This window comes from Kitasatospora sp. NPDC086009, from assembly GCF_044540385.1.
In the GTDB taxonomy this organism is placed as follows: domain Bacteria; phylum Actinomycetota; class Actinomycetes; order Streptomycetales; family Streptomycetaceae; genus Kitasatospora.
Genome location: NZ_JBITSA010000014.1, coordinates 195984 through 253654, shown reverse-complemented (window position 1 = coordinate 253654; position 57671 = coordinate 195984). Strand labels below are relative to the sequence as shown.

Annotated in this window: 47 protein-coding genes, 1 pseudogene and 1 riboswitch (2 of these 49 cut by a window edge); of the genes and pseudogenes, 18 read left to right on the top strand and 30 right to left on the bottom strand. The window is 75.8% G+C overall.

The window, feature by feature from the left end; all coding sequences use genetic code 11:
* Together ACIF6L_RS28895 and ACIF6L_RS28890 are read right to left on the bottom strand one after the other, a co-directional pair.
* Positions 1-829: part of a heavy metal translocating P-type ATPase coding region (locus ACIF6L_RS28895; RefSeq protein ID WP_396489828.1), annotated on the bottom strand (this coding region is incomplete at its 3' end). Its footprint begins 275 nt before the window's first position; the window shows 829 of its 1104 annotated nt.
* 117 nt (positions 830-946) lie between these two features.
* Entirely contained in the window at positions 947-1222 is a 276-nt protein-coding gene (locus tag ACIF6L_RS28890) for a heavy-metal-associated domain-containing protein (protein WP_396489826.1), read from the bottom strand.
* A gap of 180 nt (positions 1223-1402) precedes the next feature.
* On the opposite strand from ACIF6L_RS28890, the gene ACIF6L_RS28885 reads away from it, so the two are divergent.
* On the top strand, positions 1403-1756 hold the full coding sequence (locus tag ACIF6L_RS28885; protein ID WP_352290856.1) for a VOC family protein: 354 nt from the start codon (positions 1403-1405) through the stop codon (positions 1754-1756).
* 129 nt (positions 1757-1885) lie between these two features.
* Here ACIF6L_RS28885 and ACIF6L_RS28880 read toward each other — a convergent pair whose 3' ends face one another.
* Complete coding sequence (locus tag ACIF6L_RS28880) at positions 1886-2692, bottom strand: LysR substrate-binding domain-containing protein (protein ID WP_329486579.1); 807 nt, start codon at positions 2690-2692, stop codon at positions 1886-1888.
* A gap of 57 nt (positions 2693-2749) precedes the next feature.
* Between ACIF6L_RS28880 and ACIF6L_RS28875 the strand changes: the two genes are divergently transcribed.
* Complete coding sequence (locus tag ACIF6L_RS28875; protein WP_359810952.1) at positions 2750-3163, top strand: DUF5997 family protein; 414 nt, start codon at positions 2750-2752, stop codon at positions 3161-3163.
* Positions 3164-3335: 172 nt separating this feature from the next.
* On the opposite strand, the gene ACIF6L_RS28870 is transcribed toward ACIF6L_RS28875, so the two are convergent.
* Positions 3336-3803, bottom strand: coding sequence for an SsgA family sporulation/cell division regulator (locus ACIF6L_RS28870; protein ID WP_396489823.1), 468 nt, complete (start codon positions 3801-3803; stop codon positions 3336-3338).
* Positions 3800-4012: a hypothetical protein gene (locus tag ACIF6L_RS28865; protein ID WP_396489821.1), complete on the bottom strand. Its 213-nt coding sequence runs from the start codon at positions 4010-4012 to the stop codon at positions 3800-3802. Before ACIF6L_RS28865 ends, ACIF6L_RS28870 begins: the two co-directional genes overlap by 4 nt.
* A gap of 134 nt (positions 4013-4146) precedes the next feature.
* Here ACIF6L_RS28865 and ACIF6L_RS28860 point away from each other — a divergent pair, with 134 nt between their 5' ends.
* From ACIF6L_RS28860 to ACIF6L_RS28850, 3 genes are all read left to right on the top strand, one after another.
* The gene (locus tag ACIF6L_RS28860; RefSeq protein WP_396489819.1) at positions 4147-5076 is read left to right on the top strand and encodes an Lrp/AsnC family transcriptional regulator; all 930 of its coding nucleotides are present in this window, start codon (positions 4147-4149) and stop codon (positions 5074-5076) included.
* Positions 5077-5206: 130 nt separating this feature from the next.
* A complete protein-coding gene (locus ACIF6L_RS28855) occupies positions 5207-6721 on the top strand; it encodes an APC family permease (protein WP_396489818.1) in 1515 nt (504 codons plus the stop codon).
* Positions 6718-8361 carry an amidohydrolase gene (locus ACIF6L_RS28850; RefSeq protein WP_396489816.1) on the top strand — a complete coding sequence of 548 codons (1644 nt, stop codon included), beginning with the start codon at positions 6718-6720 and terminating at the stop codon, positions 8359-8361. Before ACIF6L_RS28855 ends, ACIF6L_RS28850 begins: the two co-directional genes overlap by 4 nt.
* Positions 8362-8393: 32 nt before the next feature.
* Here the strand turns inward: ACIF6L_RS28850 and lysA are convergent, their stop codons facing one another.
* Positions 8394-9791, bottom strand: a complete 1398-nt coding sequence (gene lysA, locus ACIF6L_RS28845) for a diaminopimelate decarboxylase (protein ID WP_396489814.1) — start codon at positions 9789-9791, stop codon at positions 8394-8396.
* A 70-nt stretch (positions 9792-9861) separates the two neighbouring features.
* Positions 9862-10098 carry a hypothetical protein gene (locus tag ACIF6L_RS28840; RefSeq protein WP_396489812.1) on the bottom strand — a complete coding sequence of 79 codons (237 nt, stop codon included), beginning with the start codon at positions 10096-10098 and terminating at the stop codon, positions 9862-9864.
* A 453-nt stretch (positions 10099-10551) separates the two neighbouring features.
* Here ACIF6L_RS28840 and ACIF6L_RS28835 point away from each other — a divergent pair, with 453 nt between their 5' ends.
* The 8 genes and pseudogenes from ACIF6L_RS28835 to ACIF6L_RS28800 all read left to right on the top strand — a co-directional run.
* The gene (locus ACIF6L_RS28835) at positions 10552-11328 is read left to right on the top strand and encodes an ABC transporter ATP-binding protein (protein WP_359810933.1); all 777 of its coding nucleotides are present in this window, start codon (positions 10552-10554) and stop codon (positions 11326-11328) included.
* Positions 11325-14066, top strand: coding sequence for an FtsX-like permease family protein (locus tag ACIF6L_RS28830; RefSeq protein ID WP_396489810.1), 2742 nt, complete (start codon positions 11325-11327; stop codon positions 14064-14066). The genes ACIF6L_RS28835 and ACIF6L_RS28830 overlap by 4 nt, the downstream gene beginning before the upstream one ends.
* Before the next feature lie 140 nt (positions 14067-14206).
* Positions 14207-14821, top strand: coding sequence for a GNAT family N-acetyltransferase (locus ACIF6L_RS28825; RefSeq protein ID WP_352290846.1), 615 nt, complete (start codon positions 14207-14209; stop codon positions 14819-14821).
* Between the two features lie 182 nt (positions 14822-15003).
* On the top strand, positions 15004-15762 hold the full coding sequence (locus ACIF6L_RS28820) for an SOS response-associated peptidase (RefSeq protein WP_396489808.1): 759 nt from the start codon (positions 15004-15006) through the stop codon (positions 15760-15762).
* A 199-nt stretch (positions 15763-15961) separates the two neighbouring features.
* Positions 15962-19837, top strand: a complete 3876-nt coding sequence (locus ACIF6L_RS28815) for an amino acid adenylation domain-containing protein (protein WP_396489806.1) — start codon at positions 15962-15964, stop codon at positions 19835-19837.
* A gap of 163 nt (positions 19838-20000) precedes the next feature.
* The gene (locus tag ACIF6L_RS28810) at positions 20001-21701 is read left to right on the top strand and encodes a peptide-N4-asparagine amidase (RefSeq protein ID WP_396489804.1); all 1701 of its coding nucleotides are present in this window, start codon (positions 20001-20003) and stop codon (positions 21699-21701) included.
* Positions 21702-21872: 171 nt separating this feature from the next.
* Positions 21873-22430 carry a GNAT family N-acetyltransferase gene (locus tag ACIF6L_RS28805; protein WP_396489802.1) on the top strand — a complete coding sequence of 186 codons (558 nt, stop codon included), beginning with the start codon at positions 21873-21875 and terminating at the stop codon, positions 22428-22430.
* 18 nt (positions 22431-22448) lie between these two features.
* A pseudogene (locus ACIF6L_RS28800) lies at positions 22449-22766 on the top strand (SDR family NAD(P)-dependent oxidoreductase); the annotation flags it as partial.
* 15 nt (positions 22767-22781) lie between these two features.
* On the opposite strand, the gene metE reads toward ACIF6L_RS28800, so the two are convergent.
* Entirely contained in the window at positions 22782-25091 is a 2310-nt protein-coding gene (gene metE / locus ACIF6L_RS28795; RefSeq protein WP_396489800.1) for a 5-methyltetrahydropteroyltriglutamate--homocysteine S-methyltransferase, read from the bottom strand.
* 158 nt (positions 25092-25249) lie between these two features.
* Positions 25250-25403: riboswitch (cobalamin riboswitch) on the bottom strand.
* A 92-nt stretch (positions 25404-25495) separates the two neighbouring features.
* On the opposite strand from metE, the gene ACIF6L_RS28790 reads away from it, so the two are divergent.
* Both ACIF6L_RS28790 and cobF read left to right on the top strand, forming a co-directional pair.
* Entirely contained in the window at positions 25496-25651 is a 156-nt protein-coding gene (locus ACIF6L_RS28790) for a hypothetical protein (protein WP_396489798.1), read from the top strand.
* A gap of 151 nt (positions 25652-25802) precedes the next feature.
* Positions 25803-26561, top strand: a complete 759-nt coding sequence (gene cobF / locus ACIF6L_RS28785; RefSeq protein WP_396489796.1) for a precorrin-6A synthase (deacetylating) — start codon at positions 25803-25805, stop codon at positions 26559-26561.
* Here the strand turns inward: cobF and ACIF6L_RS28780 are convergent.
* The 4 genes from ACIF6L_RS28780 to ACIF6L_RS28765 form a co-directional block, all read right to left on the bottom strand.
* Entirely contained in the window at positions 26524-26805 is a 282-nt protein-coding gene (locus ACIF6L_RS28780) for a CopD family protein (protein WP_396489794.1), read from the bottom strand. The genes cobF and ACIF6L_RS28780 overlap by 38 nt on opposite strands.
* Before the next feature lie 93 nt (positions 26806-26898).
* Positions 26899-27525 carry a MarR family winged helix-turn-helix transcriptional regulator gene (locus tag ACIF6L_RS28775; RefSeq protein WP_359810910.1) on the bottom strand — a complete coding sequence of 209 codons (627 nt, stop codon included), beginning with the start codon at positions 27523-27525 and terminating at the stop codon, positions 26899-26901.
* A 264-nt stretch (positions 27526-27789) separates the two neighbouring features.
* Complete coding sequence (locus ACIF6L_RS28770) at positions 27790-28734, bottom strand: M48 family metalloprotease (protein WP_396489792.1); 945 nt, start codon at positions 28732-28734, stop codon at positions 27790-27792.
* Positions 28731-29120: a BlaI/MecI/CopY family transcriptional regulator gene (locus tag ACIF6L_RS28765; protein WP_359810906.1), complete on the bottom strand. Its 390-nt coding sequence runs from the start codon at positions 29118-29120 to the stop codon at positions 28731-28733. Before ACIF6L_RS28765 ends, ACIF6L_RS28770 begins: the two co-directional genes overlap by 4 nt.
* Before the next feature lie 218 nt (positions 29121-29338).
* On the opposite strand from ACIF6L_RS28765, the gene ACIF6L_RS28760 reads away from it, so the two are divergent.
* Positions 29339-29887, top strand: a complete 549-nt coding sequence (locus ACIF6L_RS28760; protein WP_396489790.1) for a flavoprotein — start codon at positions 29339-29341, stop codon at positions 29885-29887.
* Between the two features lie 28 nt (positions 29888-29915).
* On the opposite strand, the gene ACIF6L_RS28755 is transcribed toward ACIF6L_RS28760, so the two are convergent.
* From ACIF6L_RS28755 to ACIF6L_RS28695, 13 genes are all read right to left on the bottom strand, one after another.
* Positions 29916-30941, bottom strand: a complete 1026-nt coding sequence (locus ACIF6L_RS28755; RefSeq protein WP_396489788.1) for a chitinase — start codon at positions 30939-30941, stop codon at positions 29916-29918.
* Between the two features lie 440 nt (positions 30942-31381).
* A complete protein-coding gene (locus ACIF6L_RS28750; protein WP_396489786.1) occupies positions 31382-31519 on the bottom strand; it encodes a hypothetical protein in 138 nt (45 codons plus the stop codon).
* 169 nt (positions 31520-31688) lie between these two features.
* Positions 31689-32360 carry a DUF4097 family beta strand repeat-containing protein gene (locus ACIF6L_RS28745; protein ID WP_396489784.1) on the bottom strand — a complete coding sequence of 224 codons (672 nt, stop codon included), beginning with the start codon at positions 32358-32360 and terminating at the stop codon, positions 31689-31691.
* 220 nt (positions 32361-32580) lie between these two features.
* The gene (locus tag ACIF6L_RS28740; protein ID WP_396489782.1) at positions 32581-33486 is read right to left on the bottom strand and encodes a helix-turn-helix domain-containing protein; all 906 of its coding nucleotides are present in this window, start codon (positions 33484-33486) and stop codon (positions 32581-32583) included.
* Positions 33483-34241: a phytanoyl-CoA dioxygenase family protein gene (locus tag ACIF6L_RS28735; protein WP_396489780.1), complete on the bottom strand. Its 759-nt coding sequence runs from the start codon at positions 34239-34241 to the stop codon at positions 33483-33485. Before ACIF6L_RS28735 ends, ACIF6L_RS28740 begins: the two co-directional genes overlap by 4 nt.
* Before the next feature lie 328 nt (positions 34242-34569).
* On the bottom strand, positions 34570-37392 hold the full coding sequence (locus ACIF6L_RS28730) for a condensation domain-containing protein (protein ID WP_396489778.1): 2823 nt from the start codon (positions 37390-37392) through the stop codon (positions 34570-34572).
* Positions 37389-39212: a non-ribosomal peptide synthetase gene (locus ACIF6L_RS28725; RefSeq protein WP_396489776.1), complete on the bottom strand. Its 1824-nt coding sequence runs from the start codon at positions 39210-39212 to the stop codon at positions 37389-37391. The genes ACIF6L_RS28730 and ACIF6L_RS28725 overlap by 4 nt, the downstream gene beginning before the upstream one ends.
* A gap of 64 nt (positions 39213-39276) precedes the next feature.
* Positions 39277-41088, bottom strand: a complete 1812-nt coding sequence (locus ACIF6L_RS28720; protein WP_396489774.1) for an amino acid adenylation domain-containing protein — start codon at positions 41086-41088, stop codon at positions 39277-39279.
* A 27-nt stretch (positions 41089-41115) separates the two neighbouring features.
* A complete protein-coding gene (locus ACIF6L_RS28715) occupies positions 41116-42291 on the bottom strand; it encodes an acyl-CoA dehydrogenase family protein (RefSeq protein WP_359836532.1) in 1176 nt (391 codons plus the stop codon).
* A 14-nt stretch (positions 42292-42305) separates the two neighbouring features.
* A complete protein-coding gene (locus ACIF6L_RS28710; RefSeq protein WP_396489772.1) occupies positions 42306-45422 on the bottom strand; it encodes an amino acid adenylation domain-containing protein in 3117 nt (1038 codons plus the stop codon).
* A gap of 463 nt (positions 45423-45885) precedes the next feature.
* Positions 45886-47172 carry a non-ribosomal peptide synthetase gene (locus tag ACIF6L_RS28705; RefSeq protein ID WP_396489770.1) on the bottom strand — a complete coding sequence of 429 codons (1287 nt, stop codon included), beginning with the start codon at positions 47170-47172 and terminating at the stop codon, positions 45886-45888.
* Positions 47173-47220: 48 nt separating this feature from the next.
* Positions 47221-48588, bottom strand: a complete 1368-nt coding sequence (locus tag ACIF6L_RS28700; RefSeq protein WP_396489768.1) for an MFS transporter — start codon at positions 48586-48588, stop codon at positions 47221-47223.
* 422 nt (positions 48589-49010) lie between these two features.
* The gene (locus ACIF6L_RS28695; RefSeq protein WP_396489767.1) at positions 49011-50111 is read right to left on the bottom strand and encodes a PP2C family protein-serine/threonine phosphatase; all 1101 of its coding nucleotides are present in this window, start codon (positions 50109-50111) and stop codon (positions 49011-49013) included.
* Between the two features lie 318 nt (positions 50112-50429).
* Between ACIF6L_RS28695 and ACIF6L_RS28690 the strand changes: the two genes are divergently transcribed.
* Positions 50430-51122, top strand: a complete 693-nt coding sequence (locus tag ACIF6L_RS28690; protein ID WP_396489765.1) for a glycosyltransferase — start codon at positions 50430-50432, stop codon at positions 51120-51122.
* A 114-nt stretch (positions 51123-51236) separates the two neighbouring features.
* On the opposite strand, the gene ACIF6L_RS28685 is transcribed toward ACIF6L_RS28690, so the two are convergent.
* Positions 51237-52616 (bottom strand): MFS transporter, encoded by a 1380-nt coding sequence (locus ACIF6L_RS28685; protein WP_396489763.1) that lies wholly within the window; start codon positions 52614-52616, stop codon positions 51237-51239.
* A 455-nt stretch (positions 52617-53071) separates the two neighbouring features.
* Between ACIF6L_RS28685 and ACIF6L_RS28680 the strand changes: the two genes are divergently transcribed.
* On the top strand, positions 53072-53704 hold the full coding sequence (locus tag ACIF6L_RS28680) for a hypothetical protein (protein WP_396489761.1): 633 nt from the start codon (positions 53072-53074) through the stop codon (positions 53702-53704).
* A 142-nt stretch (positions 53705-53846) separates the two neighbouring features.
* Here the strand turns inward: ACIF6L_RS28680 and ACIF6L_RS28675 are convergent, their stop codons facing one another.
* The 4 genes in view from ACIF6L_RS28675 to ACIF6L_RS28660 are tightly spaced (at most 9 nt apart) and all read right to left on the bottom strand, a layout consistent with a single transcriptional unit that may run on beyond the window.
* Positions 53847-54746, bottom strand: coding sequence for a glycosyltransferase family 2 protein (locus ACIF6L_RS28675; protein ID WP_396489759.1), 900 nt, complete (start codon positions 54744-54746; stop codon positions 53847-53849).
* A gap of 9 nt (positions 54747-54755) precedes the next feature.
* Complete coding sequence (locus ACIF6L_RS28670; RefSeq protein WP_396489757.1) at positions 54756-55742, bottom strand: glycosyltransferase family 9 protein; 987 nt, start codon at positions 55740-55742, stop codon at positions 54756-54758.
* Positions 55739-57151: a D-glycero-beta-D-manno-heptose 1-phosphate adenylyltransferase gene (gene rfaE2 / locus ACIF6L_RS28665; RefSeq protein ID WP_396489755.1), complete on the bottom strand. Its 1413-nt coding sequence runs from the start codon at positions 57149-57151 to the stop codon at positions 55739-55741. The genes ACIF6L_RS28670 and rfaE2 overlap by 4 nt, the downstream gene beginning before the upstream one ends.
* On the bottom strand, positions 57148-57671 hold the 3' portion of the coding sequence (locus ACIF6L_RS28660; RefSeq protein ID WP_396489753.1) for an SIS domain-containing protein. It continues 130 nt past the right edge of the window; the window shows 524 of its 654 coding nt (coding positions 131-654); its start codon lies off the right edge, out of view — the gene reads right to left on this strand; it ends in the stop codon at positions 57148-57150. Before ACIF6L_RS28660 ends, rfaE2 begins: the two co-directional genes overlap by 4 nt.

The following is a 57671-nucleotide window of genomic DNA, read 5'->3' as shown; positions in this document are numbered from 1 at the left end:
GCATCCCGGGGGCGAGTTCGGCGATCGGGAGGCGGACCTCGACGCCGCCGCGCAGCACGGTGACGTCCTTGGCGCCCAGCTCCAGCAGCGCCGTCAGCGCGGCGCCGGCGGTCCGCTTGGCGCGCGCCTCGAAGTAGCGGCCGGCCAGCACGAACGCGACGATGCCGGCCGCCGCCTCCAAATAGATGTCGGCCGAGCCGTCACCGCGGGCGAGGCTGAACTCGAAGGCGTGCCGCATGCCCGGCATCCCCGCGTGCCCGAGGAACAGGGCCCAGAGCGACCAGCCGAAGGCGGCCAGCGTGCCGAGCGAGACCAGGGTGTCCATGGTCGCGGCGCCGTGCTTCAGGTTGGTCCAGGCGGCCCGGTGGAAGGGCCAGGCCGCGTAGGTGACGACCGGTGCCGCGAGGGTGAGCGAGAGCCACTGCCAGTTGTCGAACTGCAGGGCCGGCACCATGGCCATCGCGATCACCGGCACCGCCAGGGCGAGCGCGGTGGCCAACCGCTGCCGCAGTGGGGCGAGTTCGTCCGGTCCAGCACCGGCCTCCGCCCCCTGTGCACCGGCCCCCTCCGGCCGCGCGGCCGGCGCCCGCGCGGTGTCGGGGGCCGGGAGGGCCGCGGTGTAGCCGGTGGCCTCGACGGTGGCGACCAGGTCCGCGATCCGGACGCCGTCGGCCACGACCGCCCGGGCCTTCCCGGTCGCGTAGTTGACCGTGGCCTCGACCCCCTCCATCCGGTTGAGCTTCGTCTCGATCCGGGCCGCGCAGGACGCGCAGGTCATGCCGCCGATCCGGAGGTCCACCTCCGTGGAGGCGGGTGCCTGAGTGGTCATCTGGGCTCCTCGTGGTGCGTCGTCGGTGGCGCCCTCGGCGCGACCGTCTTGCGGGTGCTGCGGGGCGGACCCTCGCGGGACCGCCCCCGCTGATACCCCTCGGGGGTACGGGGCCGGTCAGACCCGGCCGGTCAGCGCGTAGCCCGCGCCGTCGATCGCCTCGCGCAGCACCTCGTCGTCCGGCTCGGCCTCGGACACGACGGTGACCAGGCCGGCCTCGACGTCCACGTCGACGGCGGTGACGCCCGGCAGGCCCGTCACCGCCCGGCCGACGGCCTGCTCGCAGTGGCCGCAGGTCAGGCCGGTGACCGCGTAGACCGTGGTCACGGCGCCGATGGTGGCGACGGTCGTGGCACCGGTGGAGCAGGTGCCGGTGGTGGAGCAGCAGGACATGGTTTCCTCCGGAGCGGTCGACGAGCCTGTCGCGATGCCCGTGGTTCGATACCCCCCAGGGGTATCGATCGGGCATGGCTCCATTCATACCCCCAGGGGGTATCCAGCGCAACCCTTGGAGCGCACCGGTCCGCCCCGCCGCGCCACTCGCCGGATCGACGGGCCTGGCAGGATGGCGGCATGGAACGTGTGCTGGGAGTGGGCGGGTACTTCATGCGGGCCACCGACCCGGTGGCACTGGGCGCCTGGTACCGCGATTGCCTCGGTCTCGACGCCGACGAGCACGGCCTGTGGCAGCAGGAAGCCGGGCCGACGGTGTTCGCGGCCTTCGAGTCCGGAACCGACTACTTCGGCTCCCCCGCGCAGCGGACGATGCTCAACTTCCGCGTCCGCGACCTGGCGGCGATGCTCGCGCAACTCCGCGCCAAGGGCGCGGACGTGGCCGAGGAGACCCAGGACATGGCGGGCGTCGGCCGGTTCGGCTGGGTCACCGACCCCGAGGGCAACCGCATCGAACTGTGGCAGCCCAGCTGACGGCCCGGCTGACGGCACCGCCGCGCGGGCGGTGACCGCCGGCCGGAGGCGTCACGGGCCCGGCCGGGGTTCGTCCCGACCCCGCCGCCGCCGGCCCCCGGTCCATCGTGGCGGGGGCCGGCGGGCGGGTCAGGAGGAGCGGCGGGGGCGGCCGCGGCGGGGCGCGCCGGCCTTGCCGGAGCCCGACTTCCCCGCGGCGGGGCGGCCGCCGCCGGACTTCCCGCCGCCGGAGCGGCCCGCGGCCGCGGGCTTGCCGGAACCGGCGCGCGGACGGCCGCCACCGGCGGCGGCCTTCTTCGGCTGCTCGGCCGCGGGGGGCGTCTGGCCCCGGCCGCGCGAGCTGTTGACCGTCCGGCCGCGGACGATCCCGATGAACTCCTCGATCAGGTCGGTGGTCCGGTCCAGCTGCCAGGCCAGGGCGACCTGCGACTGGGGGGCGTCCGACACCGTCCGGAAGGTGAGGTCCCGGCGGTGGTGGAAGCGGGCGAGCGACTGCGGGACGAGCAGGACGCCGACCCCCGCCGCCACCAGTTCGATCGCGTCCGCGGTGGTGGCCGGGCGCTCGATCGCCGGGCGGCCGGGCAGCTCCGCCCAGCCCAGGGTGTCGTCCAGCGGGTGGAAGACCACTTCCTCGGCGAGGTCCGCGAGGGGTACCTCGTCGGCCGCCGCCAGCCAGTGGTCCTTCGGGAACACGACGACCGTGGCCTCGGTGTAGAGCGGGATCGCGCTGAGGCGGTCCCGGTCCACCGGGAGCCGGACCAGCCCCGCGTCGGCGGCGTCGGCCAGCAGCGTCGCCGCGCCCTCCTCCACCGGTACCGCGACCAGGGTGAGCGGGACGTCGGGCAGCCGCTCCTCCCAGACGCGCACCCACTTACCGGGCGTCACGCCCGGAACGTACACCAGTCGGAACGAGGGGTTCGCCTGCATCTCTGTCACGCTGCAAGGCTACCGACCGTGATCGGGGCCGCCACTCACTCGCTTACCCTAGTGACCATGACATCGCTCAAGTCGAAGACGACCCAGACCATGAAGCCGGCCACGGCCGCCAAGAAGCTGGGCATCTACCTCAACGCCGCCCCCGCCGAGTTCCAGGAGGGCGTGGTCTCCCGCGAGGAGCTCAACACCCTGCAGGCCGACCCGCCCGCGTGGCTCCAGGAGCTGCGGCGCAACGGCCCGCACCCCCGCCCGGTCGTCGCGGCCAAGCTCGGCGTCTCCGTCTCGGGCCTGGCCCGCGGCGGCGTCACCGAGGCGCTCACCACCGAGCAGATCGAGGCCCTGAAGACCGAGAACCCCACCTGGCTGGAGCGCGAGCGCACCGTCCAGGCCGACGTCCGCAAGGAGGCCGTGCGGATCAAGGAGAAGAACGAGCAGCAGGCCGCCGCGACGCCGCCCGCCAAGACCCGCTGATCCCGCCCGGGGCGGCGGCCTCCTCGCCTTCCGCCGCCCGGTCGCTCCCTGCGCACCGCCCGCGCGCCGACGGCTCCGCGCCGACGGCCCGCCGCGGCCGACCGCTCCCGGCCGCCCCTCCGGTCCACCGCCCCGCCCGCGCGGGCAGCCGGGCACCTTCCGCCGCCCCCGGTCACGGCCCCGGCCTGCCGTGGTCGAGCAGCCGGCGCACCAGCCCGTCCAGGTCGAGGTACTCGTGCTCCCGGCCGGGCGGGACCAGGCGGTCGGTGCGCCCGAGGAAGACCCTGACCTCGGCGGCCCGGGCCCGGAGCACGACACTGCCCTCGTCCCCGCCGAGCGCGACCAGCACGGTACCGGCGTCCTCGCCGGTGCCCGGGCGGACCGACACGTCGCCGATGCCCGCCTCCCGCGTGGTCCCCACCGCCAGTAGCTCGCGCGCGAACATCCAGGTGATCGGCTCCGCCCGGTCGACGTGACTGTCCAGGTAGACCGCGTACGGCTCGGCCACGTCGTAGCGCAGGCGGGCCTTCACGCAGACGGTGAGGCCCGGACAGACGACCGCCCGCAGGTCGAGGTCCAGGGCCGTCGCCTCCGCGCCGGAGCGCTGCGGGGGGACGTGCGGAGTCTCCCGGCCGGTCATTCCGGTTCTCCGGCGGGACCGGTGGCACCGAGGGCCGGCGGGGCGAACCGGGGTGGCTGGACCAGCCGGTGCCACTCCTGGTCGACGTGGCCGGGCACCGTCCGCCCGTAGCCGATCCAGAGGGTGACGAGGTGCGTGAAGATCGGTGCCTGCTCATGAGGAATCGTTTCTTCGCCTGCGAGGGCGAAGGCCTGGAGGTCGTTTCTCATGCCTGGACAACGACGGGCCCCACCTGCGGTAACCCTCCGCCCCCGGCGCAGTCGCGCGGACCCGGCCGGCCCGGCCCCGCCGCGGCCGGATAGATTGCCGGGACCAGCCACCCCGCCGCCCCCGGGAGCCCCTCGTGCTCGACACCACGGACGCCGCCCTCGTACGGGAGCTCCAGCGCGACGGCCGCGTCAGCTACCAGCGGCTCGCCGAACTGCTGGAGATCTCCCGGGAGGCCGCGCGGGCCCGGGTGCAGCGACTGCTGACCCGGGGCGAGGTGCGGATCGTCGGCATCGTGCCGCCCGCCGTCGCCGGGATCACCACCGTCGCCCACGCCTCCCTGGACGTGGCCGGCCCGGCCCGGCCGGTGGCCGTGGCGGCCGCCGGCCGGCGGGCGGCCAGCTTCGTCTCCTGCACCGCCGGGCGGCGGAGCGTGATCGCCGAGCTCCGGGTGGCCGACGACGCGGCGCTGGAGCGCGAGTTCGCCGCACTGCGGGCGGTGCCCGGGGTACGCGGCGTCGAGGTGTTCCGCTGCACCGAGCTGGTCCGGGACGCGTACGCGCCGTCCGGCCCGGACCTGCGGACCGGCGCGCTGCCCGCCCTGGACGGGACCGACCGGCGGCTGCTCGGACTCCTCCAGGCCGACGGGCGGGCCAGCTTCGCGGCGCTGGCGGACCGGATCGGCCTCTCCCAGCCGGCCACCCGGGCCCGGGTGCTGCGCCTGCTGGAGGTCGGCGCGGTGCACGTCACCGGCCTGGTGGAGTCGCGGGCGCTCGGCGTCCGGGAGGCCGCCGGGGTGGGGCTGGGGGTGCTCGGACCGGCACGCGAGGTCGCGGAGGCCGCCGCCGCGCTGCCCGGCGTCAACTACGTGGCCTCGGGCTACGGCCGCTTCGACCTCGTCTGCGGGCTGGACGCCCCGGACCGCCCGGCCCTGCTGCACGGTCTGGAGGCGCTCCGCGGACTGCCCGGCGTGACGCGCTCGGAGTCCTGGGTGCACCTCGACATCGTCAAGGAGTCCTACACCTACGATCTGCCCATCGAACCGGCATTCGACAGCCCTGAATGATGATTGGCAAATGATTCGCAGAATGGGGCCGATTCTCTGGGCGAAATGACAGTCGTGAGCCCTTGACGCTTTCTTTTCACCACCCTTTCAATGGTCGGACACCTTCCCCGTGAGAGAGTCCGGTCCCCCGATGGCCTCTTCCCCTCCCCCACAGACCGCCGACGGCCCCCGGCCCGCCGGTTCCCCGCAGCCCGCCGGCTCCCCCCGGCCCGCGGTCGAGGCGCTCCCCCGCTCCCTGGGCGTCTTCGGCGGGGTCCTGCTCACCCTGTCCTGCGTCACCCCGGCCTCGTCGCTCTTCATCGTGGTGCCCCCGCTGCTGATGTCGCAGGGCAGCGGCGCCGTGATCAGCCTGCTGATCGCCGCCGCGCTCTCGCTGGGCGTCGGCCTCTGCTACGCCGAACTCGGCACCCTGGTGCCCAGCGCCGGCGGCGAGTACTCGATCGTCGGCCAGGTGCTCGGGCGACTGGCCGGCTGGCTGGTCTTCATGATCTCGATCGTCTCGCTGCTGGTCATCCCGCCGATCATCGCGCTCGGCACCGCCGACTACCTCGGCTCGGTGCTCTCGCTGGACCCGGCGGTCGCCGGCGCCGCCGTGATGGCGCTGGCCGTCGCGGTCGGCGTGCTGGACATCAAGTCCAACGCGCTGATCACCGGCATCTTCCTCGGACTCGAAGTGCTCGCCGCCGGCATCGTCGCGGTGCTCGGCTTCACCCACGTCCACCAGCCGGTCTCCTCACTGGTGCACGCCGTCGTCCCGGACGGGCAGGGCGGCACCGGACCGTTCACCCTCGGACTGCTGGTGTCCGGGCTGGCCGTGGCGATGTTCACGTACAACGGCTTCGGCACCGCCGTCTACCTCTCGGAGGACCTGCGCGACCCGCGCCGCACGGTCGCCCGCACGGTGCTCTGGTCGCTGCTGGCCGGGGTCGTGGTGATCACCGTCCCGGTGGTGGCGATCTGCCTCGGGGTCGCGTCGCCCGACCAGTTGGCCGCCGGTGACCTGGTCGCCATCGTCGACTCCTGGGCCGGCAGCACGGTGGGCACCTTCGTCAGCCTCTGCATCGCCGCCGCGATCCTCAACGCCGTCATCGTCATGGTGATCCAGAACGGCCGGGTGCTGTACGCCTCCGCCCGCGACCGCACCTGGCCCGACCCGGTCAACCGGGCACTCGGCACCCTGCACCCGCGCTGGGGCTCGCCGTGGGTCGCCACCCTCGCGATCGGCGCGCCCGGCGCCGTGCTCGCCCTGACCGTGCCGATCGACGCGCTGCTCGGCTTCACCGGGGTCGTGGTCGCCGTCATCTACCTGCTGCTCGGCGTCGCCGCGCTGCTCGCCCGGCGCGGCCGGCACCGGGGCGCGCCCGCCTGGCGGATGCCGCTCTGGCCCGTGGCGCCCGTGCTCACCACCGTGGTGCTCGGCTACGCGCTCACCCAACAGGCCGGCCGGGACCTGCTGATCACCCTCGCCGTCCTGCTCGTCGGGGTCCTCTACTGGTTCCTCTACCTGCGCCCGCGCAGCGCGACCCACTGGGTGCTCAGCCTTCCGGCCGACCAGGCCGAGGCCCCGCGCGGCGCCGCCGCCGGCCTCTCGGCCACCGACCGCACCCCCGCTTCCGCTCCCGCCACCGCTCCGGAGTTCTCGTGAACCGCCCCGCCGACCTGATCGTCCACAACGCCCACGTCCACACCGTGGACGACCGCCGGCCGCGCGCCGAGGCGGTCGCCGTCCGCGACGGCCGGATCGTCCACGTCGGCGACGGCGACGACTGGCGGGCCCTGGCCGGGCCCGGCACCGAGGTCGTCGACGGCCGGGGGCGCCTGCTGGTGCCCGGCTTCGTCGACAGCCACAACCACGTCCGGCTCGGCTCCGACGCCGCCTGCGTCCAACTCGCCGGCGCCACCGACCTGCCCGAGATCGGCCGCCGGATCGGCCGGTGGCTGGAGCGGAACCCCGGCGCCGACTGGATCGAGGCCGAGGCCTTCGACTACACCGCCGTCCCCGGCGGCCGGATGCCCACCGCGGCCGACCTCGACCCCTACACCGGCGACCACCCGGCCCTGGTCCTCAGCTACGACGTGCACACCGCCTGGCTGAACACCGCCGCGCTGCGCCGCCTGGGCATCACCGCCGAGACCCGGGAACTCGCCTTCGGCACCGTCCGGAAGGACCCGGCGACCGGCGAGCCCACCGGGTTCCTCACCGACTTCGCGGTGCGCGGCCTCTCCCGCGACGGGCACCGCGCGCTGCGCGCCGCCGGGGTGCCGTGGGCCGACCCCGAGCGGCAGTACGGGCGGCTCGCCGCCAGCCTCGACCTGGCCGCCCGCTACGGCATCACCACCGTCGTCGAACCGCAGAACTCGCTCGACGACCTCGCCCTCTTCGAGCGGGCCATCGCCGAGGGCCGGCTGCGCTCGCGCCTGGTCGCCGCGCTGTTCCACCCGCGCGGCACCACCGCGGCGGAGCTCGCCGAGTTCGCGGCGGCCGCCCGCCGCCACACCGGCGACCGCTTCCGGGTCGGCCCGCTGAAGCTGTACATCGACGACGTGGTCGAGCCGCACACCGCCGCGCTGCTGGAGCCCTACGCGGGCCACCACAGCCACCGGGGCGAGACCTTCTACCCCGCCGAGGAGTTCGCCGAGCTCCTGACCTCGCTCGACGCGGCCGGCTTCCAGGCCTTCGTGCACGCGACCGGGGACCGCGGCATCCGTACCGTGCTGGACGCCGTCGAGCACGCCCGCCGGGTCAACGGGCCGCGCGACGCCCGCCACCAGGTGGTCCACGTCGAGTGCCTCGACCCGGCCGACGTCTCCCGCTTCGCCGAGCTGGGCGTGGTCGCCTGCATGCAGCCCCGGCACTGCTCCCCCGACATCGCCGGCCCCGGCAAGGACTGGGCCGAGGCGGTGGGCGAGGGCCGCTGGTCCAAGGCCTGGCCGATGCGCAGCCTCCAGGAGGCCGGGGCGACGCTCGCCTTCTCCAGCGACTGGAACGTCGCCGAGATGGACCCGCTGGTCGGCCTCTACACCGCCGTCACCCGCCGGGGCCTGGCCGGCGGGGAGCCGTGGATGGAGGGCGAGACCGTCTCGCTGGCCACCGCGCTGCGCGGCTACACCCTCGGCAGTGCCTACGCCAACTTCCTGGACGACCGCCTCGGCTCGCTCACCCCCGGCAAGCTCGCCGACCTCGTCCTGCTCTCCGAGGACCTGTTCGCCGTCGACCCGAAGGCGATCCCGGAGGCGCGCGTCGAGCTGAGCGTCGTCGGCGGGGAGGTCGTGCACCGGGCCTAGGGGGAGTTCGCGCCCGCCCCGGGCGGCGCCGGTCAGCGGCCGACCTCGCGGGCCCGGAAGTCCTCGACCGTCTCACGGCGGATCAGCAGGCGGGCCCGGCCGTCCCGGACGGCGGCGACGGCCGGGCGCCCGACCAGGTTGTAGCCGGAGGCCATCGAGAACTGGTAGGCGCCGGCCGCCGGGACGGCCAGCAGGTCCCCCGCCCGCAGGTCGGCCGGCAGGCCGGCGCCCCGCACCAGCACGTCGCCGGCCTCGCAGTGCCGCCCGACCACGTCCACGCGGGCCGCCGGGGCGTCGGAGCGCCGGCCGACCAGCCGCGCGGTGTACGGGGAGCCGTAGAGCGCGGGCCGCGGGTTGTCGCTCATGCCGCCGTCGACGGCGGCGAAGACCCGGCGGTCCGCGCCGTGCTTGACCGACAGCACCCGGTAGAGCGCCACCCCGGCCGGCCCGGCGACGGCCCGGCCGGGCTCGATCACCAGGCGCGGCACCGCGAGCCCGGCCCCGGCGCAGCGCTCGGCGAGCCTGCGCGGCACCCGGGCGGCGAAGTCGGCGAGGTCGAAGGCGTCGTCCCCCGGCAGGTAGCGGATGCCGTGGCCGCCGCCGAGGTCCAGTTCGGGCAGCTCGACGCCGTGCCGCTCGCGCAGCTCCGCCAGGAAGGCCACCACCGTGTCCACGGCGGCGAGGTAGGGCTCGACCCCGGTGATCTGGGAGCCCAGGTGGCAGTGCAGGCCGACCAGGTCGAGGCCGGGCTGGGCCAGCACCCGGGCGATCGCGTCGGCCGCGTCCCCGCCCTCGATCGGGAGGCCGAACTTCTGGCCGCCGACGCCCGTGCGCACCGCCTCGTGGTGGCCGGCGGCGATGCCCGGAACCACCCGGACCAGCACCCGCTGCGGGGTGTCCGCGGCCACCAGGGCCGCCAGCCGGGCGATCTCCCCCGGTCCGTCGATGACGATCCGGCCGACCCTCAGCCGCCGGGCGAGCCGGAGCTCCTCCGGCGTCTTGGCGTTGCCGTGCAGCAGGATCCGCTGCGCCGGGAACCCGGCCGCGGCGGCCAGCGAGAGCTCCCCGGAGGAGCAGACGTCCAGGCCGAGGCCCTCCTCGCCGACCCAGTCGGCCATCGCGCCGCACAGGAAGGCCTTGGCCGCGTAGAGCACGTCGGCGTGCGGCAGGGCCTGCCGGTAGGCGCGGGCGCGGGCCCGCACCTCGTCCTCGTCCAGGACGTACAGCGGGGTGCCGAACCGGTCGGCGGCCTCGGCCAGGCCGACCCCGCCGACCAGCAGGTCCCCATCGGGGGCGGCGTGCGCCGAGGCCGGCCACGGGCCGCCGAGCGGCTCGGCGGCCCCCGCCGGTACGGGCGCCGCCGCCTCCGGCGCGGGGACGGCAGCGGGGACGGGGGCGGGAGCGGGGACGGGGGCGGGAAGGACGGTCATGGCGGCGGCTCCTGCGGGCGGGGGCGGGGCGGGCGGGGCGCCGGCGGTGTCCCGCCCGGCGCGGGCGGCGTCAGTCGAGGTACTGCAGGGCGATCCGGCAGTGCGCCGTCCGGCCGCGCCACTGCCGGACGGCCGCCCCGGACGGCTCGTCGCCCTCCCCGTCCGCCCCGGCCAGGACGTCGGGCGCCGGGGCCGGGCCGCGGCGGCGCGGCGGCACGGCGTCGCGTTCGACGACGGCGAGCGGGCGCCGCACGGCGGTGCCCGCGGTGGCGCCGGGGTGGCCGAAGAGGATCTGGGTGTCGCTCATGGTGGACGTTCCTTCCGAAGTACCGGCGGGCCGCCGGGGTGCGGGCCCGCAGCTCCAGTGGAGCCCCGTCCGCCCCGGCCGGGGCCGGCCTTGACGCGGGGCGTACGCACAACAGGCCTTCCTTGACGGCACCTTGACGACCGCCGGCCCGAATGGTGGCTGCCCCTCCTGCTCCTGCTGCCTCCTCCTGTCGCCTCGCTCCCCCGGCGGCGCGAGCCGTCCCGCCCGGTCCGGCAGGGCGGTCCGGCGGGGCGGTCGCGGACGCCCCGCCGGCGGTCGGACCGGGCCCGGACAGAATCGTGACCGTCCAGCGGACAAGATATGTCGGCAACCTGCATATACTTTTGCTCGGCAGGTGCGATATACATACGGGGTATGCAAAGCCGGTCCGGCCGGAGGCGCCCCGCCCCACCCGCCGAAGGCTTCCTGATGCCCTGTCTCAAAGGGGGACCCATGTTCGAAACCAGTCCGTCCAGGAACGGCGCCGCCCCGGTGCTGCACCTGGACAACGTCACCCGGGTGCACGGCCGCGGCGCGGCCGAGGTGCACGCGCTGCGCGGCGTGGACCTCAAGGTGCAGGCCGGCGAGTTCGTCGCCGTGATGGGCCCGTCCGGCTCCGGCAAGTCGACCCTGCTCACCCTCGCCGGCGGCCTGGACACCCCCACCACCGGCCAGGTCCTGGTCGAGGGCGTCGCACTCGGCGGCCTGAGCCGCAAGAAGCTCGCCGCGGCCCGGCGGCGCTCGATCGGCTACGTGTTCCAGGACTACAACCTGATCCCGGCCCTCACCGCCGCCGAGAACATCGCGCTGCCGCGCGAACTCGACGGCGTCTCCGGCCGGGTGACGCGCCGTGAGGCACTGGCCGCACTGGAGGAACTCGGCATCCCCGAGCTGGCCGGCCGCTACCCCGACGACATGTCCGGCGGCCAGCAGCAGCGCGTGGCCATCGCCCGCGCCCTGGTCGGCGAGCGCCGCCTCGTCCTCGCCGACGAGCCCACCGGCGCCCTCGACTCCGCCAACGGCGAAGCCGTCCTGGGCGTCCTGCGGGCCCGCTGCGACGCCGGCGCCGCCGCGATGATGGTCACCCACGAACCCCGGCACGCCAGCTGGGCCGACCGCGTCGTCTTCCTCCGTGACGGGCTGATCGTCGACGAGGGCTTCGGCCGCAGCGTCGAGGGCCTGCAGACCATGGCCGCCCGCCACGGGAACCGGATCGAGGCCACCGGATGAAGCTCGGACCACTGAAGGTCGCGCTGCGGATCGCCCGCCGCGACGCCCTGCGTGCCAAGGGCCGCAGCGCCCTCGTCATCGCCATGATCTCGCTGCCCGTGCTCGGCGTGGCCGGCGCCGACATCGTCTACCGCAGCGGCCAGCTCGCCCCGGTGGAGCGGATCGAACGGCTGGCCGGCGGGGCCGACGCGCTCGTCACCGCCTACGAGCTCGGCAGCACCGTCCAGCAGCGCCCGTTCGCCGAGGACGGCGCGCTCGCGATCGGCGTCCGGGCCAACCAGGGACCGACCCCGGAGCAGACCCGCAGCGCCGGCGCCGACCCGGCCGCGCTGCTGAAGGAGCTGCTGCCCGGCTCGACCCTGCTGCCGGCCGCCGCCGGTCTCAACGCCAGCGCCGGCTCGCCCAACGGCCTGGTCCGGACCGAGACCGCCGAGGCCGACCTCACCGATCCGGTCTGGAAGGGCCGGCTCGACCTGGTCGAGGGCCGCACCCCGAACGCCGCGCACGAGGCGGCCGTCACCCGGGAGTTCCTCACCGAGTCCGGCCTGCACCTCGGTCAGACCACCACCCTCAAGGGGCTGGAGAAGACGCCGTTCACCCTGACCGGCGTCGTGGAGCACCCCGACGACCTCGCCAAGGTCGAGTTCGTCGGCCGCCCCGGCGAGGTCCTCGCCCCGCTGGCCGCGGCCGCGCCGGCCGCCGCCAAGCCCCCGACCGGGGCGGGCGACCGCTCGACCCCGGGCAAGCCGGCCTGGCTGCTGAAGCTGCCCGCCGGGGCGACCCTCGACTGGGAGGGCGTCAAGAAGCTGAACCGGTACGGCTTCACCGCGACCTCCCGCGCGGTGGCGCTCGACCCGCCGTCCGAGTCCCAGATCACGTACCAGCGGCTGGAGTTCGGCTCCAGCAGCCCGCTGCGCTCCGACAAGACCGTGGTGGTCGGCACCGTCGCGGGCATGGCCCTGCTGGAGGTCGCCCTGCTCGCCGGGCCCGCCTTCGCCGTCGGCGCCCGGAGGTCGCGCCGGCAGCTCGCCCTGATCGGCGCGAGCGGCGGCGACCGCGGCCACATCGCCTCCGTCGTCCTCGGCTCGGGCCTGGTGCTCGGCGCGGTCGGCGCGGTCACCGGCGTGGTGCTCGGGACCGGCCTGGTGGCCCTGACCCGGTCGTGGATCGAGGAGACCGGTGGCAGCCGGTTCGGCCACTTCGGCGTCCAGGCGCCCGACCTGCTCGCCATCGCGGTCGTCGGCGTGGTCACCGCGCTGCTCGCGGCCGCGCTGCCCGCCCTCCAGGCCGCCCGGCAGAGCGTCACCGCCGGCCTCACCGGCCGTGACACCGTCAAGCCGCCGAGCCGCTGGACCACCGCCGCCGGCATCGTGCTCTTCGTCTCCGGCGCGGCCGTCGCGCTGCTCGCCGTCGGGACCAACGACGGCACCGGCCGGGGCATCCCGGTCTTCGCCGGCCTGGACAAGATGACCCTGATGGTGCTCGCGGGTTCGGCCACCGCCGAACTCGGCCTGCTCGCCCTCACCCCGGTACTGATCGCCCTCTGCGGCCGGCTCGCCCGGTTCCTGCCGCTCGGCGGCCGGCTCGCCCTGCGCGACTCGGCCCGCCACCGCGGCCGCACCGCCCCGGCCATCGCGGCCGTGATGGCCGCCGTCGCCGGCTCGGTGGCGATCGGCCTCTACACCGCGAGCAGCGACGTCATGGACGCCGCCTCCTACCGGCCGCACAGCCCGGTCAACTCCGTCTCGCTCGGCGTGCTCACCGACAGCCCGCTGCTCCCCCAGGTACGTGCGGCCATCGAGCAGGACCTGCCCGAGCTCGGGGAACGCGCCGATCTCGGCACCGCGGTCTACTCGTGGTGCGCGGAGTGCTCCAGCAACGTCACCGTCAAGGGCGGGGTCGGCTTCGGCTCCCGGGCCCTCGTCGTCGGCGACGCGACCGTCCTGCACAACGCCTTCGCCGTCCGCGACCCGGCCGCCGAGCAGGCGCTGGCCGCCGGCAAGGCCGTGGTCTTCGACCGCTCCCTGCTCAGCGGCGACAAGCTCGTGCTCCAGCTGACGGGTGGCTTCACCGCCCCGCCGCAGCCGGGTGCCGCCCCGGCGCAGGAGATCCGGGAGATCCCCGTCGACGCCGTCGTGGTCGAGAACCCGACCGCCGCCCGGTACGGGGCCGGCGTCATCGGCACCCGGACGATCACCGGACTGGGTCTCACGACGAAGCCCAGTGGCTCGGTCTGGCTGCCGTCCACCGCGCCGGACCGCAAGGCGACGCAGCGGGCCGCGGCCACCGCCGACCGCATCCTGCCGAGCGCCCTGCTGGACGTGGAGCGCGGGTTCCAGCCGAAGAGCGACGTACCGACCATCGCCCTCACCGGCTTCGCCGCCCTGGTCGTGCTCGGCGCCGCGTGCATCGCCACCGGCCTCGCCGCCGCCGACTCCCGGCGCGACCAGGCGACCCTCGCCGCGGTCGGCGCGCCGCCGGGGATCCGCCGGACCCTCTCCGGCATCCAGTGCGCGCTGATCGCCGTCCTGGGCGCGGCCCTCGGCACGATCAACGGCTTCGTCCCGGCGGTCGCCCTGCTGATGGCCCGTGACGTCGCCAACCAGGCGGGCAGCAGCACGATCGTGGTGCCCTGGGCGAACATCGGGCTCACCACCGTCGCCGTCCCGCTGTTCGCCGGACTGCTGGCCGTCCTGTTCACCCGCGCCGACGCGCCGCTCACCCGCCGGCTCGGCTGAGCCCGCACCGGCCCCCCGGGCGCCGTCCCCCCGCACCGCGCGGGGGGACGGCGCCCGTCCGCGCGTCCCGTCCCGCCCGGCGCCCCCGGCACCGTCGTACGCTGACGATCACCCTCTCCCGGCCTCCCGAAGGTGGCGTCTTGAACCGACCGACCGCACCCGTGACCGCCCGCACCGCGACCTCCGCCGACGTCGACGCGATCGTCGCCACCCTGACCTCCGCGTTCTTCGACGACCCGCTCTGGGGCCCGGCGTTCCCCGACCGCGAGCGACGGGCGGCCCAGGCCTCCGCGATGTGGCGCCTGTTCGCCACCTCCGCCCTGCGCTACCCCTGGACCCTGGTGACGCCGAACGTGGAGTCCGCCGCGCTGTGGATCCCGCCCGGCGGCAACGACCTCAGCCCCGACGAAGAGGAGGGCCTGGAGGACTTCCTGGTCGGCATCACCGACCGGGCCACCGCCGACGGCCTGCTCGCGATCCTCGCGGACCTCGAAGCGGCCCACCCGAGAAGCGAACCGCACTTCTTCCTGAGCCTGCTGGCCACCCACGGCGACCACCGCGGCCACGGCCTCGGCATGGGCCTGCTCGCCGAGAACCTGGCCCGGATCGACGCCCTCGGCGCGGCCGCCTACCTGGAGTCCTGCAACCCCGCCAACAACGAGCGCTACGCCCGGGCGGGCTTCACCGAACTCGACCGGATCACCGTCCCGTCCGGCCACACCGTCTCCACCATGTGGCGCCCGGCCCGCCACTGAGCCGCCACCCGGCGCGGCGCCCACTTGCCCGCACCCGGCGCGGGCGGCGCCGCCGTCGCCGGGACCGGGCCCGCCGGACGCCCGGACGGCCCTGCGCCCGGGCGCCGGCCCCGGGTTGACACCGCCTCCGGCCGGGCCCGCGCCTGTGGCCCCGGCGGCCCGGTGGTGGCAGAGTGGCGCCCATGTGCGGCCGATTCGTCTCCACCACCACGCCCCAGGACCTGCTCGGCCTGCTCGGGGTGACCGGCTGGAACCCGGCCGAGACCCTCGCGCCGAGCTGGAACGTCGCCCCCACGGACCCGGTGTGGACGGTGCTGGAACGGGCCGACCGCGAGACCGGCGAACTCGCCCGCCGGCTCCGCCCGGTGCGGTGGGGCCTGGTCCCCTCCTGGTCCAAGGACCCGGCCACGGGCGCCAGGCTGATCAACGCCCGGGCCGAGACGGTGCACGAGAAGCCCGCCTTCCGCTCCGCCTTCGCCAAGCGCCGCTGCGTCCTGCCCGCCGACGGCTACTACGAGTGGGTGCGGGTGCCCGCCGCCGAGGGCCGCAAGGCCTACAAGCAGCCCTACTACCTCCACCCCCGCGCCGGCGGCCCGCTGGTGATGGCCGGGCTGTACGAGTTCTGGCGGGACCGCTCGCTGCCCGAGGACGACCCGGCGGCCTGGCTCACCACCGCCACGATCATCACCACCGACGCCACCGACGCGGCCGGCCGCGTCCACGACCGGATGCCGCTCACCATCGGCCCGGCCGACCTGGACGCCTGGCTCGACCCGGAGCACGACGACCCGGTGGAGCTCCGGCGGCTCCTGCACACCCCGGCCGGGGACGAACTCGCGGTCCGGGCGGTCTCCACCACCGTCAACAGCGTCCGCAACAACGGCGCCGCCCTGCTGGACGCGGTACCGGACCCGGTGGGCCACGGCGACGGACCGGGCTGACCGAGCACCCGCCGGCGGGCCGCCGGTCCCGGGCCGGGGCGCGACGCCCGGGACATGGCCCGGGCGCGGCCGGACGGCGGCCGGGCGGAAGAGACGGCCGGTGCCCCAGGCGGCCGGGACACCGGGTGGCGGAGCTTGGATGACACGCCCGTCTCGACGGGCGACGTCATCCGTCCTCGCCAGCCGATGGGGAACCCACATGTCCGCACAGTCCGCGCAGCTCACCCTCCACGACACCCGCCGCGCCCGCTGCCTGCCCGACCTGCTCGACCGGCAGGTGGCCGAGCGGCCGGACGCCGTCGCCGTGACCGGCCGCGGCGCACACCTCAGCTTCCGGGACCTCCGCGCCGCCGCCGCCGGCCTGGGCGCCCACCTGCACCAGCTCGGCGTGGCGGCCGACGACTGCGTCGGCCTCTACGTCGACCCCTCGCCGGAGCTGATGGTGGGCGCCTGGGGCATCCTCTACGCCGGCGCCGCCTATCTGCCGCTGTCCCCGGAGTACCCCGAGGACCGGATCCGCTACATGATCGAGGACAGCCGGACCGGGGTGATCGTCACCCAGGAGCACCTGCGCGCCCGGCTGGCCGGACTCGTCCCGCCGAGCACCCGGATCCTCGTCCCCGCCGGCCCGGACCCGGCGCCCGGGACACCCGGCGCGGCCGGAGCCGACGGCGCGCCCCCGTTCCCGCACCAGAGCCGGGGCCCGGCGAGCCCCCGGCCGGAGTCGCTCGCCTACGTCATCTACACCTCCGGCAGTACCGGCCGCCCCAAGGGCGTGATGATCGAGCACCGGAGCATCGTGTCCCAGCTGCGCTGGCTGGTCGCCGGCGGCCACCTCGGGCCGGACGCCGCCGTGCTGCAGAAGACGCCGATGAGCTTCGACGCGGCGCAGTGGGAGATCCTGGCACCGGCCGGCGGCGCGCGGGTCGTGCTCGGCGCCCCCGGCGTCTACCGGGACCCGGAAGCCCTGATCGACACCGTCCGGGAGTACGGGGTGACCACGCTGCAGTGCGTGCCCACCCTGCTCCAGGCGCTGCTGGACACCGAGCGGCTGGGCGACTGCGGCACGCTGCGGCGGCTGTACTCGGGCGGCGAGGCGCTCTCGCGCCGGCTCGCCCGGGCGCTCACCGCCGAGCTGCCGCAGGCCGCGCTGGTCAACCTCTACGGGCCGACCGAGTGCACCATCAACGCGACCGCCCACCTCGTCGACCCCGCCGCCGTGGGTGAGGACGCCGGGTCGGTGCCGATCGGCGTGCCGGTCGACCGCACCCACTGCTTCGTGCTCGACGGGGACCTGGCGCCGGTGGAGCCCGGCGCCACCGGCGAGCTCTACCTGAGCGGTGTCCAGCTCGCCCGCGGCTACCTGAACCGGCCCGACCTGACGGCGGAGCGCTTCGTCGCCTCGCCCCACCTCCCGGGCGAGCGGCTGTACCGCACCGGGGACCTCGCCCACGGGAACCCGGACGGCACGCTCCAGTGCGCCGGCCGGGTGGACAACCAGGTCAAGCTGCGGGGCTACCGGGTCGAGCTGGACGAGATCGCGCTCGCCATCGAGGAGCACACCTGGGTCCGCCGGGCGGCGGCGATCGTCACCGACGACCCCCGGACGGGCCACCGGAACCTGGTGGCCTGCGTCGAACTGAACCCCAAGGAGGCGGCCCTGATGGACCAGGGCAGCCACGGCGGGCACCACCGGTCCAAGGCGAGCCGGCTCCAGGTCCGGGCGCAGCTGTCCGACCCCGGGGTGCGGGACGCCGCCGAACTGGCCGGCCGGCCGGTGGTGGCGCTGCCCGGCGGGCGGGAGAGCGAGCGGCAGCGGCGCGAGACCTTCGCCCGCAAGACCTACCGCTTCTACGAGGGCGGCCGGGTCACCCGCGACGACCTGCTGGCGCTGCTCGCACCGCCGGCCGCCCCGGCGGGCCCCGTCGCGCCGCGCACCGGCGAGCCGGACCTCGCCGAACTGGGCGTGATCCTGCGGTGGTTCGGCCAGTTCCACAGCGCGGAGCGGCTGCTGCCGAAGTACGCGTACGCCTCCCCGGGCGCGCTGTACGCCACCCAGCTGTACCTGGAGACCGGCGGGACCGGCGGCCTCGACGCCGGCGTGTACTACTACCACCCGGTCGAGCACACCCTGGTCCGGGTCGGCGAGGGCACCGGGGGCCCGGGCCTCACCGTCCACTTCCTCGGCAAGCGGCGCGCGATCGCGCCCGTCTACCGGAACAACATCCTGGAGGTGCTGGAGTTCGAGGCGGGTCACATGCTGGGCGTGTTCGAGGAGGTGCTGCCCGCCCACGGGCTGGCCGTCCGGCCGGTCGGCCTGCTGCCGTCCGTCCGGGCCGGGCTGGACGTGGCCGAGGAGGACCACTACCTCGGCACCTTCGCGATCGTGCCCGCCGACGGCCGGCCGGCGGCGGACCGCACCGAGTACTACGTCCAGGCCCACCCCGGTGGCGTCGAGGGCCTGGCCGCCGGCCAGTACCGCTGGACGGACGGCGGGTTGGCGCGGATCTCGGACGAGCTGGTGCGGTCGCGGGACGTGATCGCGATCAACCAGCAGGTGTACGAGCGGGCCGGCTTCGGCATCACCGCCGTCGGCCGGGCCGAGGAGCCGTGGCTGGAGTACCTCGGTCTCGGCACGGCCCTGCACCGGCTCCAGCGGGGCGGCCTCGCCCTCGGCCTCGGGTTCATGTCCTCCGGCTACAGCTCGAAGACCGGGCACCCGCTGCCGTCCGCCCGGCGGATCGACGCGGTGCTGGCCTCCTGCGGGATCGCGCCGGGCCCGTCGTACTTCTTCCTCGGCGGGAAGGTGAGCGAGGAGCAGATCCGCAGCGAGGGCATGATCGAGGACGCCGTCCACATGAAGGGTCCGGCCGAGATCGTCCGGGACGAACTGGCCGCCGTCCTGCCCGACTACATGCTCCCCAACCGGGTGCTCGTCCTGGACGAGCTGCCGCTGACCGCCAACGGCAAGGTCGACGCGAAGGCGCTGGCCGCCGGTGCGGCGGTCCGGACGGCCGACGCGGGCGGGCCGAAGGTCGCGCCGTCGACGCCGACCGAGCACCGGCTCGCGGCCGCCTGGGGCGGGGCGCTGAGGTACCAGGAGGTCTCGGTGCGGGACGACTTCTTCGCCGTCGGCGGCAACTCGCTGATCGCCGTGGCGCTGATCAACCGGCTGAACCGGGAGTTCGGCACCCGGCTGCCGCTGCAGGTCCTCTTCGAGAGCCCGAGGCTGGCCGACCTGGCCTCCCGGATCGACGAGGACACCGGTGAGCCCGGCTCGCGGCTGGTGCCGCTGCACCGCGCGGGCACCGGCGACCCGGTGTTCTGCTGGCCGGGGCTCGGCGGCTACCCGATGAACCTGCGGCTGCTCGGGAGCACCGTGGGCCGCCCGTTCTACGGCATCCAGGCGCACGGCATCAACGCCGGTGAGACGCCGTACCCGACGATCCGGGAGATGGCCGCGGCCGACCTCGCCGAGATCCGCCGGGTGCGGCCGGAGGGCCCCTACACCCTGTGGGGCTACTCCTTCGGCGCCCGGGTCGCCTTCGAGACGGCCTGGCAGCTGGAGCAGGCCGGCGAGCGGGTCGCGGACCTGCTGCTGATCTGCCCCGGCAACCCGGAGCTGCGGCGCGGCGGCGGCGAGCGGCACGGACGCGAGGCCTCGTACCGCGACCCGGCCTACGTGGCGATCCTCTACTCGGTGTTCGCCGGCTCGGTCCGCGGGCCCGACCTGGAGGCCTGCCTGGCCGAGGCGCACGACGAGGACGGCTTCACGGCCTTCGTGCACCGCCTGCTGCCGGAGCTGGGCGAGGAGTTGATCCGCCGGATCGCCCGGATCGTCGGGGAGACCTACGAGTTCGACTACAGCTTCGGCGAACTCGCGCAGCGGCGGCTGGACGCGCCGGTGACCATCGTCAAGGCCGCCGGTGACGACTACTCCTTCATCGAGGGGAGTTCGGGGTACTCGGCCGCGCCGCCGGTCGTCGTCGAACTGAGCGGCGACCACTACGGCGTGCTCAGGGAGCGGGGCGTCGGCGAACTGGTCGCCGCGATCCGGGCCCGGCCGGCCGGCTGAGCGGTCGGCCCTCCCGTTCCGGCGGAGCGGAGGGCCGCCGGCGGACCGGCGCCGCCGGGCCGAACCGTCCCGCCGGCCGCCCCCTCTTCACCGATTGACGATGACATGCCATTGTCGGGGGCGCCACCCGGACCGCCCGTCCGGGCCGAGGAGAGGAAGACCCTTGGCCGTACCCCCGCTGATCCGCCGCGGGCCGAGGCCCGGCGGCCCGGCCCGCCGGGCCGCCCGCCTGCTCGGCGCCGTCGTCCTCGCCCTCACCGGCGCGCTGACCGCCGCCGGCCCCGCGCACGCCGACTTCGGCACCGACTACCACGACCCGCTCATCGCCGCGAAGCCGCTCACCCGGCCGGACACCCGCGCCTGCACCGTCGAGGCGATGCACGACCAGCCGTTCCGGGACGGCTACGGCAACCCGCCCGACACCCCGTACACCGCCACCGTCACTCCGCCCGCCGCCTGCGCCGGACCCTGGTCGGCGGTCGTGCTGACCCTGCACGGGCAGGTCGCCGGGCGGCAGTTCGACCGGCTGTTCACCGTCCGGATCGGCGGCGTGGAGGTCCTGCTCTCCTCCACCCCCGAGCCCTCCGCCGACGGCATCGGATGGACGGTCGAACGGGACGTCACCCGGTACGCGCCGCTGTTCGCCGGCGGCCCGCAACCGTTCGCCTTCGACCTCGCCAACGTCACCGACGCCACCTACACCGGCGTCTTCCGGATCACCGCCGAGCTCACCTTCTACACCACCTCCGCCCGGTGGCCCGCCGCCCGCACCGCCGACCGGCTGCTCACCACCGGGCCGTTCGGGCTCACCCAGGCCGCCCCGACCGCCACCCGCGACCTCGCCTTCCCGCCGAACCTGGAACGCCTGACCGCCGAGGTGTACGCCCGGGGCGGCGGCGCCTGCGAGGAGTTCGCGTACGCCTCCGCGCCCGACGCGTTCGTCGGCGCGAACCCCGGGCTGGGCGCCTGCGGCAAGGGCCCGTTCCGCGAGCTGCGGCTGACCGTGGACGGCCGGGTGGCCGGCGCGGTCTGGCCGTACCCCGTGATCTACACCGGCGGCTGGGACCCGCTGCTCTGGCGGCCCACCCCCGGTATCTTCGCCTTCGACCTGCCCGCCTACCGGCTCGACCTCACCCCGTACGTCGGCCTGCTGCTGGACGGCCGCCCGCACGCCGTCGGCATCACCGTCAACGCGGCCGAGGCCCAGGGCAACGACGTCTGGACGGGCCAGGTCAACCTGTTCGCCGAGGTCGACCACGGCGCCGCCCGCACCACCGGGGCGCTCACCGACCACGCGGTCGCCCCGGAGGCCGCCGTCTCCACCGCGCTGACCGACCACGGCGGCGGCAGCGGCGACTGGTCCGTCACCGCGGGCCGGCACGACCGGGCCCGCGGCTGGGTACAGACCTCGCACGGCCGGGTCACCACCGAGGTCCGCGACACCCTCGTCTTCGGCTCCACCCAGCGGTTCCGGGACAGCGGCAACGACCTGACGCTGCGCAACCGCACCGACCTGACCCGCACCACCAGCACCTGGGGCGACGGGCCGCGGCGCACCACCACCGTGCACGAGGGAGAGCCGCTGGACGTCGACTACCGCGTCACCCACGACGCGGCCGGCGCGAGCGACCAGGTCACCACCATGAACCTCGGCTATCACCGGGACACCACCGGCACGGTCGGCGGCCGGACCACCGAGCGTTCCGGCGTCGACCACACCCTGCGCCCGACCGCCCACCGGCACGACGGCGACAGCACCGTCCGCACCGGCGGCTCCGTCGAGGACTACCGCAGCACCGGGCCCGACGGCCCGTACCACCGCTCCCTCACCACCGTGGACGGCTGGCCGACCGACCGGGGGTGAACCCGGCGCCGGGTCGCACCGCTCCGGCCGCACCGGGCGGAGCGGTGCGACCCGGCGGGCGCCTCGCAGGCTCCGGCGGGCCGCCTGCAGGCCCGGGCGGGAACTCCATCACCCGCCCGGTGCGCGGGAATTCGCTGGTGCGGACGGCACCGACCCTGATAGCAATGTGACATGCTACACAACTCCAAAGTCGCCCTCCGGGCCAGACACGACGCCGACGTCCCCGTACTGCAGGCCGAGCTGTACGACGACGTCGCCACCCGCTCCCGGGCCGACTCCCGGCCCTGGCAGCCCGTTCCACCGGGCGCCGCCCGGTCCCCGTACGCGGTCGCCGCCCCCTCGGACGAGGCCGCCTGCTTCTCCGTCACCACCCTCCCCTCGGGCGACCTCGCCGGCGAGGCCCTCCTCTGGGGCATCGACACCCACAACCGCACCGCCCATCTCGGCCTCGCCCTGCGCCCCGCCCTCCGCGGCCGGGGCCTGGCCCGCGAGGTCGTCGCGCTGCTGTGCCACTACGGCTTCACCGTCCGCGGCCTGCACCGCCTCCAGATCGACACCCTCGCCGAGAACCTGCCGATGATCGCCGCCGCGACCCGCGCCGGCTTCACCCTCGAAGGCACCCTGCGCCGCTCCGCCTGGGCCTACGGCGCCCACCGCGACGAGGTCGTGCTCGGCCTGCTCGCCGAGGAGTGGACCACCCCGGCCGACCTGGCCTCCGACCGGGTCTGACCCGCCCCCGAGGCCCGGATGCGGCCCGGGGCAGAGCTGCGATGGTTCCGGCCTGGCCGCATCCGGCCGGGCGGACGGCGGCCGGGCAGCGCGCTGGAGGAGTCGACGATGGACCGGCACCTGTCGGGCAACGCCGCCGTGGTGACCGGGGCGGGCAAGGGCATCGGCCTCGCCGTCACCCGGGCCCTCGCCGCCGAGGGCGTCAGTGTGCTGGCCGCCTCCCGGACCGTGACCGAGGACCTCACCGCGCTCGGCCGCACGACCGACGTCCTGCCGCTCCAGGTGGACCTCACCGCCGCGGACGGACCGGAGCGGGCGGCGGGCCGGACCGCCGCCCACCCCGGCGCGGTGTCAGCCGCCCAGTTCGGCGCGGACCAGCCTGGCCGCCTCGACCAGGTGCTCCAGCGAGGCCCGGGTCTCCGTCCAACCGCGGGTCTTCAGGCCGCAGTCGGGGTTGACCCAGAGCCGCTCGGCCGGGATCGCGGCCAGCCCGGCGCGGAGCAGCGAGGCCGCCTCCTCGGTGCTCGGTACCCGGGGCGAGTGGATGTCGTAGACGCCGGGGCCGACCTCGCGCGGGTAGCCTGCCCCGGCCAGCTCGTGGGCGACCTCCATGTGCGAGCGGGCCGCCTCCAGGGAGATCACGTCGGCGTCCAGCTGGTCGATGGCGGTCATGATCGCGCCGAACTCGGCGTAGCACATGTGGGTGTGGATCTGGGTGTCGGCGCGGACCCCGGAGGTGGAGAGCCGGAAGGACTCGGTGGCCCACTCCAGGTAGGCCGCCCGGTCGGCGGACCGCAGCGGCAGGGTCTCGCGCAGCGCCGGCTCGTCGACCTGGATGACGGCGGCGCCGGCGGCCTCCAGGTCGGTGACCTCGTCGCGCAGGGCGAGCGCGACCTGCCGGGCGGTGTCGCCGGCCGGCTGGTCGTCCCGGACGAAGGACCAGGCGAGCATGGTCACCGGTCCGGTGAGCATGCCCTTGACCGGACGGTCCGTCAGATCGGCCGCGTAGCGGTACCAGTCCACGGTCATCGGGTGCGGGCGGGAGATGTCCCCGGCCAGCACCGGCGGCCGGACGTAGCGGGTGCCGTAGGACTGCACCCAGCCGTGCCGGGTGGCCAGGTAGCCGGTCAGCTGCTCGGCGAAGTACTGCACCATGTCGTTGCGTTCGGGCTCGCCGTGGACGAGCACGTCGAGGCCGGCCTTCTCCTGGTAGGCGATCACCTCGCGGACCTCGGCCCGCATCCGGTCCCGGTAGGTGCCGTCGTCGATGCGGCCGGCGCGCAGGTCGGCGCGGGCGGTGCGCAGTTCGGTGGTCTGCGGGAAGGAGCCGATGGTGGTGGTCGGCAGCAGCGGCAGACCGAGCCGGGCCCGCTGCGCCTCGGCGCGCTCGGGGTAGGCCGGGGCGCGGCGGGCGTCCTCGGGGGCGGTGGCGGCGACCCGGGCCCGGACGGCCGGGTCGCGGGTCAGCGCCGAGCCGGCACGGGAGGCCAGGTCGGCCCGGTTGGCGGCCAGTTGGGCCGCGATGGTATCGGTGCCGTGGGCCAGGCCGCGGGCCAGGGTGGCGACCTCGGTGGTCTTCTGACGGGCGAAGGCGAGCCAGCGGGCGACCTGCGGGTCGAGGTCGCGCTCCAGGTCGGCGTCGAGCGGGACGTGCAGCAGCGAGCAGGACGGTGCGACGTCGACCCGGTCGGCCAGGCCGAGCAGCGTGCCGAGGGTGGCGAGGGACTTCTCCAGGTTGTTGATCCAGATGTTGCGGCCGTCCACCACGCCCGCGACCAGGCGCTTGCCGGGCACTCCGCCGACGGCGGCGAGGTCGTCGAGGTTGGCGGCGCCGGGGCCGGTGAAGTCCAGGCCGATGCCCTCGATCGGGGCCTTGGCCAGGACGGGCAGGGCCTCGCCGAGCCGGTCGAAGTAGCTGGTGACCAGCAGTCGCGGGCGGTCGGTGAGCGCACCGAGCTCGCGGTAGACGCGGGTGGCGGCGTTCAGTTCGGCCGGGGTGCGGTCCTGGACGAGCGCGGGCTCGTCCAGCTGGACCCAGTCGGCGCCGGCGGCCCGCAGGTCGGCGAGGAGTTCCGCGTAGACGGGCAGCAGCCGGTCCAGCAGGGTGACCGGCCGGAAGTCGGCGGCCACGCCGGGGGCGGGCTTGGCGAGCAGCAGGTAGGTCAGCGGTCCGACCAGCACGGGCCGGGGGCGGTGGCCGAGGCCGAGCGCCTCACGCAGTTCGGAGACCGGCTTGGCGGAGTTCGCGGCGAAGACCGTGTCCGGGCCCAACTCCGGTACGAGGTAGTGGTAGTTGGTGTCGAACCACTTGGTCATCTCCAGCGGTGCGACATCCTGGGTGCCGCGCGCCATGGCGAAGTAGCCGTCCAGCGGGTCGGTGTCGACGGCGGCGCGGTGGCGGGCCGGGATCGCGCCGACCGCGACCGTGGTGTCCAGGACGTGGTCGTAGAGCGAGAAGTCGCCGGTGGGGACTTCGGTGATGCCCGCGTCCGCCAGCTGCCGCCAGTTGGCGCGGCGCAGGACGGCGGCGGTGGCGTGCAGGGCGGCGGCGTCGACGCGGCCCGCCCAGTACCCCTCGACGGCCTTCTTCAGCTCCCGGTCGGCACCCTGCCTCGGGTAGCCGTACACGGTGGCCTGCGGGGTGGTGGAACTCGGTGACACGGAACTCTCCTTCGCGAGTCGCGCTGCGATCCCGGGAGAGCACGACGGCGTGGAGGTACGGCAGTGGGGGCAGGGCACCGGGGTGGGCCCGCCCGCTCCGCCGACCCGCCCTCGAGGTCACCGAGATCACCGCGTGCGGGGTGCACGCGGGCAGTGGCAGGTCTTCGGACTCGCGGGCACGTCCGCCTGGCTTCCAGGCCGGACACCTACTGGCCGTCGCTTCCCGGGCCCGGCTGGGCCCAGTGCATGTGACGGCGGTCGTTCCCACTCACCGCTGCGGGGCAGTCCCGGATTCCCACCGGGTTCCCTCTTGCGACGCCGTGGCTGGAGGACACGGCGAACCGACTGCACCGCCCACCCTAGGCCCATCGCCGGCGGCGCGTCAGTGATTGTCCGGATCGCGGATGGCCGGACGGCCCCGGCGGCCCCCGGCCGCCCGGGCAGTTCAGGTGGTGGTCGAGGACGAGCGCGTCAAGAAGGACGTGCTGGTCACCCCGGCCAAGGTGCTCGCCGCCGCGCACGCCGTGCCGGCTACCCCCAACGGCGGAGTCAGAACATGACGGGCCGTCATGGCGACGGCCGAAAGGCCGGGTCAGGGGCACGCGCATGACGTCACAGCGCCGCCGGACCGGTCCTCCGCGGCCCACCCGGCCGTTCGCCCGGGACCGGCCCCGCCCGGCGGACGGGCAGCCGCACGGCACAATCACTGTCATGCGGCACATCTTCCTCATCGGCATCGGGGCGGGCGATCCCGACCACCTCACCCTGCAGGCGGTCAAGGCCCTCGCCCGCACCGACGTCTTCTTCATCCTCGACAAGAACGAGGAACGGCAGGACCTCATCCGGCTGCGCCGGCAGCTGCTGACCGAGCACGGCCGCCCGGGCCACCGCGTCATCGAGGTCGCGGACGCCGAGCGGGACCGCGCCACCCCGGCGTACACCGCGGCCGTGGACGACTGGCGCACCCGCCGGGCCGACCTGGTCGAGCGGCTGGTCGCCGAACACCTCGGCCCGGAGGAGACCGGCGCGTTCCTGGTCTGGGGCGACCCGAGCCTCTACGACAGCGTCATCGCCGTGATCGACGAGGTCCTGGCCCGCGGCGGCACCACCTTCGGGTACGAGGTGGTCCCGGGCATCAGCAGCGTCTCGGCGCTCGCCGCCCGGCACCGCACCACCCTGACCCGGGTCGGCCGCCCGCTGCAGATCACCACCGGCCGCCGTCTCGCCGAGGGCTTCCCCGAGCAGGTGGACGACGTGGTGGTGATGCTGGACGGGCGGGCCGCGTTCACCGGGATCGACCCCGAGGGGCTGGAGATCTTCTACGGCGCCTACCTGGGCACCCCGGACGAGATCCTCGTCGCCGGCCCCCTCGCCGAAACCGCCCCCCGGATCCGCGCGCTCCGCGACGAGGCCCGCGAACGCAAGGGCTGGATCATGGACACCTACCTCCTCCGCCGCTCCGGGAGCTGACCCACACCCGCCCCCGGGCCGACCGGCCCGGGGCCCGGGCGATCCGGGGCATCAGCCGGAACTGGTTGAAGGCGCCCGCGGTGACCGGGCCGACGACCAGCAGGATCTCGACCAGCAGGGCGGTGCCGTAGCCGGTGGTCCAGAGCGGGGAGACCGCGCCGACGTGCTTCCGGCCGAGCCAGAGGCCGGCGACGGTGACCGCGCCGACGCAGATCATCGCGACCGGACTGAAGCGGCGCCACATCTCGGCCCAGAGCAGGCCGGCCCCGTCGCCGAGGCGGCCGGGGTGACCGATCAGTAGCGCGCGGCGCCCGTTTCACCTGGTGAGGCGGGACGGCTACGAACCGGCCGGGGCCCCGCCGTCGTCCCGATCGGCCACGTCCTCGGACCGCTCGCCGGCCACCCCGGGCGCCCCGGCTGCCCCGCCGGCGCCCTCGCGCTCGACGGCCCACTCCGTACGGCGTTCGCGGGTCAGGACCCAGTCGGCGGCCCGGCGCGGAGCCGAACCCGCCGAGCCGCTACGGGCGGCGGCGGCGCACACCCGCCGCAGCAGGGAGTTCAACTGGGTGCGCTCACCGCGCGTCAGGGACACCAGCAGGTCGTCCTGCACGGCCGACTCGTCGCTGTGCAGGATCTCCAGCGCGAGCTGCCCCGAGGAGGTGAGCGTCAGCACCTCGTGCCGACCGCCGACCTGGACGAACAGGGACTGCACCAGGCCCGCCGCGACGAGATCGTCGAGGGTCTGCGCGGTGTCGACCGCACCCCCGTCGATCCCGGCGACCAGATCGGGCCGGGCGTGCGGGCCCAGCCGGGCCAGCGTGGAGAGGACGGACAGGTGCGCCGGGCTCATCCCCCGGAACTCCAGGCGCGCCGCGAGCAGGGCGTCCGCCGCCCGGCCGGCCGCCGACAGGAGGTGGACGGTCTGCTCGAAGGGACTCGACGATCCCTTCCCCCTGTCGTACACGTCGCATCCAATCGCTGGTGGAGGGCTGCACCACCTCCGGCGGGGGTCACGGGACCACCGACGCCATGCCACACTGCCGAACGCCGATCACCGAAGGGCCGCGAAACCCGCTCGCGCGCCGCGCCGGGCACGGCGCCGCATCGCGCCGCACGGCGCACCGAGGCCAACGATAGCCGCGCCGCGCCGATCGGTCTACATCGATGTCGTCCGCGACACCCGCTCCCCCGCCGCCGGCGGCCGGCGGCCGGCGCCGACAACGGCCCGTCACCGGCCCGACACGGCCCGCGCGGCGTACTCCACGTACTCGTGCAGCCCGTACGCCAGCCCCGGGACCAGCACCGACACCGCCACCACCGCCACCAGCCAGGCCACGCCCACCCGCATCGCGCGACCGCGCGGCAGGACCGGCACCGACCCCAGCAGCGCCTCGACCCGCCGCGGCACCGGACCGGCGCCCACCGACAGCAGCGGGTTCCGGCTCCCGCCCGCCCGGGTGGCGGCGGACCCGGCCAGCGCCGCCCGCGCGATCGCCGTCGCCGCCAGCCGGCGGTCCCCCACCGACCCGGCCGCGGCCTCGTCGGCCCACCGTTCCAGGTGGAAGCCCAGCGCCTCCCGCAGGCCCCGCAGCGCCGGGTGCGCCGCCGCCGCGAGGTCCGTGACGACGGACAGCACGTGGTGGCGCCCCGCCAGGTGGGCCCGCTCGTGCGCGAGCAGCACCTCGCGCTCCGCCGGACCGAGTTCGCGCACCATGCCCGAGGTCACCACGACGCGCCCGGGGCGCCCGCGGAAGCCGGGCAGGGCGAAGGCCTCCGCGTCGCCGCCCGGCACCACCAGCACGTCGCCGTCGGCCACCCCGTCACCGGTGGACTCCCAGGCCTTCGCGAGCAGCGCGCGATGGGCGAGCCAGCGGCGCGCCAGCAGCACGGCCTGGACCGCCAGCACCACCCCGGCCGCACCGGAGACCGGCACGACGGCCGGCCACCGCTCCAGCACGCGCGCCGGCGGCACCCGCTCCATCGAGGCGAGGAACGGCACGTGGAACAGCGCGACCAGCGCCGCCGCGGTGCCGCCCGCCAGCAGTACGGCCGCACCCGTCAGCGCCACGCACGCCTCGCGCGGCGGCAGGAGCGCGGCCAGCCGGCGGGCGGCGGGCGCCGCGCCCCACGGAGCCAGCAGCGTCAGCGCGACCAGGGCGAGGGCCAGGGTCATGCGCGGCCCTCTCCGTCCGGGGCCTCCAGCAGGAGGCGCCGCAGCACCTCCTCGTCCCCCTCGGACAGCGACGACACGAACCGCTTCAGCACCAGCTCACGGTGCGGGTCGCTCTCCAGTTCACGGCGCATCCGCCCGGCCACCAGACCGGCGGCGTCGGCGACCGGCGCGTACGCGAAGCCCCGCCCCGGGCGGCTGCGCTGCAGCGTCCCGTTCTCGTGCAGCCGGCCCAGCACCGTCGCCACCGTCGTCCGGGCCAGCCCCCGGTCGAGCGCCTCGTTGACCTCCTGCGCCGTCAGCGGCCGCTCGGCCGCCCACAGCACGGCCAGTACGTCCGCGACCAGCTCGCCGTGCGGCCGCCTCGTGTCCCGACTGTCGTCCACCATGTCTCCCGTCCACGGCCGCGCCGCCGGGCAGACGTACAGCGAACCCGGCGACGCCTGCGCCCTCACCACGGCCGACTACATGGTCGTAGACGATCCGGTCGGATGTTCGTAAGGTATGCCTCACCCAACTGTACTGGCCCCACCGGCAGGGCAGACTGGCCGCAGGAGCGCCGCCCTGGGGCTTCACCATGGCGGCCGGGAGAGTCGGGAGTTCAGGTGTGAGCGCGCATCGCGAGCCGTTCCTCTACATCGTCGTCTGCGCGTCGGGCATCGCCGGCGGGGTGGACGAGCTGATCACCGCCGCCCGGGCCGAGGGCTGGGGAGTCGGCGTGATCGCCACCCCGAACGGACTCGGGTTCATCGACCGGAAGGCCGTCGAAGCCCGGACCGGCTACCCGATCCGCTCCGCCTGGCGCACGCCGGGCGACCCCCGGCCGCTGCCCCCGGCGGACGCCATCGCGGTGGCGCCCGCCACGTTCAACACCATCAACAAGTGGGCCGCCGGCATCTCCGACACCCTCGCCCTCGGCATCCTCTGCGAGGCGTACGGCCTGGGCATCCCGGTGGCCGTCCAGCCCTACCTCAACGCCGCCCAGGCCGCCCACCCCGCCTACGCGGAGAGCCTGACCCGGCTCCGGTCGATGGGCGTCCTGATCGGTGACGCCGCCCCCCACCAGCCCAAGGCCGAGGAGGCCGGCGCCGCGTACGACTGGACCCGGGTGCTCGACCTGCTCCGCCCGGTGATCGCTGCGGCGGGCCGGGAGTAACGGCCCGCCGCCACCGTCACCGTCACCGTCACCGGGGGGTCTTGCGGAAGGCGTCCGGGGTGCGGGCGGTCCATGGCCGGGAGTGCGTGCGCGGGAACGGGTCGAGGATGCGGGAGAAGTGGGCGGGATCCTGGGCGGTGCCGCTGCACCGCTCCGAGAGGGTGCCCGCCGCCGCGCAGGGCCGGTCCCGCCCGACCGACCAGAAGGCGAGCAGCCGGATGCCCTTCTCGGCCGCGAACCTCGCCAGGCGGGCGGCGTCCTCGGTGGAGAAGACCTCGTTGACGGCGTCGTTGACCCCGATCATCGGGGTGTTGCCCTGCATCGCCCACAGCTGCTCGGGGCTCTTCTCCGGCCAGAGCCGCCCGAGTTGCTCGTGCAGTCCGGTCGCGGCCCCGATCGCGGCGGCGCCCATGTCGAGGTCGGGCCCGTAGTCCATCGTCATGACGTTGACCACGTCCACGTCCAGTCCGTGCTGCCGCGCGTTGGTCAGCAGCCACACCCCGTTGTCGGACAGACCCCAGGGGTTGACCGGCAGGGTGTAGTCCACGTCGAGCGGGCGGCCGAGCAGGCGGTACTCCTGCTGCAGTTCGGCGAGCGCCTGGTTGCGGCGGTCGTCGGACTGCTGGTCGTCCAGCGCCGCGCCCTCGATGTCGAGGTCGATCCTGGTGACGCCCAGGGTGTTCACCACGCGCCGGTAGGCGGCCTTCAGGGCGCTCACCGTGTCGCAGGCCTGGGCGAGTTCACGCCCGCCGGCCCCGCCGAAGGAGACGATCGCGTCGCCGCCCGCCGTCCGCAGACCCCGCAGGGCCGACAGCCACTCCGGGTCGTCGACGGGGATGGTGCCGTCGAAGGCGCCGTTGCACCCGCCGTCGCTGACGACGAAGGCGAGGGTGAAGTAGCTCAGACCGGTGTTCCTGCGGACCTCGGCGAGCGTGTCGGGCGAGTTCCAGGTCTCCAGGTAGGGGGCGGTGAAGTGGGCCGGGAACCCGGGGCGGTGGTGGATCGGCGGCCGCACCGGGCCCGTGGAGCCGCGGGAGACGGCGCTCGCGGGCACGACACCGAGCGGCACGGAAGCCGGGGGCGGGGGGCCGGCAGCCGTGGCACCCGGGGGCGTGGAACCGAGCGGCGCAGCTCCGACGGCGGGGGTAGCGACAGGGTGACCCCCGACCGCCGGGGTACCGAGAGGCAGGGAGCCGACGGCGAGGCCCGGCATGGCGGTCGCATGGGCCGGTGCGACGAGCAGCAGAGCCGCGCCCAGGGCCAGCGGGGGGAGGAACGAACTCGGACGGAAGGGGCTGGGCAAGGTGCTGCTCTCTCTTCTGATCCTGGATCGGTGGTCCCCGAGGCTGCCGAGGAGGCCGCCCGGCTCAGAGCCGGACGCCGGAGCGGGTGTCGTGCGGGGGGCGGAGGTGGCGGGCGAGACCCTCGGTCCTCGCCGGCGGGACCGTGGACGGCCCCACCCGGGCGGACGCAGGGCGCCGGGGCCGACGGGCGTCAGTCCCGGGTGGCCCGGAACGCCACCCCGAGCCTGTCCCCCACCCCGCTGGAGCTCCCGACGAAGCACCCGCCGGCCGGCATCAGCGAGCCGCACAGCACGGCGGCGGACTTCTTGGCGTGCGGGAAACGCGACACGGGGGTGCTCCCTCGACAGCGTGAGGCGGGCGGTACCGGCCTCGATTGCGTCGATTCGTTCCCGTGCGAAGAGTCGGCGGGGGCCGGCCGCGGCGAAATTCACCTGATGGGACGTCACGACCGCCGGCCTCATGACCGGGCTGTGGGCGGTTCGGGGGCTGTGGGCGGTTCAGAGGCTGCGGGCGGTGATGTCGCCGTGGGAGGTGGTGGCGCGGATGGTGAGTGCGGCGTCGGTGCCGGTGGTGTTCTGGAGGGTGTTGTGGATCCGGCCGTGGGCGGTGCCGGCGTCGAGGGTCGCGCAGACGCCGCGGGCGGCGCCGATCTCGACGGCGCCGGCGTCGGTGCGCAGGTCGAGGGTGCCGCCGGTGGCCTCGGTGATCCGCAGGTCGCCCTTGCGGGCGCTGAGCTGCGCGGAGCCGTTGAGCCGGCCGACGGTGATGTCGCCCGCGAGGAGGGCGAGGTGGGCGTTCGCGGTCTCGTCGAGCTTGACCGAGCCCTGGGCGCCGTCGAGGGTGACGTCGCCCAGGCGTCCGACGCCCCGCAGGTCGGCGGCGGCCGTCTTCGCCTGGATCCGGGAGCCGGCGGGGAGCTGGACGGTGACCTCGACGGCGCCGGACTGGCCGAGGAGGCGGTTGGCGGCCGGGGCGGCCGTGATCCGCAGGACGCCGTCGGTGTACTCGACCGTGATCCGCTCGGCGGCCTTCACGTCGGCGCCCTTGGCGGCGTTCGCGGGGAGGACCTCGACGGTGGTGTCGCCGCGGTCGGCGGCGATCAGCCGGACGCTGCCGGCGGGGATGTCGAGGACGGCGGCGATCGGGGTGGTGGTGGCGAACTTCTGCATCGTTCTTCTCCTTCTGCGGCGGCGGGCACTCGGTCGGCCCGTCGTTTCCGATGAGGGAAAAGCTACGTTGCATTCACGATACTGGCAACACATTCGTTGCGTCAGAATCCCATCGTCGCAGGTAGTTGCGGTGATTTTATTGCAATGGTTTCGCGCCTAATGCAACGAGCCGCTATCCATTCGTTGCAATGGATTGAGAGTGAACGCCCCGCCGGGCGGCTCAGAGGTGCAGGGTGCCCCGGAGCGTGCGGTGGGCGGCGGGTGGGTGGCCGTGGTGGCGGCGGAAGGCGGTGGTGAAGGCGCGGGTGTCGAGGTAGCCGCAGGACCGGGCGATGTCGGCGATGCCGGTGGCGGAGTCCAGAAGCAGCATCGCCGCCAGGTCGAGCCGCATCCGGCGCAGCGAGGCCATCAGGGAGGAACCGGTCTCGGCCAGGAAGAGGCGTTCGGCATGGCGTGCGGAGAGGTGCGCGGCGGCCGCCACGTCGCGGACGGTGACGGGTCGGGCCAGGTTGTCGGCCAGGTAGCGCCGCATCAGCACCACCGGTGGCGAGAGGCGGGTACCGGGGCTCGCCGCCACCCGCAGGTCCTCCTCGGGGGCGAAGGCCCGGGCCGTCTCCACCACCAGGGCGGTGCCGAGACCGGTCAGCCCCGCCTGGTAGCCGGAGCGCAGCGGGACCGCCTGTTCGGCGAGGGCGGCCACCAGGGAGGCCAGCGACCCGGTGCTCCGCGACACCGCCGGCCCGGCCAGGTCGGTGAGTCCGGACCACCAGCCCCGCTCGCCCGGCAGCGGCCCGGGCCGCCCCTCCAGCAGGGTGAACCCCCAGTAGACGATGCCGAGCGGCTCGGCGCGGCTCGACTCGATCTCGTGCACCACGCCGGGGCGGGCGACGAAGACGTCCCCCGCTCCGACCTCGTGGTGCTCCTGGCCTGCGCTGAACCGGCCGGCGCCGCCGTAGGCGAGGCAGACCTCGTAGAAGGAGTGCCGGTGCCAGTAGTTGCGCCACGGCGAGGTCGGATAGAACCCCAGGTGGACGAAGTCGGCTCGGAAGTCGTCCACCTGGCAGCTCCGCAGGACGCCGGTGAGTTCGCCGAACGCCCCGGCGTGCGCCAGTTGTTCCAGGGTCAAGCGTTCCTCCTGCCCGTGGGGTCGACCCCGGCCAGCATCATGCCCTGGCCCAGCGAGTGGTCATGCGTGCGGACCGCCGGCGGATCCGCCGGGTCGCGGAACTGCACCAGCCAGGTGGTCCGGGCCTCCTCGCTGGTGTTGACCCCGGAGGCGTGGATCGTCAGGTAGGAGAAGAAGAGCACGTCCCCGGCCTCGGCGGGCAGCGGCAGCGCCGAGGCCGACGGCACCTGCGGGAGGTGGTGACCGCCCTCCTCCACGTGCTCCAGCGGGCCGAGCCGGTGGCTGCCCGGGACGATCCGCACGCAGCCCCTCTCCTCCGGGGCGTCGTCCAGGTGGAAGATCGCGGCGGCCACCCGGTGGTGGGTGTGCGGGAAGAACGGGTGGTCCTGGTGCGGCGGGAAGGGCGAGCCGTTCTCCGGGGGCTTCACGAACAGCTTGGTGTGGTGCAGTTGCACGTTCGGACCGCCCAGCACGGCCGCCGCGACGGAGGTGAAGCGTTCGTCCACCAGCAGCCGGGAGAAGGCCGCGGAGTGGAACTGCGCGTCGTGCAGGTGCTGGAGGCGGGTCGGCCGGCCGGCCGCGAGGACGGCCGCCGCGCCCCAGGTCGGGTCCTCGCCGGTGTCCAGTGCGGCCAGCAGCCGGTGGGCGCCGCGGCGCAGCTCCGCCGCCTCCGCGCGGTCGAGCAGCCCCTTGACCAGTACGTAGCCGTTCTCCGCGTACTGCTCGGCCAGGGCCGCGAGGTCGGTCACCGTCACGCTCTCACTCCTTCGTCCTGCCCGGGCGGGAGGCTCCCGCCCGGCTCGGGATCGACGGTAGGCACTCGCCCGCGGCCGTGACAGACACGTGGCGGACGGCTCTGTTCGCGGGACGGACACGCCTGCCGGGGCCTCGTCCAACCGGTCGACGAGGTCCGCGGTGCTCAGGCCCGGGGGGTGGTCTCCCGCACGACGGCGTCGAGTTCGTCCCGGTGGGCGACCCGGTCGGCGTTGCCCAGGAACCGGGGGTCGTCGGCCGTAGAACAGATCCGAGGAGCCCCGCCAGAAGGGAATTCTGGCGGGGCTCCTTGACGTGCTGCGGGCCGGCTCAGCCGACCATTGCCGCCAGGACGGTGCGCCAGTCCTCGCCCGGTTCGGGGGTGAGGGGGGCGGTCAGGGTCTCGGTCAGGTAGTGCCAGGGGCGGCGGAGTTCCTCGTCGGTGTCGGGGGCGGTGGTGATCGGGCTGTCGGTGCCGAGGAGGCGGACCAGTTCGGCGGTGAACTCCGCCCAGGAGACGTGTCCGCTCACCGCGTTGACGACCCGGCCGGCCGCCGGGTGCCCCGGCGTGGTGCAGGCGGCGAGGGCGCGGGCCAGGGCGGCGGCGTGCACCCAGGAGGCGCCGTACCAGTGGTCGGCCACCGGGAGGGCGATCGGGCGGCCGGCCAGGGCGGCCTGGTAGAGGGCGCCGGTGGAGCCCCAGCGGAGCTGGTCGCGCAGGCGGTGGTGCGGGCCCCAGACGATCGGGGCGCGCACGGCGGTGGCCTGGCCGCTCCGGGTGGCGGCGGCTTCGAACAGGATCCGTTCGCAGTCCAGCTTGGCCTGCCCGTACGGGGTGACCGCCGCGCCGCTGGGGCTGCCCTCGGGGACTTGGGTGCCCGTCGGGCGGCCGTACGCGTCGATGCTGCTGACGAAGACGAACGGGCCGCCGGCCCGCCAGCCGTCGACCAGGGCGCGCATCGCGGCGAGGTCGGTGGCGTGGTCGGTGAAGGTGCAGGCGGAGTGGATCACGGCGTCCGCCCCCTCGACGGCGCGCCGCAGGCTGTCCGGGTCGGCGAGGTCGCCCTCCGCCACCTCCGCGCCGTTCAGGGCGGGCAGGTGCGCGGACTCGGGCCGGACCAGCACGCGGACCGGCCTGCCCTGGGCCATCAGCTCCTGGAGGACCGCCGCGCCGACCCCGCCGGTCGCGCCGGTGAGCAGCACGGTGCCGGTGCGGGAGCGGGTGCGCGGGCGGGCGCCGGAGGTCCGGGCGAGGGCCGCGCGGCGCTCGTCCTCGCGGGTGGCGAGCATCGCGGCGAGGGCGCGCGGGGTGCGCTGCTCCAGGATGTCGAGGCCGGTGAGCGGCAGCCCGGTGCGGATCCGCAGGCGTTCGGCGAGCTGGACGGCGACCAGGGAGTGGCCGCCGAGGGCGAAGAAGTCGCCGTCGGCGGGCGGGGTGGTGCCCAGCAGTTCGCCGAACGCCTCCCGGACGGTGTCCACCGGGCCGTCCGGAGGCAGTCCGTCACCGGGAGGTGTGGCGGCGCCCGGCAGCCGGGCGGGGTCGGGGGCGCCGTCGGGGTGGCGCGGCAGTCGGTCCACCAGGGTGACGGCGTGCGGGAGTTCGGCGGCCGGGAGGCGTCCGCGCAGGGCGGCGCGCAGCTCGGTGCCGGTCGGGGCGACCGGTCCGCGGACCACCGCGTAGGCGAGCGGCGGGCCGTCGGCGCGCTCGATCACGGCCGCCTCGACCACGCCGGGGTCGGCCAGCAGGCCTTCCACCACCGGGTGTTCGGCGGCGGCCAGGAGGCGTCCCGGCAGTTCGGACAGGTGCGGATCCGCCTCCCCCGCCACCGCCGTGAGCACGGCGGCGAAGGCGTCGAGCAGGTGGACGGCGGTGGCCTCGTCCAGCACGTCCCGGTCGTGCTGCACCAGACAGCGCGGCGCGGGACCCTCCTCGACGAGCAGGGCCAGGCCGAACTTGGCCAGCCCCAGGTCGAGTTCGACGTTCTCGGAGGTCAGGCCCGGCAGCGCCAGCGGTGCGGCGGGCTGGATCAGGTCGCAGGTGACCGACAGCAGCGGGGTGCCGTCGGTGCCGCGGGAGGCCGCGCCGAGCCGCTCGACCACGAGGTCGAACGGCACGTCGTGGTGCCGCTGGGCGTCGAGCAGTTGGCCCCGTACGGCGGTCAGCAGTTCCGCGAACGACGGGTCTCCGGCCGGGTCGACCCGGACGGCGAGGGTGTTGACCGCGAGGCCGACGGTGTGCCGCAGGTCGGGCCGGGCGCGGTGGCCGCTGGCGCAGCCGAGGACGAGGTCGTCCTGCCCGGAGGCGGTCCGCAGGGTGGCGAACGCGGCGGCCAGGACGACGGTGAACAGGGTGGCGCCGTGCCGGGCGCCGAGGCCGCGCAGGCGGTCCAGGACGGCGGGGTCCAGCGGAGCGGCGTGCAGCGCGGCCCTGCGTTCGCGGGCGCCGGGCGGGACGGCCCGCAGCAGCGCCGGCGGGCGGGCGCCGGTCAGCCGGGCGGCGAGCGCGTCGGCGGCGGCCGTGAGTTCGGCGTCCCGGGCGCGCTCCTGGCGGGCGTACTCGGCGTACGACGGTCCGGGCGCCGGGAGCCGGGGCGGCGTGCCGTCGCGAGCGGCCTCGTACAGCGCGGCCAGGTCGGCGGCCAGGACCGGCAGCGAGCCGCCGTCGACGGCGATGTGATGGATCGTCAGGACCAGGGTGTGGTCCTGCGGCCCGTTCCGCAGCAGGAGGGCGCGCAGCACCGGTCCGGTGGCGAGGTCGAACGGGCGGGCGGCCTCGGCGGCGAGCCGCACCGCGGCCGCCTCGTCCGTCGTGGCGTCCACGACCGGCAGCGGCACCGGGGCGACCGGGTCGGTCTGCTGGTACGGCTGTCCGGCGCGGCTCGGGTAGCGGGTGCGCAGGACGGCGTGCCGTTCGGTCAGCCCGGTGAGCGCGGCGGCGAGGGCCGCCCGGTCGAGCGGACCGCGCAGCCGGGCGGCGATCGGGACGTTGTACAGGGCGCCGCCCTGGCCGAGGTGGTCCATCAGCCACATCCGCTGCTGGGCGTGCGAGAGCGGGGCCGGGCCGTCGGGCACGGTCGGGCGGCGCGGCGGGGCGGCGGCGCTGCGCCGGCCACGGGCGCGGCGCAGCAGGTCGGCCTGGTCGACGGCGGTCACCGGCCCGCTCCCGGCGCCTCGTCCGAAGCGGCGGCGGGGACCGATGCGGCGGGAGCTCCCGCACCGCCCACGCCGTCGGCGGCCCGCAGGCCCCGTTCGAGCAGCTCCGCCTGCCCGGCGACGGTCGGGTGGTCGAGGAAGTCGCCGAGCGACAGCTCGACGCCGAGGTCCTCCCGCAGGTCGTCGACGACCCACATGGCGAGCAGCGAGTGGCCGCCCTCGGCGAGGAAGTCGGCGGCCGGGTCGGTGATCGGACGCTCCAGGGCCCGGCTCCAGGCCTCGGCGACGACCTGCTGGATCGGGGTGAGCGCGACGCGCTCGGCGGGGCGCTGCCCGACCTCGTCGGCGGCGGCCAGTGCCCGCCGGTCCACCTTTCCGGCGCCGGTCAGCGGCAGCGCGGCGAGCACCGTCCAGGCGGTGGGCAGCAGATGGGCGGGCAGTCGCTCGGCGAGCCGGGCGCGCAGCGTCCCGACGGCCTGGCCGGCGCCTTCGGCGAGGACGACGCAGGCGGTGAGGGCGGCGTCGTCCTGCCCGGCCCTGCGGACCACGACGGCCGCCTCGGCGACCTCGGGGAGCTGCAGCAGCGCGTGCTCGACCTCGCCCGGTTCGATCCGGAAGCCGCGCACCTTGACCTGCTCGTCCGTGCGGCCGTGGAACTCCAGCGTGCCGTCGGGCAGTTCGCGCACCAGGTCGCCGCTGCGGTAGGCACGCCCGACGTCCGGCAGCTCGCGGAAGCGCTCGGCGGTCAGCTCGGGCCGGTTGACGTAGCCCTGGGCGAGGCGTTCACCGGCGATCCACAGCTCGCCGACGGTGCCCGGCGGGACCGGCGCGAGCCGCTCGTCCAGGACGAGGACGCGGGCACCGCCGAAGGGCCGGCCGATCGGAACGGCGCCGGCGCAGTCGGCCTGGGTGACCCGGTGCAGGGTGGTGAAGGTGGTGGCCTCGGTCGGTCCGTAGACGTTGACCAGTTCGAGCCACGGGAAGGCGCGCAGCACCGAGCCCGCGTGCTCGGGCGACAGCACCTCGCCGCCGACCGCCAGGGTGCGCAGCACCCCGAAGATCCGCGACTGCCGGGCGGCGAGGTGGTGGAAGAGCGCACTGGTGAGCAGCAGGGTGGTGACGCCGAACCGCTCGACGTCACGGCCCAGGTCCTCCGCGGTCGGCCGGTCGGCCGGCGAGACGGCGACGGCGGCGCCGCGGGCCAGCGGGGCCCACAGCTCGAAGGTGGAGGCGTCGAAGGTGACGGCGGAGTGGAAGAGCACCCGGTCGCGCGGGCCGACCGCGATGGCGTCCGGGGCGGTGACCAGGTCGGTGACGGCGGCGTGCGGGACGAGCACGCCCTTGGGCCGCCCGGTGGAGCCGGAGGTGTAGAAGACCAGGGCGGGCGCGGCCGGGTCGGCGGCGTCGGGCGCCACCGACCCGGTCGCGTCGGTGCCGTGCTCGGTCAGCACGAGGGTCCGGTCCTCGGTGAGGCCGGCCTCGGCGAGCAGCGCCTTGTCGCCGAGGACGAGCCGGACTCCGGCGTCGGCGGTCATCTCGGCGATGCGCGGGCGCGGGTAGGCCGGGTCGAGCGGGAGGACGTGGCCGCCGGTGCGCCAGATCGCGAGCTGGGCGACGACCAGGCGGGTGGAGCGGGCGCAGAGCAGGCCGACGGCGCTGCCGGGGCCGATTCCCCGGGCGGTCAGGACGGCGGCCAACCTGGCTGCGGCGCCCACGAGTTCGCGGTAGGTGAGGATGGTGGTGCCGTCGGTCACGGCGAGCGCGTCGGGCTGCCGTTCGGCCTGTTGGGCGATCAGCGCGGGCAAGGTCGCGATGGTCATGGTGTTCCCTTCCGGGCGCCCCGGCGGTACGGCCGGGGCGCCCCAGTGAGGCGGTGCGGGAGGGTCAGGCGGTCGCGGCCGGGGCGGCCGCCCGCTCCTCGACCAGTCGGGCGACGGCCCGCAGGTCCGGCTGGCGCAGCACCAGGGGTGCGCGCAGCCGGATCCCGTACGCGCTTTCGAGCGCCTCCAGCAGTCGGGCGGCGGCGAGCGAGTTGCCGCCGGAGGCGAGGAAGTTGTCGGCGAGGCCGAGATCGGCACGGCCGATCAGCTCACGGCAGAGCTTCAGTACGGTGCGCTCGGCGGGGGTGTCGCCCTCCTCCGCCGCCGCGGGCTCCGGTGGCACCGCGGCCAGCAGCGCCCGGCGGTCCACCTTGCCGTTGGCGTCCAGCGGGAAGCGGTCCACCAACCGGACGGCGGAGGGCACCGCCTGCTCGGGAAGCCAGGGCCGGACGGCGTCCAGCAGCCGCGCCGGGTCGATGCCGCCCTCGGAGGCGGCCCCGCCGGACTCCCCGCCGTCGCCCACCTGGACGAAGGCGAGCAGCCGGACGCCACCGGCGGGCGCCTGCTCGGCGGCCACGACCGCCCGGCGCACCCGCGGGTCGCGCTCGAACGCGGCCTCGACCTCGGCGGGTTCGATCCGCACACCGCTGACCTTGACCTGGTCGTCCAGGCGGCCCTGGAACTCCAGCACCCCGTCCGCACGCATGACGACCCGGTCGCCGGTGCGGTAGACCCGGTCGGTGCCGTCCACGCCCTCGGGGGCATCGAGGAAGCGGAGGGCGGTCAGCTCGGGGTCGAGGTACCCGGCGGCCAGGCCGCGTCCGCCGATCCGCAGCTCACCGGAGACGCCGCGCGGCACCGGCCGGCCGTCCTCGTCGGTGACCAGCACGACCGCGCCCGCGATCGGCAGCCCGATCGGCGGTGCACCGTCGCCGTGGTCGCCGCCGGGGGCCATCGTGTGCACGGTGGTGGTGACGGTGGCCTCGGCGGGGCCGTAGGCATTGTGGACGGTGGCGGTGACGTCCGGCCCGGGGGCGCGGCGCAGCCGGTCGCCGCCGACGGTGAGGTGGCGCAGCGCCAGCCCGGCGGGCCAGGAGCGGCCCAGGACGGGCTCGGCCAGCGGGGTGGGCAGGACGGCCACGGTGATGCCGGCCTCGCCCCACCAGTCGGTGAGCGCGCCGGAGTCCCAGCGGACGGCCTCGGGGGCCACCACCAGGGCGGCGCCGGAGGTGAGACCGGCCCACAGCTCCATCACGTGCGGGTCGAAGGCGACGCCGATCAGCAGGCTGTGCCGCTCGCCGGGGCCGAGGCCGGTCAGCTCGCGGTACCACCGCAGCATCGCGCCGAGCGCGGGCCCGGTGACGGCGACGGCCTTCGGGGTGCCGGTGGACCCGGAGGTGAGCACCGCGTAGTGGGTGCCGGCCGGAACGGGCACCTGCGTGCCGGACGCCAGGGCGGCCACCACGCCCTCGGTGGGCAGGTCCAGCGCGAGGCGTTCGCCACCCGGCGGCAGCAGGTCCGGCTCGCCGACCAGGCAGGCCGGTCGCAGCTGCTCGGCGACGGCCCGCAGCCGGCGCTCGCCGGGGCGCGGACCGAGCGGCAGGTGGACGGCGCCGAGCTTGGCGGCGGCCAGGGTGACGGCCACCAGCGACACCGAGTGGCCGAGGCAGACGCCGAGCAGGTCGCCCGGGCCGACCTTGCCGCGCAGGGCTTCGGCCGTTCTGTCGGCGAGGCGGTCGAGCTCGGCGTAGCTGTAGGTCCGCTCGCCGTCGATCAGCGCGGGGGCGTCCGGGGTGCGCTGCGCCCAGCTGGCGAACAGGTCGAGGATCGCGCCGTCCCGGTACGGACGGCCGGATGCGACGCTCAGGAATTCCATCATGGTCTCCTCAGTCTTGACGAACCGTCAGTTCAAGCCCATGGAGCGGGCGATGATGACCTTCTGCACCTCGGAGGTGCCCTCGATGATCGTGGTCATCCGCACGTAGCGGTACAGGAACTCCAGCGGGTGGCCCCGCACCCAGCCGGTGGCGCCGTGCACCTGGAGCGAGCGGTCGACCGCCCGCACCGCGGTCTCGGAGGCGGTGAGCTTGGCGAGCGCGGCGTTCTCGGGCGACTCGGTGCCCTCGTCGACCAGCCGGGCGCAGGCGAGGGTGAGCAGCTTGGAGGACTCGACCTCGGCCCGGGTCGACACCAGGTGCTCCTGGACGTGCTGGTACTCGCCGATCACCCGGCCGAAGGCACGCCGGTCCCTGGCGTACTCGACGCCGATGCGCAGCGCGTACTCCGCGATGCCGTTGCACATCGCGGCGACCACCAGGCGGCCGCGCGAGAGGCTGTCCATGGCGAGGGCGGTGGCCGCACCGACCCCCTCCTCGCCGCCGATCACGGCCTCCGGGCCGACGGTGACCCCGTCGAGGAGCAGCTCGAACAGCGGCTCGCCGGACATGCCCTCATAGCGCTGGCCGATCCGCAGCCCGGGCTGGTCCATCGGCAGCACGAAGGCGGTGGACCCGGTCGTGGGACCGGCGCCGTCGCCGAGGTCGGTGGCGGCGACGACCAGCGCGATCCCGGCGTGCTCGGCGTTGCTGACGAAGGTCTTGCGCCCGTTCAGCACCCACCGGTCGCCGTCGCGCCGCGCGGTGGTGGTGAGCCGGAAGGCGTCGGAACCGGCGTGCGGCTCGGTGAGGGCGAGGCAGCGGGTCTGCTCGCCGCGCACCAGCGGGATCAGGTGGCGCTCGATCTGCTCGGGGGTGCCGTGGCGCAGCAGCGGGCTGGGACCGTCGGAGCCGGCCAGCGCGTACGGGGCCAGGACGCAGCCGCTGCGCCCGGCGGCGTGGTGCAGCAGGACGACGGCGGTGAACGGCATGCCGGAGCCGCCGAGCTCCTCCGGGTAGTCGCCGGCGTAGAAGCCGAGCGCGGCGGAGCGCTTGCGGACGTAGCTGCGCAGGTCGCCCGGCACCTGGTCGGCGGTCTCGGGCAACTCCGCTGCCAGCGGGACGAGTTCGCGGCGGACGAAGCTCTCGAAGGCCTCGACGAGTTCGCGGTGGCCGTCTTCCAGGACGGCGGAGGGCGCGGTCATCTCGGTGCCGCCTTTCACTTCTGGCCGATGAGGGCGCGGGCCTGGTCGGCCAGCACGGCGTGGCGGAACAGGGTGCGCAGCGGCGGGCGGCTGCCGAGGTGCGGCTCCAGGTGGGCGGCGAGCTGCGCGGCGAGCAGCGAGTGGCCGCCGACCTCGAAGAAGTGCGAGTCCGCGGAGAAGCGGTCGTGGCCGAGCACCTCGCGCCAGGCGGCGGCGATCAACTCCTGGGCGGGGTCGGCGAAGGCGCTCGGCGCGGTCTCCGCGTCGGTGGCCTCCTCGGCCTCGTCCGCCAGCCGGGCGAGGGCGGCGCGGTCGGGCTTGCCGCCGGGCAGGGTCGGCATCGCCGCGACGGCGGTCCAGCTCGCCGGGACGAGTCCGCCGGGCAGCCGGCGGGCGAGCGCCTCGTGCAGGCCGGCCTGGTCGGGGCGGTCGGTGCCCTCCAGGAATCCGAGCAGCCGGGGACCGGTCTGCGGGTCGGTGTGCAGCACCACCGCGCAGGAGCGGCCGCCGAGTTCGGCGGAGGCGGCGGCCTCGATCTCCTCCAGCTCGATGCGGTGGCCGCGGAGCTTGACCTGGTTGTCGGCGCGGCCGAGGAAGCACAGCCGGCCGTCCAGGTCGCGGTAGCCGCGGTCGCCGGTGCGGTAGACGCGGGCGCCGTCGAGCGCGGGGACGCTGACGAAGCGGGCGGCGGTCGGCTCCGGCAGGCCGAGGTAGCCGTCGGCCAGCATCGGCCCAGCGACGACGAGTTCGCCGACGCAGCCGGCCGGCAGCGGGCGCAGGGTGTCGTCCAGGACGTACATCCGGACGCCGTCCAGCTCGGTGCCGAGCGGGACCTCGGCGTCCGCGGCGACATCGGCGGCGGTCACCTGGTACACGGTGGAGGTGACGGTGGCCTCGGTGACGCCGTAGCCGTTCAGCACGGTGGTGTGCTCGATCAGGTCCGCGAGCGCCCGGGCGGGCAGCCGCTCGCCGCCGAGCACGAGCAGCCGGGGCGACCAGCGGTCGTCGCGCAGCGCTTCGCACAGGTCCTCGCGGACGGCGAGCAGGTAGCTGGTCGGCAGGTTGGCGACGGTGACGCCGCGGGCGGCGAGGACGGCCACCAGCTCGGGCCCGGTGGGCACCTCGCGCTGCGGCACGACCAGGGCGGCGCCGACGGCGAGCGCGGGCAGCACCTCCTCCAGCGCGACGTCGAAGGACGGCCGGGCGAACAGCAGCACCCGGTCGGCGGAGGTGAGTTCGTAGCGCGCGGCGATCGCGGCGACGTAGCCGGCGAGCGCCTCACGGCCGACCCGGACGGGCTTGGGCACACCGGTGGAGCCGGAGGTGTGGATCAGGTAGGCGGCGCCGTCCAGCACCTCGGCGGGCTCGGCCTTCGGGAACGCCGGGCCGTCCAGGAGCGCCGGGGTGACACCCTCGGCGGGCAGCGCGAGGGCGCTCTGCCGGGTGGCCAGGACGAGGGCCGGGCTCAGCCGCTCCAGCAGCAGGCCGAGCCGGGCGGCCGGGTCCTCGGTGGACAGCGGGGCGTAGACGGCGCCGTGGCGCAGGCAGGCGAGCAGGGCGACCACGCTGTCCGCGCCGCGCGGCAGGACGGTGGCCACCGGCTGACCGGGGGCGACCCCGGCGGCGCGCAGCCGCTCGACCAGCGCGGCGACGCGGCGGTCGAGTTCGCCGTAGCTGATCCGCTCGCTGCCGGCCAGCAGGGCGAGCGCGCTCGGATCGTGGGCGGCGGCCGGGTCGAGCAACGCCGGGGCGTCGGCGGGCCCGGCCGGGGCGTCCGCGGGCACGGTGGCGGGCGGCTCTGCAGCGGGCGCCGGGGCCAGCTCGGCGATCGGCGCCAGCGGGCGGTCGAGGTAGCAGCGCAGCAGCTCCAGCAGCCGCTCGGACAGCAGCACGGCCTCGGACTCGCGGAACAGGTCCGCGTCGTAGTCCCAGACCAGGGTCATGCCGGCGACGCCGTGCTTCTCGCCGACCACCCGGCGGTCGTCGGGCAGCAGCACCAGGTCGAGGTCGAAGCGGGTGGTGCCGGTGTTGAAGCCCTCGTACAGCGAGACCTCCAGCCCGGGCGCCTGGACGTCCGGCAGCGCCGCGTCGTGCGCGCTGAACATCACGTTCCACAGCGGGTTGTCGGCGCCGCTGGTGTGCAGGCCCAGGCGGCGGGTCAGCTCCTGCACCGGCAGGTCCTGGTACGGCAGCGCGCGCATCAGGACGTCGGTCACCTCGTCCACCGCCTCGGTGCCGGGCGCGGCGGGATCGAGCCGCAGGCGCAGCGGCACGGTGTTCACGAACATGCCGACGGTGCCCTCGAAGCCCTCCGGGCGGTTGCCGACGGCGGTGCCGACCACGAGCTCGCGGTGCCCGCTGTGCCGGCGCAGCAGCTCGGCGAGCAGGGCGAGCATGGTGCTGAACGGGGTGTGCCCGTCCGCCTTGCTGCGCTCGCGCAGCCGCTCGGCCAGGTCGGCGCCGATCGACTGGCGCAGCTGGCCGCCCCGGTGGCGGCGCTCGGCGCCCGGCCGGGCCAGCCCGGGCAGCGTGACCTCGCGCGGCGCGTCGGCCAGCTCCTTGGTCCAGAAGTCGAGTGCGCGCTCGCGGGACACGTCGGCGGCGGTCCGCGCGTGCTCCTCGTACGAGGGGGCGGCGGGCAGCTCGTAGGGCTCGCCGAGGACCTGGGCACGGTAGACGGTGAACAGGTCGCGCAGCAGGATCGCGAAGGAGTGGCCGTCGTGGACGAGGTGATGCTCGACGTGGATCAGCCGGTGGTGCTCCTCGGCGATCCGGACCAGGTGCCAGCGCAGCACCGGCGCCCGCTCGGTGTCCACCGGCTCCTCGGCCTCGGCGGCGAGCAGTCGCCGGAAGGCGGCGTCCGGGTCGTCCTCGGCGGTGAAGTCGCTGTGGCGCAGCTCCGGTCGACACCCCTCGGCGACCCGCTGGCCGGGCAGGCCCTCGGACCGGGGCACCAACTCCAGGCGCAGGCCCGGGTGGTGGTCCAGGACGGCGGCCAGGCCCGCGTGCAGCGCGTCCCGGTCGAGGGTGCCGTACAGGTCGAGGACGGCGGTGAAGTTGTAGGCGCGACTGCCCGGCAGCATCTGTTCGTGCAGCCAGACGATCTCTTGCGACGGAGAGAGTGCGAACATGGGCGGTTCCCTTGTGTGGTGGGCTTGTCGGCACGTCGGTGGTGGCGCCGGCGGCGGGCGTGGGGTGGTCCCGTTCCGGCTGGCGACCGGGGCGCACCGAGGTGACGGTGCGGTCCCGGGTCGGGGCATCTGCACGGTCGGGCCCGTCAGGGCCCGCGCGTCCAGGCGCGGTGGATCCGGCGAGGCGGATCCGGTGGGGGAGCTCAGGCCGCGCGGGAGGGCGCGGGAGGTCGGGCCGTGGGGGCTGGCTACGGGCTGTCGGGCCGTGCGAGGTCGGGCCGTGCGAGGTCGGGCCCTCGCGGTGGGGCGCGGGAGCGGTGCGGCGCGAGCCCCGGCCGGGGCGGGCGCGTTCGGCCCGGTGGCCCGGCTGTGGGAGTCCCGCGCCAGGTCGGCCGCCGGATACCGGTGGCAGGTCGGGCGCCGACGCCCGACGGAACGTCAGACGCCGTACCTCTGAAGCGGATCAGGCGAGCGCGCCCCGGCGGGGCCGGGCGTAGAGGTGCTGCCGCAGGACGGCGAGCAGGTCGGCGAAGGCGGCGTGGGCGTCGGTCTCGGCGAAGCGGTCGCTGTCCCAGGCGAGCCGGACCAGCAGGTCGTCGCCGTGCGAGGCGGAGACGGCGAGCGGGGCGGCGAGCGGTCGTCCGGCCAGGTGGGTCTCCCGGCCGGGCGTGCCGCCGAGCACCAGCGGCGGGCGGCGGTGCAGGTCCTCCAGGGTGAGCATGGCGTCCAGCGCGCCCGACCAGGCCGCCCCCGCGGTCCGTGCGGCGCGCACCACCTCGTCGAACGGGGTGCCGGCGTGGTCGAGGTCGTCCCACCAGGCGTCGGCGAGGGCGTCCAGGTCGTCCGTGGGGGTCGGACCGGCCGGGTGCACCAGGGTGTTGAGGAAGCAGCCGAGCGCGGCGGGCGCGCCGGGCGGGCGGCCGCCCCACGGGTAGCCGAGCGCGAGCGGGCCGTCCACGGGGTGCAGCCGGTGCGCGGCGGCCCCGACGGCGTCCAGCAGGGCCGGGAAGACCGCGCCGCGGGCGGCGCCCTCGGCGGCGGGCAGCCGCTCGGTGAGCATCCCGGTGGACGTGGCCGCGCCGCCGCCCGCCCCGGTCAGGGCGCCGAGCCGACGGCCCCAGTGGGCCTGGGCGGCGGCCCCGCCGGCGGCGTCCTCGGCGGCCAGTTGGAGCTCGACGGCCTGGCGGTAGTCGGCCAGCGCCTGCGGGCCGGGGCCCGCCGCCGGGGCGTCACCGCCCTCGTAGGCCTCGCTCAGCTCGGCGGTGAGCACCCCGAGCGACTGCTCGTCGCAGGCCGCGTGGTCCAGTGCGAGGGCGAGCAGCTCCTCCTCGCCGTCCGGGTCCCGGGCCACCAGCAGGCGCAGCGCGGGGCCGCCGGCGGGGCGGTCCAGCAAAGCCCGGCGCAGCGCCGCGCGGGCCGTGTCGCCGGGGGCGACGGTGATCCGGGCGGCCTCGGCCGAGGGGCCGCCGACCCGCAGGACGGGTGTGCCGCGCACGGTCGCGAAGCCGCCGGACAGGGCCGGGTGGTGGGCGGCGACCGCGGCCGCGGCGCGGGCCAGCCGCTCCACGTCGAGGGTGCCCCGCGGGTAGGCGAAGAACAGCGGGACGACGTCGGAGCGGTCGTGCGGCGCGAGTCGACGGGTGATCAGGAACCGTCGCTGGGCTCCGGTCAGCGGGAGCAGGTCAGCCGGGGAGTCCGCGGCAGCGCTGCGGTACCGGGCGAGGTAGGCGGAGGTGATGCTGGCGTGCACGGGAACGGTCTCCGGTTTCCGGTCGCGGCTCGGCAGGTCTGGGGTCGGTCAGTGGGTGCTGGGGCTCACGGCGGGCTCCTCGGCGGCGCGATCGGGGCTGCCCCCGGCGGCGCTGTCGGTTGTGGTCGCGGTGGCGTCCCCGCCGGCGGCGGTCGACCCGGTACCGTCCGGGCCGCCCGGCAGCTCCCGCATCCGCCGCAGCGGCGAGAGCAGCAGCGGCACCGGCACGAGCAGGAACCCGACCGCGCAGAGCCAGAGCGCGGCCCGCGGCCCGGCCGAGTCGGCGACGATGCCGCCGCCCAGCGCGCCGATCGGCAGCGTGCCCCACACCAGGAAGCGCATGGTGGCGTTCATCCGGCCGAGCAGCTCCGGCGGGCAGACGCTCTGCCTGAAGCTGACCTGGGCGACGTTGTAGGCGACCGCCCCGAACAGCACCACCCCGGAGGCGAGGCCGAACAGCACCACGCCCAGGCCGCCGTCGGACAGCGGCCACAGCACCGCGAACGGCGCCGTCACCAGCGTGGACAGCCAGATCAGCCGGGCTTGTCCGACCCACCGCGCCAGCCGGCCGGCGCACAGCGCGCCCGCCAGCCCGCCGACGGCGGAGACCGACAGCAGCACGCCGATGGCCCCCGGTGCCAGGTCGAGCACCCGCACCCAGAAGACGGTCTGCACGGCCATCAGCACGGCCGCGAACAGGTTGGACACCGCGGTGGCGGCCGCGATCGCCCGCAGCAGCGGGTGCCCGAGCACGAACCGGACGCCCTCCCCCACCTCGGCGCGCAGCGAGCGCCCGGGCTCCGGCTCCGCGAGCGGCTCCTCGACCCGGATCCGGGCGAGCAGCAGTGCGGAGACCAGGTAGCCGAAGGCGTCGGCCACGATGGCGAGCGGCGCGCCGAGCAGTTGGACCAGTCCGCCGCCGAGGCCCGGTCCGGCGATCTGCGCCGAGGACCGGACCGTCTCCAACGCCCCGTTCCCGTCGACCAGTTGCTCGCGCGGCAGGACGGCGGGCAGGAAGGACTGGTGGGCGACGTCGAAGAACACCGTCGCCACCCCCGTGACCAGCGCCACCAGGTAGAGCTGCGGCATGGTCAGCACCCCGAGCGCCGCCGCCGGCGGGATCGTCCCGACCGCCAGGCTGCGCACGAGGTCGGCGCGGATCAGCACCGGAAGCTTGCGCATCCGGTCCAGCCAGGCTCCGGCCGGCAGTCCGACCAGCAGGAAGGCGGCGGTCTCGGCGGCGGTCAGCAGGCCGACCTCGAACGGGGTGGCGTCCAGCACCACCACCGCCACCAACGGCAGCGCGACCAGCGTGACCTGACTGCCCGTCTGGGCCGCCGCGGCGCCGGTCAGCAGGAGCCGGAAGTCGCGGTGGCCGAACAGACGGGCCCGACGGGGGTGAGGCTTCTCGTTCATTGGTTCGACTTTCCGTCACCCCTTCGACACCGGGCAACCACCGGGTCCGTTTCCGGACGAACCGCCGGTCGGCCGGATCCCGCCACTCCCCCGACCGCCCCTTGCAGGCCCCTTACGCGCCCTTATGGCCCGGGCGCGGGGCGCACGCGGCCGGTCGGCCTAGGCGGCACGGGCCGAGGAGCACCCGAGACCCGTCGGCGGTCGGTCGTCCATTTCTCCGTCCGATATTCGGACCCCTACTTTCCGGCCATCGGACGCGGCCACTCAACTTGGCCGGATTCCGTGGAGTACCGCGAGGACGTCACCCCACCGTGATATGGGCGTGACCGACGGTGGCCGCCGTCCGACCATCGACCCGTCCGCCTGTCCACCCGTCCACCCGTCCGTATGTCGACGACCTGTCCACCCGACCTGCCGCGCCCTCAGCCCTCCGACCGACGGGTGATCGCCAGCACCGCCATGTCGTCGTCCCGCGGACCGCCGGTCCACCGCTCGACATCGGCCACCAGCGCGTCCAGCACCTCGCCCGGCCCGGCGACCGGCCCCAGCCCGGCCAGCCCGAGCACCGGGTCGTAGAACTCCCCCGCCGCGTCCCGGGCCTCGGTCACGCCGTCGGTCACCAGCAGCAGCGTGCACCCGGGCGGGAACGGCCGGCTCTCCGGCGCGGGCCGCGCGACCCCCAGGCCGCCCATCCCCAGCGGCAGCCCCGGGTCGGCCGCGTCCAACCGCAGCACGGGCGGCGCGAGACGGGCGTCGGCGCTCAGCAGGTACGGGCCGGGGTGCCCGCAGTCGAGCGTGCGCACCACCCCCTCCCCCAGCGGGAGCTCCACCAGCAGCGCCGTGATGAACCCCTCCATCCGCAGCTCCTCACTCATCTGGTGGGCCTCCCGGAGCAACGAGTCCTCCAGCGCGTCCGCGAGCGCCACCAGGTCCGCCACCCGGTGCGAGGCCTCCCGGAAGGCGCCCAGCAGCACCGAGACCGCCCCCACCGCCTGCAGCCCCTTGCCCCGCACGTCCGCGATCAGCACCCGGACGCCGAAGCGGGTGGTCTGCAGCGCGTAGGCGTCCCCGCCGATCAGCGCCTCGTCCTGGGCCGCGTGGTAGGAGGCCGCGACCGACAGCTGCCCCACCCGCCCCGGCGGCTCCGGCAGCACCGCCTGCTGCGCCGCCTCCGCCACCGACCGCACCCGCGCCAGCCGCCGCCCGTGCCGGGCCACCACACGGTTCACCCCGACCCCGAGCAGGGCGGCGAAGGCCGTGTTGGCCAGCTCCAGGAACCCGTCGGCGGTCCCGATCGACCCGTCCTGGGTGGACAGCACCAGGATCCCGGTCACATTGGCCAGTCCGACCGCACAGGTGTCCCGCAGGGTCAGCAGCGCCCCGGACAACACGGCGGCGGCGGCCAGCAACGGGTCACCCCAGTAGTCGGCCGGATCCAGCGAATTCCACACCAGCCCGCCGACGATCAGCAACCACGGCGCGGCCCGCACATACGGCGGCCACTGGGCGGACCTCGGGGGCATCGGCGACCTGGCTTCCGTCTCACCACCATCCGGAAGGGCTCCCTCCGATCGTAGCCACGTGCCGTCGGAACTCGCACGACGGATGACGTCGCCACCGACCGGACGGAGCCGCGCCGCGGGGCCCGCGGAATCCGACGCACCCCGACTCCTCCGAAGATCCCCCGCCCCGAGGCGGCGGGGCGTCGAGCCGACTCCCGAACCACCACCGGTGACGACTGCCCGGGTTCGACGGCGACCATGGTCGCGCGGAGCCGGGCGCTCGCTCCCTTAGCGCGCTCCGCACGGCTGGGCCAGACTGATCGGGGAGGTGAGGCAGTGATGGGACCGTTGCGGATCGCGCTGGTGTCCGAGAACATCAGTCCCCTCGCCGTGCCGGGGGGCGCCGACGCGGACCCGCTGGGCGCCCACGTCGCGGCACTGTCCCGGGCCCTCGCGCGCCGCGGTCACCAGGTGACCGTGCACACCCGGCGGAACGACGCCCGCCTGGGCGAGCACGTGCCGCTCTGCCCGGGCGTCCTGGTGCACCACGTGGGTGAGCGCCCGGCCCGGGACACCTCCGAGGAGGACCTGCTGCGCCACATGACGGCCTTCGGTGAGCGGCTCGCCGACTACTGGATCCACCACCCGCCGACGGTCGCGCACGCGCACTTCTGGACCTCCGGGCTGGTCGGTCTGCCCGGCGCCCACTACCTGGGCATCCCGTTGGTACAGACCTTCCACGCATTCGGCGACACGGCCGCACGGGGCCACCAGAACGGTGGCGGTGTCAGCGCGCCCGGCCGGATCGCCATCGAGACCGCGGTCGGGCAGCAGGCCGACCGCGTTCTCGCGACCTGCCGTGACGAGCTCGGTGTGCTGCGGGCCATGGGCATCCCCGAGGAGCGGATCCGAATCGTCCCGCGCGACGGATACCGCCCGGGGCCGCGTCGGCCGCGCGCATCGGCCCGACACACCTGGAGCCGGGCCGCGGCCCTCACCGAACTGGTCTACCGGGAGTCGCTGGGCGGGTAACCGCTCGGCCGGTCCGCCGGGGGCGCCCGCAGCGGGACGACCGCGTCCGTCGGGCCATGGCGTCCTCGCGGCCGTGAGCCGCCGGTAACCGGAACGCCGGGAGGCGGTCCGGCCTCAGGCCGCGACGGAGACCTGCTCCGCGGTCGCGACCGGACCGGCCGTGCCCGCGACCGGGCCGGCCGACCGGCGCCGCATCGCGGTGGCCCCGCCGACCGCCCCGCCGACCATCAGTCCCCCGGACAGCAGCGCGCCCCGCGCGCCCAGCGCCTGGATGGACACACCCAGCACGAGCGGTCCGCAGAGGCCCCAGACGGTGCTGACGCTGCGCCAGGCGCCCAGGACCCGCCCGCGCAGATGAGCCGGTGGGTCCGTCTGGAGGATCGTCGAGACGGCGGTGTCGCTCAGTGACTCCAGCACGGCCATCGGGACGACCAGCAGGGCGAGGAACAGCAACGTCGGCGAGAGCGCCGCGCAGCACTGGAGGACGCCGCCGGCCGCCGTCAGGGCGGCCACCAGCCGCACGGAGGGGCTCCGTAGCCGGCCGGCCAGCACCGCCCCGGTGATCCCGCCCCCGGCCAGGACGGTGGCGATCACCCCGTACTCCTGCGCTCCCCCGTGCAGGGCGCCGCTGACCAGCGCGGCGAGGGTCAGGCCGTAGTTGCGGCCCAGCATCGAGCCCAGCCCGGTCAGGCAGGCCAGCGCGACCAGGCGGCGCCGGCCGCAGAAGAAGGCGATGCCGTCCCGGACGCCCTGTTCACCGGGCGGCGGCCGGTGTGCGTCGGCCGGGACCACGCCCGCGGCCGGCCGTAGGAACGGGATGACCGCCGCCACCAGGACGAAGGAGATCCCGTTGACCACGTAGGCGCTCGCCATCCCGAACAGGGCGACGACGACACCGGCCGACGCGGTACCGGCCAGCCTTCCGACGCTGTGCACCACCGAACCGACCGAGATCGCTGAGGGGACGTCCTCCGGCGGGACGAGATCGTTGCCCAGCAGGGCGCAGGCCGGCCCCTCGACCGTGGCGACGAGCCCGGTGAGGACGGCCAGCACCATCAGCGCCGGAACACTGAGCGCCCCGAGGGCCACCAGGGCCGCCGTGGCGAAGGCGATCGCGGCCAGCACCGCCTGGCTGACGGTGGCCGTGAGCTTGCGGGGCCACCGGTCTACCGCGGCGCCGCCCACGAGTCCCAGCAGCAGGCCGGGGGCCACCTGGAGGGCGAGCGACAGCCCGGTGACGGCGGCCGAGCCGGTCAGCTGGAGGACCAGGAGGTTCTGGACGGTCAGCTGCATCCAGGCACCGGCGTTCGAGACCAGGTTCGCCAGCGACCACCAGCGCATGCTCCGGTGGCGCAGGGAACGCCACGGGGCGCGCGATCCGGCCGGGGTGGTCGGGGGGACGGCGGGACTCGGAGCAGGACGGGCCGGGCCGCGTCGCTGGACGGGGAGGAGGGCGGGCGGGGTCGCCGGCGGCGCCTTGGTGGTGGGCAGCACGTCTCACATCTGGATCGGGTGGGGGCGGGGAGGGCTCCAGGCAGGTGATCGCCGTACGGAAAGCCGGAGCGGCCCGGACGCCGGAGCGACGGAGCGGCGCCGTCCATCCTGACCGGTCGCGGCGGGATCTCGAACAGTCGATCGCGTCACACTGCCGCTGAAGGAGCCGTCGCACCGGCTTGACCAGCAGCGACGCCCACGTGGTGGCGTCTCTCACACGAGTCCGCCCGGGGGCGGTCCGGCGCGGCGTGACGCTTCGCGACCGGTTCGGCGCGGCCGGCCCTCGCCGTGCGCGGTCGCCCGGCGTGCGCGCGGCGGGGGGATCGTGAAGTCTGGTCGAAGGGGCGGACGGCCGTCCGCCCGGGCCCCGGTCGCGCGGGCCGCGTCGCCGGGCCCGGCGAGTGCCCCGACCCGGGCCCCTCCTGTTTCGCTTTCTTCCGGAAGGACGACGGCCGATGGAACAGGCTCTACGAGTGGACGGCATGTCCGGCTGCCTGCCGCTGGCGGGAGTGCTGGAAGGGGTGCGGGACGCCGTGGTCGTCGCCGCCCCGTTCGACGCCGCGGTCGCCGGCTTCGGTGGCTGCATGGCGATGCTGGCGGCGGCCGGGGTGCGACTGCGTGTCGTGGCGTCCGGCGCCGGGCCGGCCCCGCCCGCCGCGGCGCCGCGCGAGGTGCTGGCCTCCCTGGGCGCTCCGCAGGCGGAGCTGGAATGGCTGGAGGGAACACGCGGCGAGGAGGCCGTCCGCCGCCTGTCGTTCCTGGTGAGAGGGGCCGACCTCTGTGCCGCACCGTGGTGCGGGGACCGCGGGACCGCCGCCGGGGCGGCGCGGTGGGCCGCCCTGCTGGCGTGTTCACTGCGACTGCGTCCGCCGCTGGCGGAGTACTGGGTGCCCCGTCACTGCGCCGTCCCGCAGGGCTGCGGGGAACCCTGGCAGCGCGCCTCACGGGTGTCGCTGCCGCCCGGGGCCGAGCGTCTGAAGCGCCGCGCCCTGTACGCCGGCCGGTTCGCGGATCCGGCCTCCGGGCACACCGGTGGGGCGTCGGTGGGCGACACGCGGCTGGGCTCGCGCGAGATCCTCTTCCTCTGAGCGGCGGACGGACGAGCGGCGGACGGACGGACGGCGGACGGACGGCCGGTTCCTCGGGCAGGAGCGCGAACCGGCCCAGGGTGTCGAGGAGCTCGGCGCGGCGGTTGTTGCGTGATGACGGCGACGGCGACGCGCCGGTCGGTCATCGCGCCTCCCGGTCGACCGCGCCGGCTTCTTCCAGACAGGCCACGGACCTCTCCACCTCCGGAGGGAGGGGCCTGCGCAGCGCGAGCGCGGCGGGGATCCTGGGGAGCGCGCCGACCAGTGCCCGGGCGGCCTCGGGGTCCCCGGCCGCCTCCCGCAGGAGGCCCGCGCTCTGCCGGGCGACCTGCGGCCACGGCCGGCGCAGCCAGCAGGTGAGGAGTTCGTTGCGACGCATGCGCGCGAGCCGTCCGGGCCGGGGACCGGGGTCCGGGTCGTGGTGGGCGACGACCTGGGCGCAGTAGGCCACTCCCCACCCCGCGGCGGCCAGGTCGAGGGCCAGCAGGGCCTCCTCCCCGCCGAAGTGCAGCACCGGGTGGAACCCTCCCACCTCCAGGAACGCGCTCCGGCGGACGATGCTGGCACAGGCGAGGAAGCCCAGCACGGAAGGCCCCGGCAGGTCGGGGGCCACACCGAGCGGGGAGGTCGCGAGCCGGTCGTCGATGGGGTCGGCCCAGCCGCCGGGGCCGACGCGGGTCGCGGCCGCGAGCAGGCCGAGCCGCCGGTGCCGGTCGAACAGCCCGGCCGCCAGGGACAGTGCCCCCGGCCGCCACCACGAGTCGTCGTCGCTGAAGGCGACGTAGGGGGTGCCGAGCTGCTCGACGCCCACGTTCCGGGCCACCGCGCCACGGTTGCGGCGCAGGACCCGCACGGCGACGGCCGGGTGGCGTTCGCGTACGGCGGCCGCCGTACCGTCGGCGGAGGCGTTGTCCAGGACGAGGACGGGCGGGGCCTCGGGGAGGCTCTGGAGCCGGTCGAGGGTGTGCAGCAGGCGTTCCCGGCGGTTGCGCGTGATGACCACGACGCCGATCCGGGGTGCGGCGGTGGACGGGCTGTCCATCGGTTGCCGTCACCGCCTTCCGTCGCACAGGCGGGGCAGGGCCCGGAGTTCCGCCAGCACGTCGTCCGGGCCGATCCGCAGCAGCCGTGGGTCGGGCGCCTCGCCGTGCGCGTCACCGGGCCGGTCGTCGTCGAGCCGGTCCGGCCGCCACAGGATCCGGTGGCGGGCGTCGGCCGGAGGGCCCCAGAGCCGGGGCGACACCGGGCCGAAGAGGGTGACCGAGGCCGTGCCGAGGGCCGTGGCGAGATGGGAGAGGCCGGTGTCGCCGGCGACCACGGCGCTCGCCTGCGCGACCAGCGCCGCGAGGGTCTCGAACGGTACGTCCGCGGTGCCGCCGAGGACCGAACCCGGGGGCAGGCCGGCGAGGGCGGCCACCTCGTGGGCGAGTCCTGCCTCTCCCGCACCGGCGGTGACGACCACCGGCCGACCGGTGCGGCGCAGTTCCCGTGCCACCGCGGCGAAACGGGCGGCCGGCCAGCGGCGGGCCCCCGCGTCCGCGCCCGGGTGCACCACCACCGCTCCGGGAGCGGGGGAACGGGCCACCGGCCGCCGGATGAGCAGGTCGCCGGGGTCCGCGGCGATGCCGTGGCACCGCAGCAGGCGGCACCAGCGGTCCCGTTCGTGTTCGTCCGCGCGCCACGTGGCGCCGGCGGGCTCCGCCGCCGCGTAGCCGATCAGCCGCCCGGGCCGCACGGCCCGGAGGGGCCGGAGGCTCTCCTCGCCGCAGCCGTGCAGGTCGACCGCCAGCGCCGGCGCGGGCCCGTCCCAGCGCAGTTCGCCCGGCACCTGGCGCCCAGGGGCGTCGGTGGCCAGCAGCCGGTCGACGCAGCCGGTGACCGCGACCGCGGGGGCCAGCCGGCCGGGCGCCGCCAGGATCAGCTCGTGGCCGGGGTGGTGGCGGCGCAGGGCCCGCAGGGCCGGGACCCCGGTGAGCAGGTCCCCGAGGCCCAGCGCGCGCAGGACGAGCAGGCGCGGCCGGGTGTCGGGCGCGCTCACGCTCCCGCCCCGGCGGCCCTCGGTCCGCCGGAGCCCGCGGCGGCGGCCCGGTCGGCCAGGGCGGTCGTGGACCGGCCGCTCAGATAGGGCAGGACGAGGGCGTGACCGCCCCATTCGGCCAGCACCTCGGCCTCCGGCAGGGCGTCCACCGTGTAGTCGCCGCCCTTCACCCAGACGTGCGGCCGCAGGGCGCGCAGGACGGCGTGCGGGGTGTCCTCCTCGAAGACGGCGACGGCGTCGACGCAGCCGAGCCCCGCCAGCACGCTGGCCCGGTCGGCGACCGGGTTGAGGGGCCGTCCGGGGCCTTTGAGCCGTCGGACGGAGTCGTCGGAGTTCAAGCAGACCACGAGGCAGTCGCCCAGCCGGGCCGCCGACTCCAGCAGGCCCACGTGTCCGGCGTGCAGCAGGTCGAAGCAGCCTCCGGTGGCGACCACCGTCCCGCCCCGGGCGCGGACGGCGGCCGCCAGTGCCGCGGCCGCCACGGGCTGCCGTGTCGCGGGCCGGGCGCCCGGTTGCCGGCGGGCGACCGCGCCGGCACCGCCCGAGGCGACGAAGTCCGTCGCGGCGACCACCCCGCTGTGCACCGCCTCCTCGGTGATCGCCCCCCGGGCCAGGGCCACTGCGGCGCACGCCGCGAAGCAGTCGCCGGCGCCGCACGGGTCGCCGCTCGCCCCGTAGGGCGCGGGAAGCAGGATCGGACTGTCGGTGCCGCGGCTCAGCAGGGCGCCGCGCGCACCGAGGGTGACCGCCACCGCCGCCGCCCGCCAGTGACGCGCCAGGAGCGCGGCCCGCAGGGTGTGGTCGGCGAGGCGCTCCCCCGCGCCGGCTCCGGCGTCGAGGGCGGCTGCCATGGACCGCGCCTCCGCGGCGTTGGGCGTCACCAGCCGTGCGCCCGGGACGGGTGGACCGCCGCGCGGGTGCGGGTCCCACACCAGCGGACAGCGTCGCGCGGCCGCGGTGAGCAGCGGCCCGAGCACACCCGCCACGCCCCGGCCGTAGTCGGACACCAGCACGGCTGCGGCGGAACCGAGCACCCGGCGGGCGGCGTCGTCCGGCGCGCCGGGGCGCCCACCACCGCGGTCGATCCGTACCAGAGGCCGTTCGTCGACCCGGATCCGGGTCTTGACCGGGATGTCGCCGTCCAGCGGGATCTCGGCCAGCCCGACCCGGCCCGCCAGGGTCCGCCGCAGCTCGGCCGCGGCCTCTCCCCGGCCCAGCGCCGTGAGCAGGACCACCTCCTGGCCGGTGCGCGCCGCCAGCGCGGCGGCCAGCGCGGCGCCCCCGGGGCGGCTGCGCTCCGACTGGACGTCGACGACCGGGACGGGCGCGTCGGGGGCGAGCCGGGTGGCCGCGCCGTCGACGTCGATGTCGAGCAGGCTGTCGCCGACCACCACGAGCGGCCCGTTCACGCGACCTCACCCGCCGGCCGGGCGTCCTCGGTCACGGCGTGCCCGCCGGTGCGGCGGGCCAGGGCCGCGTCGAACGCCTCACAGATCAGGTGGAGGGCCATCAGGTGGACCTCCTGGACGGTGGCGGTCGTCGCCGAGGCGACGGCGAGGGTCTCGTCGGCCCGCCCGGCCAGCGGGTTGGGCGCGGGGCCCGTCATCGCCCACACCCCGAGACCCGCCCTCCGGCCGGCGTCCGCCGCCCTGAGCAGGTTGCCGCTGCGCCCCGAGGTCGACATCAGGATCAGCACGTCGCCGGGCCGCCCGTGCGCGGCCACCTGGCGGGCGTACACCTCCTCGAAGCCGTAGTCGTTGCCGATCGCGGTCAGCGTGGACGTCTCGGCGTGCAGCGCGAGCGCGGAGAAGGGGGGCCGTTCGACGCGGTAGCGGCCGACGAGTTCGGCGGTCAGGTGCTGGGCCTGCGCGGCACTGCCGCCGTTTCCCGCGACGAGCAGGCGCCCACCGGCCGGCAGCAGGCCGGCCA

Excerpts from the sequence above, each read along its gene's own strand:
- ACIF6L_RS28890 (WP_396489826.1), bottom strand. The coding sequence starts at position 1,222 with ATGTCCTGCTGCTCCACCACCGGCACCTGCTCCACCGGTGCCACGACC.
- ACIF6L_RS28885 (WP_352290856.1), top strand. The coding sequence starts at position 1,403 with ATGGAACGTGTGCTGGGAGTGGGCGGGTACTTCATGCGGGCCACCGAC.
- ACIF6L_RS28875 (WP_359810952.1), top strand. The coding sequence starts at position 2,750 with ATGACATCGCTCAAGTCGAAGACGACCCAGACCATGAAGCCGGCCACG.
- ACIF6L_RS28870 (WP_396489823.1), bottom strand. The coding sequence starts at position 3,803 with ATGACCGGCCGGGAGACTCCGCACGTCCCCCCGCAGCGCTCCGGCGCG.
- ACIF6L_RS28865 (WP_396489821.1), bottom strand. The coding sequence starts at position 4,012 with ATGAGAAACGACCTCCAGGCCTTCGCCCTCGCAGGCGAAGAAACGATT.
- ACIF6L_RS28855 (WP_396489818.1), top strand. The coding sequence starts at position 5,207 with ATGGCCTCTTCCCCTCCCCCACAGACCGCCGACGGCCCCCGGCCCGCC.
- lysA (WP_396489814.1), bottom strand. The coding sequence starts at position 9,791 with ATGACCGTCCTTCCCGCCCCCGTCCCCGCTCCCGCCCCCGTCCCCGCT.
- ACIF6L_RS28840 (WP_396489812.1), bottom strand. The coding sequence starts at position 10,098 with ATGAGCGACACCCAGATCCTCTTCGGCCACCCCGGCGCCACCGCGGGC.
- ACIF6L_RS28835 (WP_359810933.1), top strand. The coding sequence starts at position 10,552 with ATGTTCGAAACCAGTCCGTCCAGGAACGGCGCCGCCCCGGTGCTGCAC.
- ACIF6L_RS28830 (WP_396489810.1), top strand. The coding sequence starts at position 11,325 with ATGAAGCTCGGACCACTGAAGGTCGCGCTGCGGATCGCCCGCCGCGAC.
- ACIF6L_RS28820 (WP_396489808.1), top strand. The coding sequence starts at position 15,004 with ATGTGCGGCCGATTCGTCTCCACCACCACGCCCCAGGACCTGCTCGGC.
- ACIF6L_RS28815 (WP_396489806.1), top strand. The coding sequence starts at position 15,962 with ATGTCCGCACAGTCCGCGCAGCTCACCCTCCACGACACCCGCCGCGCC.
- ACIF6L_RS28805 (WP_396489802.1), top strand. The coding sequence starts at position 21,873 with ATGCTACACAACTCCAAAGTCGCCCTCCGGGCCAGACACGACGCCGAC.
- ACIF6L_RS28790 (WP_396489798.1), top strand. The coding sequence starts at position 25,496 with ATGGCCGGACGGCCCCGGCGGCCCCCGGCCGCCCGGGCAGTTCAGGTG.
- cobF (WP_396489796.1), top strand. The coding sequence starts at position 25,803 with ATGCGGCACATCTTCCTCATCGGCATCGGGGCGGGCGATCCCGACCAC.
- ACIF6L_RS28780 (WP_396489794.1), bottom strand. The coding sequence starts at position 26,805 with ATGTGGCGCCGCTTCAGTCCGGTCGCGATGATCTGCGTCGGCGCGGTC.
- ACIF6L_RS28770 (WP_396489792.1), bottom strand. The coding sequence starts at position 28,734 with ATGACCCTGGCCCTCGCCCTGGTCGCGCTGACGCTGCTGGCTCCGTGG.
- ACIF6L_RS28765 (WP_359810906.1), bottom strand. The coding sequence starts at position 29,120 with ATGGTGGACGACAGTCGGGACACGAGGCGGCCGCACGGCGAGCTGGTC.
- ACIF6L_RS28745 (WP_396489784.1), bottom strand. The coding sequence starts at position 32,360 with ATGCAGAAGTTCGCCACCACCACCCCGATCGCCGCCGTCCTCGACATC.
- ACIF6L_RS28725 (WP_396489776.1), bottom strand. The coding sequence starts at position 39,212 with ATGACCATCGCGACCTTGCCCGCGCTGATCGCCCAACAGGCCGAACGG.
- ACIF6L_RS28720 (WP_396489774.1), bottom strand. The coding sequence starts at position 41,088 with ATGGAATTCCTGAGCGTCGCATCCGGCCGTCCGTACCGGGACGGCGCG.
- ACIF6L_RS28715 (WP_359836532.1), bottom strand. The coding sequence starts at position 42,291 with ATGACCGCGCCCTCCGCCGTCCTGGAAGACGGCCACCGCGAACTCGTC.
- ACIF6L_RS28710 (WP_396489772.1), bottom strand. The coding sequence starts at position 45,422 with ATGTTCGCACTCTCTCCGTCGCAAGAGATCGTCTGGCTGCACGAACAG.
- ACIF6L_RS28700 (WP_396489768.1), bottom strand. The coding sequence starts at position 48,588 with ATGAACGAGAAGCCTCACCCCCGTCGGGCCCGTCTGTTCGGCCACCGC.
- ACIF6L_RS28695 (WP_396489767.1), bottom strand. The coding sequence starts at position 50,111 with ATGCCCCCGAGGTCCGCCCAGTGGCCGCCGTATGTGCGGGCCGCGCCG.
- ACIF6L_RS28690 (WP_396489765.1), top strand. The coding sequence starts at position 50,430 with ATGGGACCGTTGCGGATCGCGCTGGTGTCCGAGAACATCAGTCCCCTC.
- ACIF6L_RS28680 (WP_396489761.1), top strand. The coding sequence starts at position 53,072 with ATGGAACAGGCTCTACGAGTGGACGGCATGTCCGGCTGCCTGCCGCTG.
- ACIF6L_RS28675 (WP_396489759.1), bottom strand. The coding sequence starts at position 54,746 with ATGGACAGCCCGTCCACCGCCGCACCCCGGATCGGCGTCGTGGTCATC.